At 58.5% G+C, this 56,979-nt stretch carries 50 protein-coding genes and 1 tRNA gene (2 of these 51 running past the window's edge); 27 read left to right on the forward strand and 24 right to left on the reverse strand.

What is annotated here, in order from left to right:
• On the reverse strand, positions 1-150 hold the start of the coding sequence (locus AEAC466_RS24905; RefSeq protein ID WP_023456423.1) for a methyltransferase domain-containing protein. It extends 750 nt beyond the left edge of the window; the window shows 150 of its 900 coding nt (coding positions 1-150); its start codon is at positions 148-150; its stop codon lies off the left edge, out of view.
• Between the two features lie 13 nt (positions 151-163).
• Between AEAC466_RS24905 and AEAC466_RS24910 the strand changes: the two genes are divergently transcribed.
• The 4 genes from AEAC466_RS24910 (at position 164) to AEAC466_RS24925 (ending at position 2,634) form a co-directional block, all read left to right on the forward strand.
• Positions 164-982 carry a ComF family protein gene (locus AEAC466_RS24910; RefSeq protein WP_023456424.1) on the forward strand — a complete coding sequence of 273 codons (819 nt, stop codon included), beginning with the start codon at positions 164-166 and terminating at the stop codon, positions 980-982.
• An 80-nt stretch (positions 983-1,062) separates the two neighbouring features.
• A complete protein-coding gene (gene grxC / locus AEAC466_RS24915; protein WP_031238067.1) occupies positions 1,063-1,317 on the forward strand; it encodes a glutaredoxin 3 in 255 nt (84 codons plus the stop codon).
• A gap of 1 nt (position 1,318) precedes the next feature.
• The gene (locus AEAC466_RS24920; RefSeq protein WP_031238068.1) at positions 1,319-2,149 is read left to right on the forward strand and encodes a carbon-nitrogen hydrolase family protein; all 831 of its coding nucleotides are present in this window, start codon (positions 1,319-1,321) and stop codon (positions 2,147-2,149) included.
• Complete coding sequence (locus AEAC466_RS24925) at positions 2,146-2,634, forward strand: DUF1178 family protein (RefSeq protein WP_023456427.1); 489 nt, start codon at positions 2,146-2,148, stop codon at positions 2,632-2,634. The genes AEAC466_RS24920 and AEAC466_RS24925 overlap by 4 nt, the downstream gene beginning before the upstream one ends.
• A 91-nt stretch (positions 2,635-2,725) precedes the next feature.
• On the opposite strand, the gene AEAC466_RS24930 is transcribed toward AEAC466_RS24925, so the two are convergent.
• The 3 genes from AEAC466_RS24930 to ubiG form a co-directional block, all read right to left on the reverse strand.
• The gene (locus AEAC466_RS24930) at positions 2,726-3,775 is read right to left on the reverse strand and encodes a DUF4167 domain-containing protein (protein WP_235074104.1); all 1,050 of its coding nucleotides are present in this window, start codon (positions 3,773-3,775) and stop codon (positions 2,726-2,728) included.
• A gap of 306 nt (positions 3,776-4,081) precedes the next feature.
• Positions 4,082-4,951, reverse strand: coding sequence for a peptide chain release factor N(5)-glutamine methyltransferase (gene prmC / locus AEAC466_RS24935; RefSeq protein ID WP_023456429.1), 870 nt, complete (start codon positions 4,949-4,951; stop codon positions 4,082-4,084).
• Between the two features lie 60 nt (positions 4,952-5,011).
• Positions 5,012-5,791 carry a bifunctional 2-polyprenyl-6-hydroxyphenol methylase/3-demethylubiquinol 3-O-methyltransferase UbiG gene (ubiG, locus tag AEAC466_RS24940; protein WP_023456430.1) on the reverse strand — a complete coding sequence of 260 codons (780 nt, stop codon included), beginning with the start codon at positions 5,789-5,791 and terminating at the stop codon, positions 5,012-5,014.
• A 182-nt stretch (positions 5,792-5,973) separates the two neighbouring features.
• Here ubiG and AEAC466_RS24945 point away from each other — a divergent pair, with 182 nt between their 5' ends.
• From AEAC466_RS24945 to AEAC466_RS24965, 5 genes are all read left to right on the forward strand, one after another.
• Positions 5,974-7,254, forward strand: a complete 1,281-nt coding sequence (locus tag AEAC466_RS24945) for an aspartate kinase (RefSeq protein WP_031238069.1) — start codon at positions 5,974-5,976, stop codon at positions 7,252-7,254.
• Positions 7,255-7,441: 187 nt separating this feature from the next.
• Positions 7,442-9,130: a methyl-accepting chemotaxis protein gene (locus AEAC466_RS24950; protein ID WP_031238070.1), complete on the forward strand. Its 1,689-nt coding sequence runs from the start codon at positions 7,442-7,444 to the stop codon at positions 9,128-9,130.
• Positions 9,131-9,355: 225 nt separating this feature from the next.
• Positions 9,356-11,044: a methyl-accepting chemotaxis protein gene (locus AEAC466_RS24955; RefSeq protein ID WP_023456433.1), complete on the forward strand. Its 1,689-nt coding sequence runs from the start codon at positions 9,356-9,358 to the stop codon at positions 11,042-11,044.
• A 272-nt stretch (positions 11,045-11,316) separates the two neighbouring features.
• Complete coding sequence (gene ptsP / locus AEAC466_RS24960) at positions 11,317-13,572, forward strand: phosphoenolpyruvate--protein phosphotransferase (RefSeq protein WP_023456434.1); 2,256 nt, start codon at positions 11,317-11,319, stop codon at positions 13,570-13,572.
• 139 nt (positions 13,573-13,711) lie between these two features.
• The gene (locus AEAC466_RS24965; RefSeq protein WP_235074118.1) at positions 13,712-15,796 is read left to right on the forward strand and encodes a protein-disulfide reductase DsbD family protein; all 2,085 of its coding nucleotides are present in this window, start codon (positions 13,712-13,714) and stop codon (positions 15,794-15,796) included.
• 13 nt (positions 15,797-15,809) lie between these two features.
• Here AEAC466_RS24965 and AEAC466_RS24970 read toward each other — a convergent pair whose 3' ends face one another.
• From AEAC466_RS24970 to AEAC466_RS44375, 3 genes are all read right to left on the reverse strand, one after another.
• Positions 15,810-16,286, reverse strand: a complete 477-nt coding sequence (locus AEAC466_RS24970) for a hypothetical protein (protein WP_023456436.1) — start codon at positions 16,284-16,286, stop codon at positions 15,810-15,812.
• 34 nt (positions 16,287-16,320) lie between these two features.
• Positions 16,321-16,803, reverse strand: coding sequence for a hypothetical protein (locus AEAC466_RS24975; protein ID WP_023456437.1), 483 nt, complete (start codon positions 16,801-16,803; stop codon positions 16,321-16,323).
• A 238-nt stretch (positions 16,804-17,041) separates the two neighbouring features.
• Positions 17,042-17,212: a hypothetical protein gene (locus AEAC466_RS44375; protein ID WP_023456439.1), complete on the reverse strand. Its 171-nt coding sequence runs from the start codon at positions 17,210-17,212 to the stop codon at positions 17,042-17,044.
• A gap of 291 nt (positions 17,213-17,503) precedes the next feature.
• Here AEAC466_RS44375 and hisS point away from each other — a divergent pair, with 291 nt between their 5' ends.
• Complete coding sequence (gene hisS, locus AEAC466_RS24980) at positions 17,504-19,018, forward strand: histidine--tRNA ligase (protein ID WP_023456440.1); 1,515 nt, start codon at positions 17,504-17,506, stop codon at positions 19,016-19,018.
• A gap of 468 nt (positions 19,019-19,486) precedes the next feature.
• Entirely contained in the window at positions 19,487-21,604 is a 2,118-nt protein-coding gene (locus AEAC466_RS24985) for a M13 family metallopeptidase (RefSeq protein ID WP_023456441.1), read from the forward strand.
• 105 nt (positions 21,605-21,709) lie between these two features.
• Here AEAC466_RS24985 and AEAC466_RS44380 read toward each other — a convergent pair whose 3' ends face one another.
• Positions 21,710-21,883, reverse strand: coding sequence for a hypothetical protein (locus tag AEAC466_RS44380; RefSeq protein ID WP_023456442.1), 174 nt, complete (start codon positions 21,881-21,883; stop codon positions 21,710-21,712).
• A 247-nt stretch (positions 21,884-22,130) separates the two neighbouring features.
• Here AEAC466_RS44380 and AEAC466_RS24990 point away from each other — a divergent pair, with 247 nt between their 5' ends.
• Positions 22,131-22,769, forward strand: coding sequence for a TetR/AcrR family transcriptional regulator (locus AEAC466_RS24990; protein ID WP_023456443.1), 639 nt, complete (start codon positions 22,131-22,133; stop codon positions 22,767-22,769).
• Between the two features lie 114 nt (positions 22,770-22,883).
• On the opposite strand, the gene AEAC466_RS24995 is transcribed toward AEAC466_RS24990, so the two are convergent.
• On the reverse strand, positions 22,884-25,031 hold the full coding sequence (locus AEAC466_RS24995) for a M13 family metallopeptidase (protein ID WP_023456444.1): 2,148 nt from the start codon (positions 25,029-25,031) through the stop codon (positions 22,884-22,886).
• Between the two features lie 233 nt (positions 25,032-25,264).
• Here AEAC466_RS24995 and AEAC466_RS25000 point away from each other — a divergent pair, with 233 nt between their 5' ends.
• Positions 25,265-27,118 carry a cation:proton antiporter domain-containing protein gene (locus AEAC466_RS25000; RefSeq protein ID WP_023456445.1) on the forward strand — a complete coding sequence of 618 codons (1,854 nt, stop codon included), beginning with the start codon at positions 25,265-25,267 and terminating at the stop codon, positions 27,116-27,118.
• Between the two features lie 3 nt (positions 27,119-27,121).
• Here the strand turns inward: AEAC466_RS25000 and AEAC466_RS25005 are convergent, their stop codons facing one another.
• The 3 genes from AEAC466_RS25005 to AEAC466_RS44715 form a co-directional block, all read right to left on the reverse strand.
• Positions 27,122-27,886 carry a prephenate dehydrogenase/arogenate dehydrogenase family protein gene (locus AEAC466_RS25005; protein ID WP_023456446.1) on the reverse strand — a complete coding sequence of 255 codons (765 nt, stop codon included), beginning with the start codon at positions 27,884-27,886 and terminating at the stop codon, positions 27,122-27,124.
• A gap of 163 nt (positions 27,887-28,049) precedes the next feature.
• Positions 28,050-28,742: an EF-hand domain-containing protein gene (locus tag AEAC466_RS25010; RefSeq protein WP_023456447.1), complete on the reverse strand. Its 693-nt coding sequence runs from the start codon at positions 28,740-28,742 to the stop codon at positions 28,050-28,052.
• Positions 28,743-29,008: 266 nt separating this feature from the next.
• The gene (locus AEAC466_RS44715) at positions 29,009-29,263 is read right to left on the reverse strand and encodes a hypothetical protein (protein ID WP_162148915.1); all 255 of its coding nucleotides are present in this window, start codon (positions 29,261-29,263) and stop codon (positions 29,009-29,011) included.
• Between AEAC466_RS44715 and AEAC466_RS25020 the strand changes: the two genes are divergently transcribed.
• Positions 29,262-29,786 (forward strand): EF-hand domain-containing protein, encoded by a 525-nt coding sequence (locus AEAC466_RS25020; protein ID WP_031238076.1) that lies wholly within the window; start codon positions 29,262-29,264, stop codon positions 29,784-29,786. The two genes, AEAC466_RS44715 and AEAC466_RS25020, sit on opposite strands and share 2 nt — an antisense overlap.
• Before the next feature lie 46 nt (positions 29,787-29,832).
• Here the strand turns inward: AEAC466_RS25020 and AEAC466_RS25025 are convergent, their stop codons facing one another.
• A complete protein-coding gene (locus tag AEAC466_RS25025) occupies positions 29,833-30,012 on the reverse strand; it encodes a hypothetical protein (RefSeq protein ID WP_235074119.1) in 180 nt (59 codons plus the stop codon).
• Positions 30,013-30,220: 208 nt separating this feature from the next.
• On the reverse strand, positions 30,221-30,616 hold the full coding sequence (locus AEAC466_RS25030) for a response regulator (protein ID WP_023456451.1): 396 nt from the start codon (positions 30,614-30,616) through the stop codon (positions 30,221-30,223).
• A 211-nt stretch (positions 30,617-30,827) separates the two neighbouring features.
• On the opposite strand from AEAC466_RS25030, the gene AEAC466_RS25035 reads away from it, so the two are divergent.
• On the forward strand, positions 30,828-31,559 hold the full coding sequence (locus AEAC466_RS25035) for a Crp/Fnr family transcriptional regulator (RefSeq protein ID WP_023456452.1): 732 nt from the start codon (positions 30,828-30,830) through the stop codon (positions 31,557-31,559).
• Positions 31,560-31,676: 117 nt separating this feature from the next.
• A complete protein-coding gene (locus AEAC466_RS25040) occupies positions 31,677-33,821 on the forward strand; it encodes a DUF3857 domain-containing transglutaminase family protein (protein ID WP_023456453.1) in 2,145 nt (714 codons plus the stop codon).
• 105 nt (positions 33,822-33,926) lie between these two features.
• On the opposite strand, the gene AEAC466_RS25045 is transcribed toward AEAC466_RS25040, so the two are convergent.
• From AEAC466_RS25045 to groES, 3 genes are all read right to left on the reverse strand, one after another.
• On the reverse strand, positions 33,927-35,504 hold the full coding sequence (locus AEAC466_RS25045) for an ABC-F family ATP-binding cassette domain-containing protein (RefSeq protein WP_023456454.1): 1,578 nt from the start codon (positions 35,502-35,504) through the stop codon (positions 33,927-33,929).
• A gap of 200 nt (positions 35,505-35,704) precedes the next feature.
• Positions 35,705-37,351 (reverse strand): chaperonin GroEL, encoded by a 1,647-nt coding sequence (groL, locus tag AEAC466_RS25050; protein ID WP_023456455.1) that lies wholly within the window; start codon positions 37,349-37,351, stop codon positions 35,705-35,707.
• Between the two features lie 49 nt (positions 37,352-37,400).
• Positions 37,401-37,688, reverse strand: coding sequence for a co-chaperone GroES (groES, locus tag AEAC466_RS25055; protein ID WP_023456456.1), 288 nt, complete (start codon positions 37,686-37,688; stop codon positions 37,401-37,403).
• A gap of 247 nt (positions 37,689-37,935) precedes the next feature.
• Here groES and AEAC466_RS25060 point away from each other — a divergent pair, with 247 nt between their 5' ends.
• Positions 37,936-38,235, forward strand: a complete 300-nt coding sequence (locus AEAC466_RS25060; RefSeq protein ID WP_023456457.1) for a hypothetical protein — start codon at positions 37,936-37,938, stop codon at positions 38,233-38,235.
• Positions 38,236-38,385: 150 nt separating this feature from the next.
• Here the strand turns inward: AEAC466_RS25060 and AEAC466_RS25065 are convergent, their stop codons facing one another.
• The 4 genes from AEAC466_RS25065 to AEAC466_RS25080 form a co-directional block, all read right to left on the reverse strand.
• Entirely contained in the window at positions 38,386-39,228 is an 843-nt protein-coding gene (locus AEAC466_RS25065; RefSeq protein ID WP_031238079.1) for an endonuclease/exonuclease/phosphatase family protein, read from the reverse strand.
• A gap of 65 nt (positions 39,229-39,293) precedes the next feature.
• Positions 39,294-40,076, reverse strand: coding sequence for an ABC transporter ATP-binding protein (locus AEAC466_RS25070; RefSeq protein ID WP_031238081.1), 783 nt, complete (start codon positions 40,074-40,076; stop codon positions 39,294-39,296).
• Positions 40,077-40,128: 52 nt separating this feature from the next.
• Positions 40,129-40,205: transfer RNA gene (locus AEAC466_RS25075), tRNA-Met, on the reverse strand.
• Between the two features lie 82 nt (positions 40,206-40,287).
• Positions 40,288-41,319, reverse strand: coding sequence for a glycosyltransferase (locus AEAC466_RS25080; protein ID WP_023456460.1), 1,032 nt, complete (start codon positions 41,317-41,319; stop codon positions 40,288-40,290).
• Positions 41,320-41,469: 150 nt separating this feature from the next.
• Here AEAC466_RS25080 and AEAC466_RS25085 point away from each other — a divergent pair, with 150 nt between their 5' ends.
• The 4 genes from AEAC466_RS25085 (at position 41,470) to AEAC466_RS25100 (ending at position 44,876) form a co-directional block, all read left to right on the forward strand.
• Positions 41,470-41,988: an Lrp/AsnC family transcriptional regulator gene (locus AEAC466_RS25085; protein WP_023456461.1), complete on the forward strand. Its 519-nt coding sequence runs from the start codon at positions 41,470-41,472 to the stop codon at positions 41,986-41,988.
• Positions 41,989-41,998: 10 nt separating this feature from the next.
• Positions 41,999-43,273, forward strand: a complete 1,275-nt coding sequence (locus AEAC466_RS25090) for a tetratricopeptide repeat protein (protein WP_023456462.1) — start codon at positions 41,999-42,001, stop codon at positions 43,271-43,273.
• 394 nt (positions 43,274-43,667) lie between these two features.
• Positions 43,668-44,192 carry a hypothetical protein gene (locus tag AEAC466_RS25095; RefSeq protein WP_023456463.1) on the forward strand — a complete coding sequence of 175 codons (525 nt, stop codon included), beginning with the start codon at positions 43,668-43,670 and terminating at the stop codon, positions 44,190-44,192.
• 183 nt (positions 44,193-44,375) lie between these two features.
• A complete protein-coding gene (locus AEAC466_RS25100; RefSeq protein ID WP_023456464.1) occupies positions 44,376-44,876 on the forward strand; it encodes a winged helix-turn-helix transcriptional regulator in 501 nt (166 codons plus the stop codon).
• A gap of 33 nt (positions 44,877-44,909) precedes the next feature.
• On the opposite strand, the gene mnmA is transcribed toward AEAC466_RS25100, so the two are convergent.
• Positions 44,910-46,091 (reverse strand): tRNA 2-thiouridine(34) synthase MnmA, encoded by a 1,182-nt coding sequence (gene mnmA / locus AEAC466_RS25105; RefSeq protein WP_023456465.1) that lies wholly within the window; start codon positions 46,089-46,091, stop codon positions 44,910-44,912.
• 167 nt (positions 46,092-46,258) lie between these two features.
• Between mnmA and AEAC466_RS25110 the strand changes: the two genes are divergently transcribed.
• Together AEAC466_RS25110 and AEAC466_RS25115 are read left to right on the forward strand one after the other, a co-directional pair.
• Positions 46,259-46,642, forward strand: coding sequence for a MerC domain-containing protein (locus AEAC466_RS25110; protein WP_023456466.1), 384 nt, complete (start codon positions 46,259-46,261; stop codon positions 46,640-46,642).
• A 270-nt stretch (positions 46,643-46,912) separates the two neighbouring features.
• A complete protein-coding gene (locus tag AEAC466_RS25115; protein ID WP_235074120.1) occupies positions 46,913-49,027 on the forward strand; it encodes an AsmA family protein in 2,115 nt (704 codons plus the stop codon).
• Between the two features lie 26 nt (positions 49,028-49,053).
• On the opposite strand, the gene AEAC466_RS25120 is transcribed toward AEAC466_RS25115, so the two are convergent.
• Both AEAC466_RS25120 and flgK read right to left on the reverse strand, forming a co-directional pair.
• Positions 49,054-49,977: a flagellin gene (locus tag AEAC466_RS25120; protein ID WP_023456468.1), complete on the reverse strand. Its 924-nt coding sequence runs from the start codon at positions 49,975-49,977 to the stop codon at positions 49,054-49,056.
• A gap of 5 nt (positions 49,978-49,982) precedes the next feature.
• Positions 49,983-52,118, reverse strand: coding sequence for a flagellar hook-associated protein FlgK (flgK, locus tag AEAC466_RS25125; RefSeq protein WP_023456469.1), 2,136 nt, complete (start codon positions 52,116-52,118; stop codon positions 49,983-49,985).
• A gap of 552 nt (positions 52,119-52,670) precedes the next feature.
• Between flgK and AEAC466_RS25130 the strand changes: the two genes are divergently transcribed.
• From AEAC466_RS25130 to sciP, 4 genes are all read left to right on the forward strand, one after another.
• The gene (locus tag AEAC466_RS25130) at positions 52,671-54,374 is read left to right on the forward strand and encodes a flagellar hook-length control protein FliK (protein ID WP_081714499.1); all 1,704 of its coding nucleotides are present in this window, start codon (positions 52,671-52,673) and stop codon (positions 54,372-54,374) included.
• Positions 54,375-54,383: 9 nt separating this feature from the next.
• Positions 54,384-55,043 (forward strand): flagellar hook assembly protein FlgD, encoded by a 660-nt coding sequence (locus tag AEAC466_RS25135; RefSeq protein WP_023456472.1) that lies wholly within the window; start codon positions 54,384-54,386, stop codon positions 55,041-55,043.
• Positions 55,044-55,069: 26 nt separating this feature from the next.
• Positions 55,070-56,488: a flagellar hook protein FlgE gene (locus AEAC466_RS25140; RefSeq protein WP_023456473.1), complete on the forward strand. Its 1,419-nt coding sequence runs from the start codon at positions 55,070-55,072 to the stop codon at positions 56,486-56,488.
• Positions 56,489-56,724: 236 nt separating this feature from the next.
• Positions 56,725-56,979, forward strand: partial view of a CtrA inhibitor SciP gene (sciP, locus tag AEAC466_RS25145; protein ID WP_023456474.1) — the 5' portion only. 27 nt of this gene lie beyond the right edge of the window; 255 of the gene's 282 nt are visible here — the first part of the coding sequence; its start codon is at positions 56,725-56,727; the stop codon falls past the right edge of the window.

Below are 56,979 nucleotides of genomic sequence, written 5' to 3' on the forward strand. Positions count from 1 at the left end.
GTCGAATTGCCGGTTAATGGCGGACAAGGTGTCGATCAGGTCCTCGACCGACCGGTCACGCAAAAATTGGGCTTGCGCGAAGCCATCGGCCGCGCGATCAAGACGGCGGGCGAGGAGCTGACGGTCAAACAGGGCGGGGGGAGCTGACATTGCGGGACTCGATATGCGACTGACCTCTCGTTTAGGCCAAATCCGGTCAGAGGTTAAGGCCTTTATCGTCGATCGCGTATCGCTGTCGCATGTCCGGGCATCGGCGGCGCATCTCCTCGACACGGTTTTCCCACCGCACCGGCTGGATGCGTCCGACGAAACGGCGTCGCCCGAGGCGCTGATGGGCGCGGGGCTGTCGGCGGCTGCCTGGTCAGGCATCCGCTTCCTCGATCGCGACGGTTGCGCCATGTGCGCGCGTCCATTCGAAGGCGGGCTGTTTCTGGGTTCGGGTGCCCTGTGCAGCGAGTGCACGGAAAAACCCTTCCCGTTTCGCCAGACCCGTGCCGCCTGCCTCTATGACGAGGCGTCGAAAGGGGTGATCCTCGGTTTCAAACATGCGGACCGGCTGGATATGGCGCCCATGCTGACCCGCTGGCTGGAGCGCGCCGGCGCGGATCTGATCCGCGAGTCCGATATCGTCATGCCGGTGCCTTTGCACCCGTTCCGACTCATTCAGCGGCGCTATAACCAGGCGGCAGAACTGGCCAGACCCGTCGCGCGCCGCCTGAACCGCACTTATCTCGGCGACGTTCTGAAACGCACCCGCCATACCAACCAGGTGGGCAAGGGCGCGCAGGCCCGATGGGACAGCGTCCGCGGCGCCTTTCGGGTATCGGCGCGTGGCCGTAAACATATAGCCGGCAAGTCCGTCGTGTTGATCGATGATGTTTTTACCACTGGGGCGACCTTGCGCGCCTGCACGGAGGCTTTATTGATGGCCGGCGCGGTGCGTGTCGACGTCTGCGTGCTGGCCCGAGCTGTCCGTCATTGAGACGCGGCGGGTAAATCGCTTTAAATTCTTACGTGGTTCCCTATATTCTGTGGGAAGGTTTCATAGTACTGAGCAAAATCATGGCCAAAATCGACATCTATACCAAACCCTATTGTCCCTATTGCGAGCGCGCCAAGGCGTTGCTGGAAACCAAAGGGGCGGAATACAACGAAATCATCGCGTCGCACGATGCGGCATTACGCACGGAAATGAACGCGCGATCGGGCCGATATACCTATCCGCAAATATTTATCGACGATCGTCATATCGGTGGATGCGACGACTTGGTCGCGCTCGATTCGCGTGGTGGCCTAGACCCGCTTCTGGCAGCCTGACATGTCCGAGGGGATGCTGAACATCGCCCTGGTTCAGATGCGGTCGCCGGGCACGCCCTCGGCTGCGTTCGAACAGGTCCGCCCCTTGCTGATGCAGGCGGCGGCCACCGGTGCGCAACTCATCCTCCTGCCGGAATGCGCCAACCTCATGGAGGCGCGTAAGGATCAAAAGGCGCTGGTGGTGACGACCGAGGGCGAGGACGTTTTCGTTCAGGGTGTATGCGATCTGGCCCGCCAGCTTAAGGTCGAGGTGCTGATTGGTTCCGCTATTGTCGCGTCCGGCGTAGACGATCGGGCCGTCAACCGGTCGCTGCTGGTGAACGCCCATGGCGATATTGTCGCCCGCTACGACAAGATCCATCTGTTCGATGCCGATACGCCCGATGGCAAGACCTACCGGGAAAGCGCGTCTGTCAAACCCGGAGTGCAGGCGGTGGTGGCGGAAACGCCGTGGGGCGGACTGGGGCTCAGCATCTGCTACGATGTACGTTTTGCCTATCTGTATCGCGCTCTGGCCAAGGGCGGCGCGCAAATGATCGCCGTGCCGGCTGCCTTTACGGTGCCGACCGGCCAGGCCCATTGGGAAGTCCTGTTGCGCACCCGCGCCATTGAAACCGGCTGTTTCGTCCTGGCTGTGGCCCAGGGCGGCTCGCACGAGGATGGTCGCGTTACCTACGGCCACTCCATGGTCGTCAACCCCTGGGGCGAAGTGATCGCCCGGCTCGATCACGACCGTCCGGCCGTGCTTGAAACCAGTATAGATTTCAGTGAGGTCACGCGTGCCCGGCAAGCCTTGCCGTCGCTTCAGCATGACAGAGAGTTTTCCGTATGATCCGGTATGCGTTGCGTTGCATCGTCGCCCATGAATTCGAGGCGTGGTTTTCCTCATCCGACGGCTTTGACGAACAGGTCGCCAAGGGGTTGGTCGAATGTCCCATGTGCGGGTCCACGGCAGTGAGTAAAGCCATCATGGCGCCGGCTGTCCGCACCAAAAGCGCTTCGACCCAGGGCGCAGAGACTCTGGCCGAAGCCCAGCGTGCCGTCGCCGAAGCCATGTTCCGCCTACGCCAGCATGTGGAAAAAACGCATGACTATGTCGGCGACACCTTCGCCAATGAAGCCCGCGATATCCACGAAGGCTTGGCACCGGATCGCCCCATATACGGTGAAGCAACGCCGGAAGAGGTGAAGGGGCTGGTTGAGGACGGCGTGTCGGTAGCGGCCTTGCCGGTATTCAAGCCCGCGGCAGATATGGAACCGAAAGCGCCGCTTCCGCTGCCTGGAAAGCCGGTCAATGTCGACAAGAAACTGAATTGAGTTTCGGTAAGCCGTCACAGGCAGCCAATAAGACTGCATAAAAAAAGCCTCCGATGATCCATCGGAGGCTTTTGTAGTTCGGTGAGCGGCTTTACGCCTCTTCGGCGGCGGCATCTTCCTTGCGCTTGCGCGTGCGCTTTGGCTTGACGTCTTCCGCAGCCGCCGGAGCGGCCGCCTCGACGGCGACGGGCGTCGGCCGGGACAGGAAGGCAGGCAGGTGTGACTGATCTACCGCGGGGACGTCCCGGACGCGTTCCTTGCGCGGGGCACGAGTCTTTACAACCGGGGCTTCGGTGGCGGGGGGCTCGAAGCCGAGTTCCGACTGCGGCGGGGTGTCCTGGACCGGGCGAGGCACGCCCAGCGGCTGAGTGGAGGCGATGAAGGCCGGTGCGATATAGGGCGGTTCATTGTCACCGGTCGCCGGCGCAGGCTGGCCGTTCAGATTGGATTCCTGTTCGGCGAAACGTTGCTGGCGGCGACGTTCATAGCGTTCACGGCGCGTCTCGCGGCGTTCACCATTGCCGTTGTCATCGGCCTGGGCGTCACGATTGGCGTTCCGATTGTCGGCGTTACGATTGTCTGGACGGGACTCGTTATTGCGATTTTCACCGTTGGCATTCCGGGGTTCGAAACGCGGCTGACGGTCATCGCGATTGCGGTCGTTATTCGACCGATCGCGGTCACGATTGCCATTCGACCGGTCACGATCGCGGTTGCCGCCCATGCGGTTGCCATTGTCGCGGTCGCGGTTATCGTACCGCGGCTGATCGTCGTAACCGGACTGCGACTCTTCGTTGGTGGAGGCTGCTTCTTCGGCCTCGGCGGCTTCGGCTTCCATTTCGTCGTCGTAATCGTCGAAGCCGTTGGAAAATGGATCGCGCTGGACGAATTCCGACACCGGACGTGTCGGCTGCATCTGACGGATCATGCGGAAATAGTGTTCAGCATGTTGCAGATGGTTTTCCGCCAGAACGCGGTCGCCCGCGGAGTTGGCGTCGCGAGCAAGCTGCTGATATTTTTCGTAAATGGTCTGGGCGTTGCCGCGAACCTTGGTGCCTTCCGGGCCGTTCGACTCGTAGGCGCGGTTGGGATTGTTCTGATTGCCCGAGGGTTTGCGGTTACGGCTGCGTTGCCGTTTCATGCCCCTGAAATCTTTCATCTTAACTTACGTCTCTCTTACACTCCGCCCCGATACATTAGGTACGGGCGGCGAATATGTGTATAAAAAATCAAGGAAGACCGCTTGGCTTACTCGTGTTCGGGCGGCCGTGAACCTTGCTATTGTCCTGCTTAGAGGATGGCGCGGGGGTCGTTTTTTGACCCGGAAAAGCCTCGCGCTCTCACAGTCCTCTGCCGCGACGAGTTAACCCGTTGTATGGGCAACATGTTCGCGATGTGAGGAAGACGATTATGTCTAACCTCTCCGTTGCTTTCTGCCAAGCGGAATTTATGACTCCGGCAACTTATTCGGTTTCTGGCCTGTTACGACCCGTGGCAAATTCGATAGGTCCAGATAGGTGGTCACATCATCGAAACCGGCATCTTTCATAAGTTTTTCAACATCTTGTGACTGATCAAAGCCGATTTCCAAATAGGCCATTCCGCTGGGTTTCAGCAGGCGGAAAATCTCAGGCGCCAGCTCGATATAGGCGTCCAGGCCGCTTTTTCCACCGTCGAGCGCCAGAATCGGGTCGTGATGCTTGACCTCCGGGTCCAGGGTTTCGATGACATCGGTGCGGATATAGGGCGGATTTGAGGCAACGATATCGAAGGTGCCATCGTGGAGGCCGCTGCCCCACGACGTGCGCAGGAAGGCCGTCTGATGGCTAAGGCCGAGATTGGCGGAATTGTCGCGCGCCACAGCCAGGGCGTCTTCGGAAATGTCGGTGCCGATTCCGCGGGCCGCCGGACGTTCCGACAGGACGGACAGCAGAATGGCGCCGGACCCGGTGCCGAGGTCAGCCAGTTGAAAGGCGTCGCCCGGTTGCGACCGTTTCAGGATCATATCGACGATGACCTCGGTTTCCGGGCGAGGGATCAGGACGTGTTCCGACAGGTTGAGCAGCAGTTTCCAGAATCCCTTACGTCCCAGGATACGCGCCACTGGCACCCGCTTTTCGCGGCGGGCCAGGAATTCTTCCAGCGTATTGATCTCATTGTCAGTGAGCTCACGATACGGATCGGTGATGATATCGGCGCGGGTGGCGCCCGTCGCGGCTTCTAGCAGCAAGCGGGCGTCAATCGCCGGGGAATCGATAAAGGCAGCCTTGAGGCGCTGTTGCGCGCCGGTCCAGGCCTTAACTAGGGTCAGGGTCATATCGGTCTCGGGGCTCGGGTATGGCCTTCGCGCTGGCAGCGGGCGCCAGGTCTGGCCAGACTAGAAAGCGTTTTCGACAGGAAATTTCGCGACGATCATATAGTTGACGTCTACATCGTCCGACAAGGCCCATTGTCCGGATATCGGGTTATAACTGACGCCAACGGGTGGTTCGGGCCGCAGCGGCGTACCATCCAGAAAGCCCGCGATCTCACCGGGCATTAAAAACTTGTTCCAGTCGTGGGTCCCCCTGGGCACCCATTGCAGTATGTATTCGGCGCCGATCACGGCCAGGGCGCGTGCCTTCAGCGTGCGGTTCAGAGTCGCGATGAACAGCAGCCCGCCGGGCTTGACCAGAGACGCGCAGGTTTTCAGGAAAGCTTCCGGATCGCTGACGTGTTCGATGACTTCCATGGTCAGGACGACGTCATACAGCACCTCTCCGGCGGCGGCGAGCTGTTCGACCGTCTGGTTGAGATAACGGATATCCAGGCCACCCTGTTCGGCATGGACCTTGGCCGTGCCGATATTCTTTTCGGACGCATCGAGACCGGTGGTAGTGAACCCCATACGGGACATCGGTTCACTAAGCAGTCCGCCGCCGCAGCCGACGTCCAGCAGCCGAAGCCCTGCGAACGGGGCGCGCTGGCGATAATCGAGACCGAAGTGGGACAGGCAGGTTTCGCGAATGAAGCGGACGCGCGTCGGATTGAATTTGTGCAAAGGGGCAAATTCCCCTTTCACATCCCACCACTTGGCGGCAAGCGCGGAAAAGCGCGAGACTTCGCCTTCATCTATGGAAAAGCCGGTGGCGGCACCGGTGTCGGAACGTCCGGTCATGTTAAGCGCCTCCCAATCCGGGCAGGCGCCAAATTGTTTAGCATTTCAATCATTTTGTACGCCTATTTCTTACCTTTTGTTGCCGGAATCAGCCTTGCGGCACAGGGGCTTACCCGCTAATTAGGCCGCGCAATTGTTCCGGGACAGGATAGAACCCTGTCCGACAGAAAGAAAGTGGCGAAATGACGCGTTTAGTGATGAAGTTCGGCGGCACCTCGATGGCCGACCTCGAACGCATCCGCAGGGCGGCGCGGCTGGTGGCGGCGGAGGTCGATGCCGGGCACAAGGTGGCGGTGGTCGTGTCGGCCATGGCGGGCAAGACGAACGAGTTGGTCGCCTGGACAGACGGCGCCGGTCAGCCGACCGGGCGCGCCGCCGAAATTCATAACAATAGCGACGATGAATACGATGTGGTGGTCGCTTCCGGTGAGCAGGTGACCGCCGGTCTGCTGGCCATGACCCTGCGCAATCTGGGCTATCCGGCGCGCTCCATGCTGGGCTGGCAGATGCCGATCCACACGACCGATATTCACGGCAAGGCGCGCATCGCCGACATACCCGCCGACAACCTGATCAACGCCATGGACAGCGGCCAGATCGTCGTGGTCCCCGGTTTCCAGGGCGTGACCGACGACCACCGCGTGACCACGCTCGGGCGCGGCGGTTCGGACACGTCGGCCGTGGCAGTGGCCATTGCCGCCCAGGCCATTCGCTGCGATATCTATACCGACGTCGATGGCGTATACACCACCGATCCGCGCATCGAATCCAAGGCCAAGCGCCTCGACAAGATTTCATTCGAAGAAATGCTCGAAATGGCGTCCCTGGGCGCCAAGGTGCTGCAGACCCGTTCGGTCGAACTGGCCATGGCCTACCGCATGCCGGTGCGCGTGCTCTCATCCTTCGTCGAACCCGGCGAAAACACTGACCAAGGCACCCTTGTGTGCGACGAGGAAGAAATCGTGGAAAAGCATATCGTTTCCGGCGTGGCCTACAGCCGTGATGAGGCCAAGATCACCCTCCTGGGCCTGCCCAACAAGATCGGCGTGTCCGCCGCCGTATTCGGCCGCCTGTCTGCCGCCAATATCAATGTCGACATGATCGTTCAGTCGGAAAAGCGTTCGGGTGACTATGCCAACCAGCTCTTCACCGTCGGTCGCCGCGATGCGCAACTGGCCGCCCAGATCATGAACGAGGCCAAGGCTGAAATCGGCTTCGACGACATCAAGGTCGATGAGGGTGTCTCCAAGATATCCATCGTCGGCGTCGGCATGCGGTCGCACACGGGGGTGGCCGAAACCATGTTCCGTGCCTTGTCGGAAAAGGGCATCAACATCCAGGTCATTTCTACTTCGGAAATCAAGATTTCGGTCCTGATTGACGAAGCCTATACGGAACTTGCCGTTCGTGCCCTGCATGCGGCCTACGGTCTGGACAAGATCGGCACGCAATCGCCGGCATAAGCCCCAACCTACCTACTGCCACGCGAATGCAACCTTATTAACGCGGCCTTCAACTTAAGACCGCGTTAATTGTATTGGCGCTAGATTCCCTCAATCAGGCCGACAGTGACGAGACCGAAATTCGAGCGAACGCAGGCGCTCTTGTCGCGGTGTGATTGCGGTCCTTGTTGTGTATGAGGGGTATCCGGTGTCGTTCAAGAATATGCCCATGTTGGGCAAGGCCTTCGTCCTGCTCCTTCTTCTTGTCGGCGTCGTGATCGCCGCCGTTGCTTTCACCACGACGAAAATGGCCGCCATCGGCGCGGACTACAGTCGGGTCATTGCGGGACCCGGCGTGGCCTCCGTCGACATAGAGCGAGCCAGTCAGCAGATAAGGCGCTCCGAAACAGACCTTTACAAGGCCGTGTCCGCCCTGACGCCGCAACAACGCGCCGATGCTGAAACTGACCTAAAGGTGGCGCGGGGCGTCTTCGACCAGCAAACTGGCGAGGCGATAAAGGCTCTACCCAAGGAGGCGCAACGCATCGCGGGCATCCAGTCGAGTTTCGCTTCCGCCATGGATCAGGCTTGCGTGCCGACGCTCAGGCTGACCGATGCCAACGATCATGCCGACGCGCTCGCGCAACTGGAGGATCATTGCGATCCTGCCATCGGCGCCGTGACAAAGTCCATGACACAAGTGGTGGATGAGACGCTCGACTCCAATGTCGCTGCATCGGCCGCAGCCGGAGAAGACACGCGCCACACCATCGCGGCATCGTGGACCGGTGTTGGCGCGGCTCTTGTCATTGTCATGATCCTGGCTTTATGGGGTGTCGTGCGCTTTGTGGTGCGTCCGCTTAAGGGCCTGACCGGGACCATGACCGCCATGTCTGCCGGGAACCTGGCAGTCAATGTGCCGGGTCAGGACCGTCAGGATGAGGTTGGTGCCATGGCGCGTGCCGCCGATATCTTCCGTCAGGGGCTTCAGGAAACCGAAAGCCTGCGTGCTCAGGCGGCTGACACGGAGCGGCTCAACGCTGTCCGTCTGCGTGAAGAGCGTGAACGCATTGCCGACGACTTCCAGTCGAAGATGGGCGCCCTTGCGGATGCCTTCGTTCGGTCGTCGCACGAAGTCTCAGAAGCGGCGCAAAGCCTGGCGGCCACGGCCGAGGAAACGTCGCGTCAGGCGCAGGTCGTTTCCGGCGCCGCAGAAGCGGCCTCGACCAATGTTCAGACTGTTGCGGCCGCCACAGAGGAAATGACGGCGTCCATCCGCGACATCAATGGCCAGGTGACATCCGCCGCCCACGTGACAGCGGAAGCGGCCGACGAGGCAGCGCGGTCGGAAAGTGAAATCCGCGATCTGGCCGAGGCCGCGCAAAGCATTGGCGAGGTTCTCAGCCTGATCAGCGACATCGCGTCACAAACCAATCTCCTGGCGCTCAACGCCGCCATCGAGGCCGCGCGTGCCGGAGAGGCCGGCAAGGGCTTTGCCGTGGTGGCGTCCGAGGTCAAGCAATTGGCGACCCAGACAGCCCAGGCCACCGGGGATATTGGCACCAAGGTTGGTCAGATACAGGCGGCAACGCGGCGCACGGTTGACTCTATAGCTCGCATCGTCGCCACAATAGGCGATGTACGCTCCATTTCGACGGCCATAGCATCGGCCGTCGAACAGCAGGGCATGGCGACGCGGGAAATCGCCGGCAATACGGTGCGCGCGTCTGACGGCACGCGCCAGGTGACCGAAAATATCTTCGGGGTGGGCCGGGCGGCGGAAATGACAGGTGCGGCGTCGACGCAGTTGATGGCCCTGTCAGGCAACCTGTCCGCCCAGGCAGGCGACCTGCAAAAGGAAGTCCAGGCATTCGTGCGGCAACTGCGCGCCGCTTGACGTCCTGAGTTGTGTAAACGAAGACAACCTAAAAAAGATAATTTGAGCGGCATTTTTATCGTTTGAGCGGAGAGGGGCTAAAAAATATTATAAAAATAAGGTATTTATAGTTTTTTCCATATTTAACAGTACGACGCCTAAGACAACTGAAACGAGTTTTTAATCATTTCTTTTAAATACTTCCACATTGTCCGGGGTGGGCCGGAACAGTAGCGGAGTACCAATATGTCATTCAATAATCTGCCTATGCTGGGTAAGATACTGACGCTTTTCTCGATATTAGCTGTCGTGTCGGTTTCGGCGACAGGGTTTGCCTCTTGGCAAATTAGCGCCATTTCGCGTGATTACGATGCCGCCCTGGTTGGGCCAGCGCGTGCCAATGTCGCCTTATCGCGAGCCGGCCGTCATGCCGTCTGGACCTCACGCTCCATTCTCAAGCTGGTCACCGCTGCGACGCCGGAGGCTATTGCCAAGGCGGAAAGTGATGTCAGCGAAGGCTCACAGTCCTTTGAAAGCGAAATGAAGCTGGCCAAGACTTTGATGCCTGAAAAACGCGCGGAACTCGATGCGCTGCATCAGGCCTATACCGGCATTTTGAACAGCACCTGCAACCAGACGATCGGCCTCGGCAAGGGTGGGGCGCGCGAGGCGGCTATAGAGCATATGAATAATCAGTGCGGGCCTCAGCTTCTTAACGTGATCAAGAATATTTCTGCGGTGGTCGACAGTACGATCGTCTCCAACGAAGCTCTTGTTGGTCGCTTGAACAAGAAAGCGAATGACACCGTCCTGATCACCTTGATATCGATCCTGGGCGGTATGGCTGCCGTGACGGGCGTCTCCGTCTGGTTGACCCGTGTCGGGATCGTGCGGCCGATGAAACGCCTGACCGACGTTATGGCCGCCATGGCGGGCGGCAAGCTGACGCTGGACGTGCCGGGGCAAGAGCGTCGCGACGAACTAGGGGCCATGGCCAAGACTACCGAAATCTTCAGGCAGGGGCTGGAGGAGACAGAGCGACTGCGTCTGGCTGCCGCTCAGACCGAGGAGGCCAATGCGCGCCGTCTGCGTGAGGAGCGCCACGCCATCGCCGACGATTTCCAGTCCAAGATGGGGGCTTTAGCCGACTCGTTTGTCCGCTCGTCGAGTGAGGTATCTAATGCCGCCCAAAGCCTGTCGGCGACGGCCGAGGAGACCTCGCGTCAGGCTCAGGTCGTTACGGGTGCCGCCGAAGAGGCGGCTGTTAACGTCCAGACGGCCGCCGCCGCAACCGAAGAGATGGCGGCATCGGTGCAGGAAATCGGCAGCCAGGTGTCTCGTGCAGCGACGGTGGCAAGCGAAGCCGCCCAGGAGGCGATCAGCACGGAGGGCGAAATTCGCGCTCTTTCAGATGCGGCCCAAAGCATCGGCGCAGTCGTAAATCTCATTAGCGAGATTGCTTCGCAGACCAACCTTCTGGCTCTGAATGCCACTATCGAAGCCGCTCGTGCGGGCGAAGCCGGCAAGGGGTTCGCTGTCGTTGCGTCGGAAGTCAAGACGCTGGCGACCCAGACCGCACGTGCCACAAAGGACATAGGCGACAAGGTAGCGGAGATTCAGACGGCAACGCAGCGTACGGTCGGATCCATTGAAAAGATCGTTTCGACCATAGCCGACATGCGTAACATTTCTTCCAATATCGCTGCGTCTGTCGAACAGCAAGGAGCCGCCACTCAGGAAATCGCGGGTAATACCGCGCGTGCATCGGACGGTACCCTGCAAGTAACAGAGAATATCTTCGGCGTCGGCCGCGCGGCTGAAATGACGGGTGCGGCCTCAACGCAGTTGATGTCTCTCTCGGGTAATCTGAGCGAGCAAGCTGAGGCCTTGCAGGGTGAGGTTAAAGCCTTTGTCAGCCAGTTGCGCGCAGCCTGATCCGGCAGGTTATGGTGTTGGGGGCGGTTTGACAGGCCGGCCCCTTCGCGCCAGGCGGCGTAATGCCGCGGTGCATTTCCCCCAATTGTATCAAACTGTTAAATCAATGTGATTGTAACCCGTTCGTGACTTGCCTTGGTTCATGCGCAACCGCTAGACAGCGCGCCAAAAGGGCCGCAGAATGTTGACCGGTCGCGTATGGCGCGCCGACTCGTGCGCCAAAGGGGACTAACGTGGTAAAACTGGGCCCATTCGAGGGGATTCCGAAAGTGATGAGTGGCGCCATTCGCGGTCAGCGCGGTCTGTTACGTCAGATACGCGAGACGATGGAGGAAGGGCAGTCAGCCCAGTCGCGCCTCGACACGGTTGTGCGCATCATTGCCTCGTCCATGGTGGCGGAAGTCTGCTCCATCTATCTGCGCCGCACCTCCGAAGAACTGGAACTGTTCGCCACTGAAGGTCTGAATGCCGATGCCGTCCACAAGACGCGGATGCGTCTGTCCGAAGGCCTGGTCGGTGAGGTCGCGCGCGTAGGCACGCCGCTCAACCTGATGGATGCGCCCTCGCATCCCAGCTTCTCTTACCGCCCGGAAACCGGCGAAGATCCGTATAAATCCTTTCTCGGCGTGCCCCTGCTGCGGGGCGGTCGGACGATTGGTGTGCTGGTTGTCCAGAACATGGCGGCGCGCAGATACGAGGAAGAGGAGGTCGAGGACCTTCAGATCATTGCCATGGTGCTGGCGGAAATCGTCACGGCAGGCGATCTGGTCGGTATCGAGGAACTGAAGGATATCGAACTCGCGCCCCAGAAGCCGGAGCGGCTTAAGGGCTCGATATTTGCCGACGGTATCAGCCTGGGCACCGTCATCCTGCACGAAGTTCCGGTAACTTCTGACCACCTGCTGAGCGACGATTCCGTTGCCGAAGAAGTGCGCCTGCTGGCCGCCATCGATACCTTGCGCGAACAGATCGACCAGATGTTCGAAGGCACGCACGGCTTGGCCGGGCCGACCTTCGACGTGCTGGAAACCTATCGCATGTTTGCCCATTCCACCAGTTGGGTGCGCAACCTGGTTGAGGCGGTGCGCAACGGTCTGACGGCGGAAGCGGCCGTCGATCGCGTGCGAAATGAGCAGCGCGCCAAGCTCAATAATGCGCGCGACGCCTATATGCGCGAACGTTTGCATGACTTGGAAGATTTGGCCAACCGTCTCTTGCGCGTGCTGGCCGGAAAGATCACCACGGCACGCGAAATTCCCGAAGATTCGATCCTGGTGGCGCGCGACCTGGGGCCCGCCGACCTGCTGGAATACGACCGGACGCGGCTGAAGGGTATATTGCTTGAGGAAGGGTCGGCCTCCAATCACGCGGCCATCGTTGCCCGCGCCTTGCAAATTCCCTGTGTCGGGCGCCTGCAATCCCTGCGTGACCGTGTATCCCAGGGGGATCTGGTCATAGTCGACGGCGAAACGGGCGAAGCCTATCTGCGTCCACGTCCGGACATCATTGAGGCGGCGACGGCACGTATTGACGTGCGCACCCAGCGTCGGGCCGAATTCAGCAAGATCAAGGACGTCGAGGCGGTGACCCGCGATGGCCAGCGCATCACGCTCCTGATGAATGCCGGCCTGGAATTCGATATCGACATCATGAACGAAACCGGCGCCGAAGGCATCGGTCTGTTCCGCACCGAATTCCAGTTCATGGTATCCGACGACCTGCCGCGCCTGAAGCGCCAGACGGAGTTGTATGAGCGTATCATGGACGGCGCCGGCGATCGCCCTGTCACCTTCCGCACGCTCGATCTCGGTGGCGACAAGATCCTGCCCTATATGGAGATGGAGCGCGAGGAAAACCCGGCACTCGGCTGGCGCGCCATTCGTATGGGGCTGGACCGTCCGGCCTTGCTGCGAATGCAGTTGCGGGCTCTCATCACCGCGGCGCGTGGCCGTGAATTGCGTATCATGTTCCCCATGGTGGCCTCGATCGACGAATTCCGCCAGGCGCGTGAGATGGTCGACATAGAATGCGCGTGGGCCAAGCGGCGGGGACGCCCCTTGCCGGCCTTGCTGCGTGTCGGCGCGATGATCGAATGCCCGTCGTTGTTGTTCCATCTCGACGCGCTGTTGCCGCTGGTCGATTTCGCCAGCGTCGGCACCAACGATCTTCAGCAGTATCTGTTCGCAGCGGATCGCACCAACCCGAAGATGTCGGATCGCTACGATGCCCTGTCGCCGCCGCTTCTGCGCGCCCTGGCCTCGATTCAGAGGGCAGCGGAGGAATCTGGCACGCCGGTATCGGTGTGCGGAGAAATCGCCGGTCGGCCGCTTGAAGCTTTCGTTCTGATAGCGCTGGGCTTCAATCGGTTGTCCATGCCGCCGGCGGGCTTGGGACAGGTCAAGCGCATGATCCTGTCGTGTGACCGTGAAGCGGCCAGCAAGGCGATCGCCAAGCTGATGACCAGTTCGGGTGGATCTGTGCGCAATGAAATCCTGTCGTTGGCGCGCAAGCTCAATATCGATATGTGACGTTGTCGTCTTTGGACGATAATTCAATGACCGACTAAGAAATTTGTGTCACGAAACCGCTGTGTCCGTCGTATAAGCCGTGGAACAAGCTGATAGGTGATATGTGCGTCCATACATGTGTTCTGAGGCCCCATTTTTCGTGTTTTCCAGACAGTATTGCCTACCGGTCATATTGATCGTTCTGCTGGCGATAGTGGGAATCGTCGCGGCGCCAGCACGCGCCGCCGACGGTAAATCCGCCCATATAACCGCGCGACTGGTCGCCGAGTCCGGAACCGTGGCGCCGAATGGCGACGTCATGGTCGGGCTGGATTATACCACCGCGCCTGGTTGGCACACCTATTGGGTCAATCCCGGCGATACTGGATTGCCGACACGCTTCGAGTGGAGCCTGCCCGACGGTTTCACCGCCGGCACGGTGCGCTGGCCCACACCGGAATTGCTACCTTCCTTCGGCCTGATGAGCTATGGCTACGATAAGGAAGCTGTGCTGCTTGTTCCCATGCACAATGGTTCGCATTTGTCGCGAGGGGACATTCTGCCGATAAAGGCCAAGGTCGGTTTTCTGGTCTGTTCGGACGTCTGCATTCCGGAAAGCCTGGAGGTCAGCCTGAATCTCAAGGTTGGTGCCCCGAAGGTGACCGGACCGGATGCGGCCACCATTGCCAGCGCACAAAAACGCCTGCCGAAGCCGTCCAACATTGCGGCTACAGTCGACATCGTCAATGGGATGACGGAACTTGGATTTCCGCTCACCGGCGTCAGCCCTCAAGGTGCCATCTTCTTTCCGACCCAAACCGGCGTATTGAGTGCGCCAGCACCGCAGGCGGTCGACATGGGCGCCAAGGGCTTTACCTTGCGTGTAAAGGCTGCAAACCCGGCCCTGCCGGACGGCGACCTATCGGGTGTTCTGAAGCTGGCCGATGGCACGGCTTTCGACATTAAACTCAGTCGCGCGCCCCTCTCGCCGGAAGTTCAGGGCCTTGGGGCAGCGTCTCAGGCCAAGGCAGACACCTCATTGTCCGGCGTCATGCTGGCCATGCTTGGCGCTTTTATCGGCGGGCTGATTTTGAACCTGATGCCTTGTGTCTTCCCCGTTCTGTCGATGAAGCTGCTCAGCTTGGCGCGGTCTGGGCATGACAAAAAGCTGGCGCAGGCCGAATCGCTGTTCTACGGCGTCGGTACGATCGTCACCTTCGTCGCCCTGGCGATGATCCTTTTGTTGGCACGCGCGTTGGGCCAGTCGATCGGCTGGGGGTTCCAGTTGCAAAGCCCGTACGTCACCGCCTCCTTGGCCCTGGTCATGTTACTGGTGGCGCTCAATATGTCCGGTGTGTTCGACGTCGGATCCTCGCTGCAGGCGGCTGGAAATCTCCAAATAGGCGCCCGCCGCCCGCGTCTCGCCGCCTTTACGACCGGCGTCCTGGCCGTTGTCGTTGCGGCCCCCTGCACCGCGCCGTTCATGGCCACAGCTATCGGTGTCGCTCTGGCGCAGGGCGGGTGGGTGTCCTTTGCCATTTTTGTCGCCCTGGGCGTCGGTTTTGCCCTGCCGTTCGTCCTGCTTACCTTTTTGATTACCCTCATGCCAGGCATTGCCAAGGTTTTGCCCAAGCCTGGAAAGTGGATGGATGGGTTGAAGATCGCCTTGTCGCTGCTGATGTATGCGGCCTCTGCCTGGCTGATTTGGGTGTTTGCCCAGCAGGTGCAGATCCTGGGCGTCCTGCTGCTCGGCCTTGCGCTGATCCTTGTCACGCTGGCTGTAATGAAGATCCGGGTTCCGAAAGGGATAAAAGCGGTCGTCTTGATTGGGGGCGTCGTGCTTACCGCTGTGTCGGCCACATTGCCACGGACGACCAAGATGGAATCCTTGCCATCGGGCCTTCTGCCGCACCGCGATTTTAGTGTGCAGACTCTGACCGCATTGCGCGCCAGCCATGCGCCGGTCTTTGTCGACCTGACGGCGGCATGGTGCGTGACCTGCAAGGTCAATGAGCGCCTGGTCCTGACCGGTACGGAATTCGAAAAGGCGCTGAAGGATACCGGCACGGTCTACATGGTCGGTGACTGGACCAATCAGGATGCGGAAATATCGCAGTATCTGGGGCTTTACGGCCGGTCAGGCGTTCCGCTTTACGTCTATTACGGTCCCAACAATGCCGAGCCGGTCGTTCTGCCGCAAATCCTGAATACCGCCGACGTGGTAAAACTTATCCGAGGAAAGTGATGTCGAAGGCGGTCTAGTGGCTGGCCAGGGCAGATAGCCGGACACCGAAGGGGCCAAAATAGTAGAGGCAGTCGGCATCGTTATTGGCGTGGGTGAAGCGGCCGGTCACGGTTATCGGTGCGCCGAGGGTCAGGCCGCGAAGCGAGCCATAGACCGGGTCCGTTTTCGGAATTATCGCTTCAAGCCGGATGGACCGCCCAATATCAATTTCCAGATCGGCTGTGCCGTCGATCGTCGAGATGCGCAAATCCTTTACCGTGCCGCGCCAGTCGCTAAAGGCATCGTACTTTTTGAATTGTGCGCAGAACTGGTCGGTCTGCTGACCGGGGTCGCTGACCTTCGCCTTGATGTCATGAGGCAGGGCGATCAATGCCGCCTGATCGGGAGGCAGGCCGGCGGAGGCGTCGGCTGGTGAGGCCGGTGTTGGCACCCGTGAGCAGGCGGCCAGGCACAAAAGCAGAAGGGCGGGATACAGGGCGGGGTGGATCATGCCGATCTCCTTTGGGACTGATCTCCTTTGGCCCTTAGGTATTGCCGAATTCGATCACGCAGTCGAGGCCTGAATCGGCGGTGGCCGGCGTGACGATGACGTCGATATTGTCGCGGAGAAGGGCCGCCATATTGCCGAGCGCCCGCCCAAGGTCGGCATCGCTCTTAGACGCCAATATAGCGTCCATCTTTATGTTCAGGTCGAGCGATAGCCCCTTCATAATGCATTTCAGATCGTTGTCTGTCCCTCGCTTCTTCAGGGCCAGGTGCCCTTGCAGATCGCCGTCGGACAGAGCGCGAATTTGCTGCGTGTAGGTTTTGAAGTCAGGCCGTTCCAGCAGGGACAAGGCAGGGCTGGCGCTGAGCCGTTCGGTTTGCGCTTTCAGCTTTCCGGCGCGATCGACCAGATCCGCGAAATAGGGCTCATGCGAAATAGTACTGGTCGCGGGGACAGCCGTCTGACCGGTTGCGGGCAGGCTCATGCCCAACATCAACGCGAAAATCGCAGGTCGCAACATAACGCGCTCCATTTCAATACATACGGAGCGTGATTATGCAAAAGCTTGGCCAACAAAGCGTTAATGCGTGCGGAACAGGTACGAATTTGCGATGCGCAACAGCGCCTTCACCACCGGCCCGGCACCTACCGGACAGGTGGCGAAGGTCGCGCTCTGGTCAAACATTACCTATAGCGCGCTTGGCCCTGCGCTTGTCTGATTAAGCTGATTTTTCTTAATGCCGTAGCCTCGGGCTACGTCAATAACTGACCGTGGTGGGTTGTGGGCCCTTGTGACACGGTATGCCTACGGCGCACTTATTGGCGTCCATGGCGGAAACGAACCAAGCAATCCCTGTTATCATGACGGCCACGAAAACCAGGGCTACGACAAAACGCGAAAAATTCTCAGCGGTGTGCGACTTAGCCATTGTTATACCCTCCTTAGGGAAGCCCCATTTATAACACGGTTCGGCCACATTTAGAAGGCCTTAACCTAATATTTTTGACAAAAGTGTCAAAATACCGTTTTCAGTGTAATTTCCCCTTTAAGGCGAACGGGTTGGGGTTTCGCCAGCAAATAAGCGGACGATATGGTTCATACCACTCAGCCGCTCGTCAGCGGGATTGAGCCTGGCCGTAGGGCGACTATTCCATTGGCAATTCGGTGGATTCGCCTCATTTCGGTTGTCTCAGTGCGTCCGATGCTTTAATTCGCGCGCATGACCGAAAAGCCAAGCACCGAAAAATCCGATACCAAAGACTCAGGCGCCGAAAAACCAGATGTGGGCTTCCGCCCTGAGGCGCGCAGCCCACGTGGTTTCATAGACAAGCGCGCCGGACAGATTGCCATTGAGCGGCATCTGATTGCCACTGTGTCGAAGGTCTATGAAGACTTCGGCTTTGAAGCCTTGCAAACGCCCGCGTTCGAGTATGCCGACGCGCTGGGGAAGTTTCTGCCCGATTCGGACCGTCCGAACGTTGGCGTCTTCGCCCAGCAGGACGATGATGAGCAATGGATGGCATTGCGCTATGATCTGACGGCGCCGTTGGCGCGGTTTGCGGCGCAAAACTGGGAGACCCTGCCCAAGCCGTTCCGGCGCTATGCCTTCGGTCCCGTCTGGCGCAATGAAAAACCGGGTCCCGGTCGTCTGCGCGAATTCATGCAATGCGATGCGGACATTGTCGGTTCCGACCGTCCCGAAGCCGATGCTGAAATGATCGCCCTGGCGGTCGCCGGCTATAAGGCGCTTGACGTGCCGGTGCGCCTGCGCATCAATAACCGCAAGCTTTTGAACGGCCTTCTGGCCAGTCTCGGCGTTGTCGATTCGGTGCAGCAACTGGGCGTTCTGCGCGCCATCGACAAGCTGGATCGCTTTGGGCTGGAAGGGGTCGCCTTGCTGCTTGGCGCCGGGCGCAAAGACGAGAGTGGTGACTTTACCAAAGGGGCGCAACTGCCCGCCACGGCCATTCAGCCCGTGCTCGATTTCGTCAGCGCCGGCGGCGCGGCGACGCGGGCCGAGGTTCTGGAAAAACTGGCGGCGGTACTGGTCAATTCGGCCGAAGGTCAGGCCGGTCTCGAAGACCTTGCGCGTATCAATACCGCTGTGACGGCGATGGGCGTGGCCGAAGACGCTGCGATTTTCGATCCGGGCATTGTTCGCGGTCTGGAATACTATACCGGACCGGTATTCGAAGCGGAGCTGCTGCTGCAAACGCTGGATGAAAAGGGCAATCTGGTTCAGATGGGCAGTGTCGGGGGCGGCGGGCGTTACGATGACCTCGTGGCGCGCTTCACCGGCCAGCCAGTGCCTGCAACCGGTTTCTCCTTTGGCGTTTCACGTCTGGCGGCTGCCTTGGCGCTCACCGGCACGGCGAAGGCGGCGGCGCGGGGGCCGATCGTTATCATCGCCTTCTCTGAATCGGACATGGGAGAATATTTCAAGCTCGCTGCTGAAATCCGCGCTGCCGGCCTGCCGGCCGAAGTCTATCTCGGTCGTTCGGGCATGAAGGCGCAAATGAAGTATGCCGACCGGCGAGTCAGCCCCGCCGCTGTCATGATCGGTGAGGATGAGTTGAAATCTGGTAGCGTTACCATAAAAGATCTCGACCTCGGCCGGGATCTGGCCGCGCAAATAAGTGACAACAAGGCGTGGCGCGAAGGTCGTCCAGGGCAGGTGACCTTGCCCCGCGCGGAAGCGATCAAGCATTTGAAATCTATAGTGGAATCCAATTGACACCGATGTCGTAAAAACGTGGTTTTTGTGGCAAATTAATAAAAAAACAATAAGGGTTCCCTGGGGTAAGAAATATTTTTGACATAATGTTATAAAAGCAGTTGACAGCCTTGGCGAAAAAATGGTTTTGTCCGCCTCAAGAGAACGGAACTTCTCCCGTAGAGAGAAGTCAGTTCCGGCGTTTCGGGGAGGAAACGCTCGTTAATTAAAAATAAAAAAGCTCGCCGGGTCTTATCCCCCCTGTGCGAGCTTTTTTTTGCCTTAAATTCATAAAAATTGACGATGTGGTCAAAAGGTGCGCGAACGTGCTGTGGTGCAGCGGCGTATTGTTTTGTATCGCTGGGCTCTGTTTGTATCGAATGTGACCACATTACCAAATGTTCATGAGACGAAACCGTTAAACTGTACCAATGTGCGCCTCTGTTTTCGGCGCCATCTTTCGGCGGCGTCTGTTCTTGGGAGCGCTGCATGCGTAATACGACACTCACCTCAGTCCTGGCCCTGTCTTCAGCGCTTCTGTCCGCGGCGTTTCTGACCGCGTTACCGGCGGCCGCAGAGATGGCGGGCCCACCGTCTGCCGACTCTTTGTTCGCCCAGACGCTGGCCGCCGGCGGTGGTAGTGAGAGCACAGTCGCCAAGCGGTACGGCAAATGGGGGTTCGATACCACCGGCATGGACAAGACCGTCAAGCCGGGCAATGACTTCTTCCAATATGCCAACGGGACCGCACTGAAAAACATGGTCATCCCCGGCGACCAGCCCGGCTACGGTTCCTTCAATGCCCTGTACGACCTGTCGGAACTGCGCCTCAAGGCCCTGGTTACTGGTCTGGCGGCGCGAACCGACCTGACGGGCGAAGACCTCAAGATTGCCGACCTGTATCGCTCGGCCATGAACGCCGACCTGAAAAACCAGCTTGATGTGAAGCCTCTGCAGCCGGAACTGGCCAAGATCGCCGCGATTTCCAACAAGGACGATATGGCGGCCTTCATGGGATCGACCTCGGCAACCTTCGGCGGCGCCATTTTCAACGTCTTCGTTTATGATGATGCCAAGAAGCCCGGTTATCGCGCACTCCAAATGGGGCAGTCCGGTCTCGGTCTGCCCGACCGCGACTACTATTTGTCGGCGACCTATGCCGACAAAAAGGCTGCCTATGAGGTCTATATCAAGGACATGCTGACCATGGTCGGCTACGCCAACCCGGACCAGGCGGCCAAGAACATCGTCGCCTTTGAAACGCAGATCGCCCAGGTATCGTGGACCAAGATCGAAAGTCGCGACGACACCAAGACCTATAATCCCATGGCGCTGAAAGATCTGAACGCCTACGCGCCGGGCTTCAACTGGGACGGCTTCTTCGCGGCCGCCGGTGTGAGCCAGGCCCAGAAGGTTATCGTGGCGCAAAATACCGCCGTGCCGAAGATCGCCAAGATTTTCGCCGATACACCGCTGGAAACGCTCAAGGCGTGGGAAACCTTCCAGGCGACCGACCAGGCTTCGGCCTATCTGTCCGACCGCTTCTACAGCCGTCGTTTCGATTTCCGGTCCAAGGCGCTTTATGGCGTGGCCGAGCAGCGCCCGCTGTGGAAGCGCGCCATCGGCACGACCGACGACAAGATGGGCGAGGCCTTGGGTCGGGCCTATGTCCGCGATTACTTCCCGCCGGAATCCAAGGCGAAGATGGAGGCCCTGGTCAGCGATCTTTTGGCGGCGATGAAAATCCGCATCGAGAACCTGACCTGGATGAGCGCGCCGACCAAGGCCAAGGCGCTCGAAAAGCTGTCCACCTTTGGCGTCAAGATCGGCTATCCGAACAAATGGCGCGACTATTCGGCCCTGGTCATCAAGGCTGACGACCTATACGGCAATGTCGAACGGTCGTCGGCATTTGAATGGGCCTACAATGTCTCGCATATCGACAAGGAAATCGATCCCGAGGATTGGGAAATGACGCCGCAAACGGTCAATGCCTATTATTCGCCGACCAAGAACGAAATCGTCTTCCCCGCCGCCATCCTGCAACCGCCCTTCTTCGATCCGAATGCAGATCCGGCGGTCAACTATGGCGCCATTGGCGGCGTTATCGGCCATGAAATCACCCATGGCTTCGACGATCAGGGCCGCCACTACGACTCGACGGGCGCGTTGGTCGAGTGGTGGACGCCCGAGGACGCCGCCAAGTTCGATGCACAGACCAAGGCGCTCGGTGCTCAATACGATGGCTATGAACCCGTTGCCGGCGTTCACATTCAGGGCGGTCTGACCATGGGCGAAAATATAGCCGACATGGGCGGCATTCTGCTGGGACTGGACGCCTATCATCTGTCGCTTAAGGGCAAGCCCGCTCCGGTCATTGATGGCTTTACCGGCGATCAACGCGTCTTCCTGGGGTTTGCCCAGGTCTGGCAGTCGAAATACCAGCCCGACTTTCTGAAGTTCTTGGTGTCGTCCGACCCACATTCGCCGGACAAATTCCGCGCGATCGGCAGTGTTCGTAACGTCGATGCCTGGTATACGGCGTTCGGCGTCAAGCCAGGCGACACATATTATGTGAAGCCTGCAGACCGCGTGAAAATCTGGTAAGCGGCGAGCCGGTCCTGGAAACAAAAGCCCGCCTCGACAGAGGCGGGCTTTTGATTTTCATGGCTGGATGTTCGAGGAATCCATCGACTTGCGAACCTTGCCTTCCTATCGCGCGCCGTCGGTCGGGTTGTATTTCAAAAAGGTCGGCAGGTCGTTGCCCGTCAGCGCCATTTCGCGTTTCCAATCGCGTTGCGGCAGATTATGTGCGGCGACCTGGCAGGACATGACGGCGCCGGCTAGGGCGAAGGCGGCAAGGCAGGCGTAAAAAAAGCGCTTCATGGCTTTAAAATCCGAACGTGAGACCGGCGGAACCCGCCGGCGGGCAGGCGGGTGGAGACAGGTTGTCCCCACCCGGTACGCTTCACTGTGCAATCCCCCCTCAGATCCCCCCAAGGGTGTGAACTCCGCTCTTTCTCATGGGGGCGAACCATGATATGAACGTCGTTCACGAATTCTATATAGCGCAGACGTGAACCGTGTTCAATATAAAAATGAACGGCGTTCAAATTTATTTCAGAGACTTGCCATGGCCACGAAAACCGCACCTAATCCGCCGAAGGCCGCCATATCAGCGACCACCGCAGACCGCCGTCAGGCCCAGCTGGAGGCCCTTATCGCGGCCGCGGAAAAGCGTATCTGCGAATCGGGAACCCAGAGCCTTAAGGCGCGCGATCTGGCTGCCGATATCGGTGTGGCTCTAGGCGGGCTATATAATATCGTGCAGGACATGGACGCCTTGCTGCTGCTCGTGTCGTCACGCACTCTGGCGCGGTTGGGGGAGGCGGCACAGGCCGCCACCGGCCATCTGCCCATGACGACGCGCGCCGAGGCCATAGAGCGTCTTGTGGCTGTGGCACACACCTATCTTGCCTTTGCACGCGATAACCTGCCACTCTGGCGGATGATCTTTGAATTGCGGCTGGACAGCCCCTTGCCCGACTGGGCGGCACAGGACCAGTTGCGCCTGTTCCGTCATATTGGCGAGCCGTTACATGTCATCATGCCTGATCTGGATACGCTTGCGCTAACGGTGCGGGCGCGGACACTGTTCGCCGCCGTACACGGTATTATCAGCATCGGTCTGGAAGAGCGGCTCATCGCCGTGCCGCCGCAAAAGCTGGCCGACGAAATTGCCTGGCTGACGCGTGCAGCGTGCCAAAAATAGCGAGTTAACGGGCCTGTCCGGGATAAGGGGCGGGCAAAGAAAAACCCCGCCGATCGATCATCGGCGGGGCTAAGAACTCTGCCGCGACTTCAGGTTCAGAAGCCGCGACCCTGCTTACCAGATGCGGACGCGGTCTTCGGGTTTCAGGTAGTACTTGTCGCCTTCCTTGACGCCAAAGGCTTCGTACCAGGCATCGATGTTGCGAACGGGGCCGATAACACGGAAGACGGCCGGCGAATGCGGGTCGGTGGCGACCTGCTGCTTGATGGCATCGTCGCGATACTTGGAGCGCCAGACCTGGGCGAAGCCCATGAAGACGCGCTGGTCACCGGTGAAGCCGTCCAGAACGGGCGAGGGCTGTCCCTTCAGCGACAGACGATAGGCATCGAGGCCGAGCAAGTTGCCGCCCAGGTCAGCGATGTTTTCACCCATGGTCAGGCCGCCCTGAACATGGACGCCGGGCAGAGGTTCGAAGGCGTCATATTGTTCGCCATACTTCTTGGCCTGGGCATTGAACTTGGCCGAATCGGCATCGGTCCACCAGCTGCGCAGATAGCCTTCGCCGTCGTAATTGCGGCCTTGGTCATCGAAACCATGGGTGATTTCGTGACCGATGACGCCGCCGATACCACCGTAATTGACCGCTGCGTCGGCTTCCGGATCGAAGAAGGGCGGTTGCAGGATGGCCGCAGGGAAGACGATTTCATTGCGGGTCGGGGAATAGTAGGCGTTGACGGTCTGCGGCGTCATACCCCATTCCAGCGGATCGACCGGATTGTCGATCTTGGCGACTTGCCAGGCCCAATCAAAGGCCGATGAACGCTCGATATTGCCGAACAGGTCGTCCGCCTTGACGTCGAGCTTGGAATAGTCGCGCCACTTATCCGGATAGCCGATCTTGACGCCGAATTTCGACAGCTTCTCCAACGCCTTGGTCTTGGTCTCAGGCGACATCCAGGTCAGGTTTTCAATGCGGATCTTAAGGGCGGCGCGCAGGTCGGCGACCAACCCTTCCATCTTGGTCTTGGAGGAGGCGGGGAAATACTGGTCAACATAGGCGCGGCCGATGGCTTCACCCATGGCGCCGTCGGCGACGCCTATGGCGCGCTTCCAGCGCGGACGCTGGGCCTGGGCGCCGGACAGATCGCGGGCGCGGAATTCCCACTGAGCGGTGGCGAAGCGGTTGGAGAGGTAGGGCGCGGCCTGATCGACTGTGCGGAACGTCTCCCATGCCTTCAGCGTTTCAAGCGGCGTGTCGGCGAAAATCTTGGCGATCTTCGGGAAGGCAGTGTTTTCAGAAACGATAACCTTCTTCGCCTTGTTCAGGCCTGCGGCAGTAAAATAGGCATTGAAGTCGAATCCGGGCGCCAGCTTGGTTACGTCAGCGCGTGTCATCGGGTTATAGGTCTTGGTATCGTCGCGGCGCTCAATACGCGTCCAGGATGCTTCGGCGATGCGGGTTTCCATGGCCACAATGTCCTTGGCGGCCTGGGCGGCGTTCGGGTAACCGACCATGGTCAGCATTTGGGCGACATAGGCCTCGTACTTGGTCTTCTTGTCGGCATAGGTCGCCGACAAGTAGTAGTCGCGGTCTGGCAGGCCCAGGCCAGCCTGACCCATATACAAGACGTTGATCTGCGGGTTCTTGGCATCGCCATCGACATAGGCGCTGAAAAAGGCTGAGCCGAAGCTCGACGCACTCTTGCCCATATAGGCGGCCATTTGCGGCTTGGTCTTGATATTGCGGATAGACGCGAGTGCCGGGGCCAGCGGCGCGATGTCGAGACGCTGGGCCGTCGCTTCATCCATCATGGACTTATATAGATCGGCGATCTTGGCGTCGTCGCCGCTCAGGCCCTGTTTCGCGGCCAGGCTGGTGATCAGCACCTTCATACGGTTTTCCGACAGTTCGCGCAGGGCGAGGAAGGAGCCGTAGGAGGTCCGGTCGGCCGGAATGACCATGTTCTTGACAGCTGTCCCGTTGACATAGTCGAAGAAGTTGTCGCCCGGCCTCACCGAAGTCTCCATGCCGGCGGTGTCTATGCCCCAGGTGCCGAACTTCTTGGCCACGGTGTTGGGGGCGGCGTCGTCGCTGCCGGACGAGGCGTCAGCCGACAAGATGGCGTCGAGACTTTCGAGTGACTGCATATGACAATAGGCGTCAAGACAGTTGTCCGAGTGAGCGCCGGCATAGGCCGGTGCGCAGGTCAAGGCGAGGCCTGCCAAAGCGGTGGTGGCAGTCAGAAGCTTCAGAATTTTCATTGGAGGGTTACCTCATGGCCGGACCGGCGCTTATTATTTCGCGACGTATCCGATGGATAAAAATGATACTATCTGCACCTTATCGGCTTTTTTTCGGGCGGAACATAAATTTTTGGTAATGTTTCATGAAAACGTGCAATGAAGGTTACGATTCGGATAGACATCCCTTTATAATCAAAACTGACCCTTAAAATGATAAGTGCCCGAAGATGAGTGCGTCTACAGCATCGCAAATGACAACGATTGCAAAAGAAACCTTGGCGCCCGTATTAAATGTGGAGTCCCAAGGTTATTACATATTTATTATCGTTTTTCTTCTCGCCTCTGCTGTCGTTGTCCCTATCTTCCAGAGATACAAAGTGTCGAGTGTCCTCGGCTTTCTGTTGATCGGTGTGCTCTTTGGTCCGGACGTAATGGGGCGAGCTTCGAACATCTGGCCGGTTCTGGACGCGTTTGACGTCATTCGTTCGCATACGGTTCATCAGCTGGCGGAACTTGGCGTCGTCTTCCTGTTATTTTCCATCGGCCTTGAACTGACGTTCGAACGGTTGAAATCCATGCGCCGGCTGGTGTTCGGACTGGGCGCGCTACAAATCCTTCTGTCATCCGTCGCTCTGACCGCCATGTTCCTGCTGTTGGGCCAGTCGGTGGTGGCATCCATCGCGCTCGGCATGGCCATCGCCCTGTCCTCGACCGCCGTCGTCATTCCCGTCCTGGCTGACCGCAAGGCGCTCAAGACCACTTCGGGGCGAAGCGTCTTCGCTGTGCTGCTGGCGCAAGACCTGGCGGTGGCGCCGATTATGATCACGGTCGTCATGCTGGCGGGTGGTGCCGCGACCGCTAATGGCGGCCGTGGGCTGAGCGGCCTTTTAACGCTTATTCCCGCCCTGATCGGTATAGGTGCACTGCTTGTACTTGGCCGCTGGCTCTTGCGACCGCTGTTCAATACGGTGGCGTTTTCGCGATCGCGCGAACTATTTATGGCGGCGTGTTTGTTGTGCGTACTGGTGGCCGGGCAAATTTCGGTCATGGCCGGATTGTCCATGGGGCTAGGCGCGTTTGTCGCCGGCGTGCTGCTGGCGGAAACCGAGTATCGCCGCGAAATCGAGATGATGGTCGATCCGTTCAAGGGCCTTTTGTTGGGCCTGTTTTTCGTGACCGTCGGTGCGCGTCTGGAAATCGGCGCGGTACTGGAAAATCCAATCCTGGTGCTCGGCCTGGCTGCGGGACTCATCCTGGTCAAGGTGGCCGTCATCTATCCGATCGCCCGGTATTTTGGCCTGAACAACCGCAGCGCCATCGAAACAGCCGCTGTATTGGGGCCGGCGGGTGAATTCGCCTTCGTGATCATTGACGAAGCCATCGGGCACAAGGTCATGTCGGCCGAGATCGGTCAATCGGTTATATTGGCGGCCATCATCTCATTGTTCTGCATACCGTTCCTGGCCGCGATCGCGGGCACGTTGGCCAAGGCGGTAACCTCTGAAGCGAAAACCCCCGTGGCGCCGGAAATAATCAGTGAAGACGCCAGTGTGCTCGTGGTCGGTTTCGGCCGCGTCGGGGAACTGGTTACCGATATGCTCAAGGTGCACAACATAGGTTATACGGTGATCGACATAAATCCGCAGGTGACGCAGCGTGCCCGCGGGCTGGGAATTGAAACGTGGTACGGCGATGCCTCCAATCCGGAATTTCTCCTCAGCGTCGGTCTTGAACGCGTCCGCGCCGTAGTGGTGACGGCCTCAAATCCCACCTTCACCGATCAGGTTGTCAAGACGGTGCGTGGAATGCGCGAAGACGTTCATATTATCGCCCGGGCGCGTGACGCCTCCCACGCCCAGCGGCTGTATCAGATGGGCGCAACGGACGCTGTGCCGGAGACGATCGAAGCCTCGTTGCAACTGGCTGAAAATACCCTGATCGACCTGGGTGTGCCGATGGGACTGGTTTTGGCCAGCGTGCACGAGCGCCGCGACGTCTTTCGAAAAATGTTCGGTATTCGCAAGCCGGACTCAGATGTCCGCATGGATCGATCACCGGATGCGTTGGCGATGGCGGAGCAGAAGGCGGTTCAAAACAAGGCCTGACGGCTACTTGCCGGCGCCGGCATCGTGGCTTTCCAGTCGATTGCGTAAAGCATCGATTTCGACGAAGAAGCGGCGGCGAACCTCTGCCGCAAAGGGGTTGTCGCGTTCGATCGACAGGAACAGTTCATCGGAATCGCCCGATACAAGGCCGACCCCCTGCATCATCAGGTCATAGGACCGTGTCGTGTGAACGGTCGGCAACGGCTCCAGTCCACTCAGCACCTTGGCGATAAGGTGGGTCAGCCCCTGTACGGCGGCGAGCGCCTTGTCATGCTGTTCAGGCGTGGCCAGGGACACCTTGAGGTCGAGCGTATTTTCGAAAAAGCGAACGATGGGGCTCAGACGGCGCAGGCGGACCGGGCACACGACGATTTCCAGATCGTGAATGCCTTTGCGCGCCGATTGCGGCCCAAATAGCGGGTGGGTGCAGACAATGTAGACGCTGGGCGGCAAGGCATCGAGCAACCACTTGGCCGGCTTCATCTTTACCGAGCCTACGTCTATAATCAGGGCGCGAGGATGGACGTAGGGCGCGATCGCCTCAGCGACTGTCTTCAGCACGCGAACGGGGGTGGCCAACACGACAATGCGGCAGGCGGCGACCTCTTCCAGGCTGGTCAAGGTGACATTGTGTCGTTTGGCAAAGGCGCGGGCCTCGGGCGACGGATCGCAGGCATAGATGTCGAAATAGGGCGACAGATGCTTCACGATCAGGCGCCCAAACGCGCCTAGTCCAAACAATCCGAGTTTAAAAACCTTTTTAGCCACGCGCAGATATCTTTGAATTGTCGCACCGTTACGGCGCCCTAAATTGAAACCGCGCCAGTAACACAATTGGGTGGACGTGGCGAGATGAAACTTCGTTACAGCGAGTTCCCAAGACCATTTTTCACGCGTTTTGCACGCATTTTGAAACGATCATGCTGTGTTTTCAGAAAAGGCCGGAACGTTTTTTCTTGGAGCCCTTGCCACCTTTTTCCCCCGGCGGCGGGGTTTCCGCAGACAGTTGGGCGGGCGTTTTGGGCAGTTCATCCAGAGTTATGAAGCCGTCGCCATTGCGATCCAGGATCGTAAAGCGTTGCTGCGCCGTATCGAGCCACTCATCGCGCGATACCTTGAAATCAAAATTTGCGTCGGCGGCCCGGACCGGTTGCGGTTCGTCGATCAGACTGTATTGCGAAGCACCAACTATGCTCTTGCGATATCGACCTGCATTCGGATCAGTGCCGGTGCTCATTTCGGGATCAAACTGACGGCTGCTTTGCTTCGGTTGGGCAATGCGCGGGTCTATTGTCTGGATTTCCGGCGCGATCTGGTTTTCGTAGCGGGTGTTTTCCGGGCTGCTGATATAATTGTCGTGGTTGACGTCCAGTTTGTCGAAAAAGGCCATGGCGTCGGCGACGAACTCGTCGTGGCTGATCTTGCCATCCTTGTTGGTGTCGGCCTGATTAAACCACTTTGCTAAGGGGTAGGGCTGGCCAGTCGGTGCGCGAAACGGTTCGCCGGACGGCGAAAAAAATATGGTCTGACCAAAGCCATTGGTAATCGGGTCCTGCGCGAACGCCGCGCCGGCTATCAGGCTGGCGCCCAGGAGGCTGAAAGCGATAAGGGAGGTGTGGCGCATGATGTCTACTCGGCAGGGAGGGGCGTGATCGGTGAGACTATTAGTTTCGGCCGTTACTTGTGAGCCATTAGATTAACAGGGAGCCGATGGGATAGGCAAGCGGTCTTTGTAGGGCGGAAAAACTTGCCGAGACGTTTTTTCCTATAGTAAATTATGCTTGTTTTTGTGTTTTTCATGTTATAATCATATGCAATTGCTGGATTAATTTAGTCTATAATGCATCATTTCTGTATCAATTCTGAAATATGTATTAAAATAATATCTTGTTAACTTGGGTCTTTATTCTTCTTGTATTGGCTGGCGCTTAAAGCCAGCTTTTGCGGGAGTTTTCTCATGAACATAGGCAGCACGGCAGGCACATCGCTTAGCCAGTTATTGTCGCAACTCAAGGCCAGTACCGCCGCCGGTTCCAGCACGACGTCATCGGCAACAAACCAGGTGGCGACCAGTTCGGCATCCACGACCACCAGCGTCGCTGAAAACAGCGACTTTTTCCTTAACCAATTGTCGGCCAGCATCATGGAAAGTCTGCTGTCCGGTCAGTCACAGGCCTCACAGACGTCACAGTCATCCCTGATGTCGGATACGTCACAGACATCACTGACGTCACATGCGCATAAGCATGGCGGGCACCATAAGCCACCGTCATTGCAGGATATGGACAGCGATGGTGACGGCAGTCTGAGCAAGACCGAGATGGAAGGCTACAGCCAATCGACAACTGGCGACAGCACCACCTCCAAGGCGGACGCCTTGTTCTCCAAAATGGACACCAACGGTGACGGTTCGGTGTCGGCCGCCGAGAAGTCGGCCTTCGATCAGCAGATGGCGGCCAACCGGCCGGATGGTCCGCCGCCAGGAGATGCACAGGGGCAGCCCTCAACTGACGGCACGAGCCAGACGTTAAGCAGCATTGGAACAGGAGCTGGCTCTACCGACCTGGCATCCCTGATGCATGAGTTGTTGTCGGCGCTTCAATCCTACAGCGCATCTCAGGGAACGACAACTTCGGCTGCGTCCTCGACGCTTTCGATTGCGGCCTGACAATAAGAACCCCACCGCCATAGGTAGGTGGGGTTTCCTTGTGGCATTAGCGCAGATTTGGAAAGAATTCGCGCTTAATAGATGCCCAGACATATTCCAATACGATGAAATAAAAGACGGTTTTGACCAGCTTTACCGTTTCAACGCCTGTAAAATACTGCAGGCCGATGGCGAACCACAGGGTTGCGATCATGATCCAGCCAGCGATTTCAAGCCGTCTGGGCATTATGAGCTTTTCTACGACAGACATAAACGCGTCTCACTAAAATAAGGAAGTCATAAAGACTAGCCTATAGCGCGTTTCCAAATTCTTAACAACCTGGTGATGAAGGTTAACGGTGGGAACAAAATGAAAAACGAGTCCATAGCAGACAAGGACGCGAGCGACCTTCAGGCACCACCCGCAACATGTCACCGTTCGCGCATTCAACTCGTCAACGAGCGCTGTTGTCGTTCAGAATGGTCATAAGCGTCTCTATAACAAACGGCTTGGCGATATAGTGGTGAAAGCCGGCTTCTGCGGCGCGATGGCGGAAGGTGTCTCCAGCCCAACCTGTCTGGGCAACAAAAACGGTCCGTTCGAAGTCGGGCAGAGCGCGCAAGGCTTGACACAGCTCAAAACCGTCAAGACCGGGTAGGCTTATATCCAGCAAGGCAATGTCGGGTGCGTAGCTGGCGGCTTCTTCGATAGCCTGTTCGGCGCTGTGAACCATATGATAGTCGTGGCCCAGTTCTTCGATCATCCATCCCGTCGTCTGAGCGGCGGCCAGATTATCTTCCACGATCAGGACACGTAAGATCGCGTTTTTTTCATTATCGTTCGTCGACACTCTGTAAACACCCGATCCCAAATACGCGATACAAGCCTAAGTTTATGCTGGCGCGACCCGCTCCGCATTGATGCTTTATGGCTTTTTCAAGAAAACGGCTTTTGTTCGGCGCCGGCCCGTCTTGTGTGTTCGAGTAACACTTGTTCGTTCCGATGTCTGTTCACTAGTGCACACAGTTCGCCCTTTGAATTCGCCTTTTTTGAGAATTTCCATGACGATTGCCACACCAGACCAGCTTCGTCAGAACGTTCTGTTGTCATTCCTGCACGACGAAGATCGTTTTCACCTTGAGCCCCATATTATCGCTGTCTACAAAACCGCAGGTGACGTCCTGCTCGAGGCGGGTGAAGATGTTATCGACACCTGGTTTCCATGCGGTAGCGCCTTGGCTGCGTTTTGCCTGACGACTCAGGACGGCGTATCGGTCGATGTTGGTTTTGTCGGACGTGAAGGCGCCATTGGCGGGATTGTATCGAATGGTCATGTGCCTGCCTACTCGACGGCTGTGGTGCGCGTGCCCGGATTATTTCTGCGCATAAAAACATCCGCCTTGGAACAGGCAAAGCAAGAATCCTTACCTCTACGACATTGGTTCGCGCGCTATTCCGATTGCCTTCTGGCGCAGGTTTTTCAGACAGCGGCGTGCAATGCCACGCATACAATTCGTCAGCGGCTGGCCAAGCTGATACTCGCAGGCCTCGCCCGGACGGGTGATATGGAATATCCGATGACGCAGGAGCAACTGGCCAGTATGCTGGGGGTAGGGCGCACATTCGTCAGCCGTGTGATCGGCGCCATGCGTCAGGAAGGCACAATCGAGTCGCGACGAGGCCAAATCATCCTCAAGGACCTGGCCGCCCTGCGCCATCAATCCTGCGGGTGCGATCAATTGGTGGATGACCACTTTGACGCGGTTCTGCACGGGATCTACCCGAAGATTTGAGTTGCACGTCGTCAGTCATGGCGCGGCCCGTTTTCAATAATCTCCTGCTCGCTTTATTGGTCTTGCCAGACCGGCGGTTATATCCTTACATTTGCAATCGGGTTCGGGGGGACGATTATGACACGCTACGTAGGTGCTACGGCCATTGGATGGGTGCTTGCCGCCGCTATCGGAGCTGCGGTTCCGGCCGCCGCCTCTGAGAAACTGGAATTTGCCCCCGCCGCGTCATGGGTACGGCCGATCCTTGCGCCGGCAGAGGCAGACCGCGATCAGGCGCGCGATATATACGCCGTACTGAATCGCTCCTTGCAGGTGCGGTTCGCTGACGACGGTGACAGTACCTATTGGGAAACGCTTGTTCAGATCCAGACGCCACGCGGTTTAGGAATTGCCCGGCCGACAGTGCACTGGGATCCCGTAAATGCCACCATTATCATCAATAAGGCGCATCTGATCCGCAATGGTCAGATCATTGACCTTCTGGCCCGCGGTCAGACCTTCACGGTGATGCGTCGCGAAACCCAGCTCGAAAAAGCGATCATGGACGGTGAACTGACGGCTGTTCTTCAGCCTGACGGAGTTGAGGTCGGCGATATCATCGATTTCGCCTATACCCGTGTCCGTCGTATCGCCGTTCTGGGCGGGAGTTCGGAAAGCCTGTGGTCCAATATTGGCATCGGAATGGCCGCGAAGCGCGAGACGCGTTTCACCTGGCCTGCCCGAAAGCCGTTGCGCTGGCGCCTAAGCGACGACATGCCGGTGCCAACCTTCGTCAGAACCGGTGACGAGGTTGAGATGTCGCTGAATCTCGATGCCTACAAACAACCGGAGGTTCAAGACATGGCACCGAACAGGTTCAACCGGTTCGGTGAGGTTCAACTCAGTGAATTTACCTCCTGGTCGCAGGTATCGGCCCTGATTGCCCCCTATTATGACCGGGCCGCCCGATTGACTGAAACATCGCCTTTGAAGGCCGAGGTGGCGAAAATACGCGCTCTGAGTGCCGACCCGAAGGTTCAGGCGGCGGCTGCGTTGCATCTCGTGCAACAGAAAATTCGCTATACCTATGTCGAACTGGGCGAGGGCGGATTCGTGCCGCCGAGCGCGGACCTGACTTGGTTGCGGCGGTGGGGAGATTGCAAGGCCAAGAGCGCATTATTGACCGCCTTGCTCCGTGAATTAGGCATCGCCGCAGATCCGGCACTGGTAAATACCGTCGACGGCAACGGCCTGAATGAGCGCCTGCCAGCGCTTGTGCTATTCGATCACGTCATCGTTCGCAGCGTCATTGACGGAAAGCCCTATTGGCTGGACGGTACGCTTCCGGCCGATGGCGGTCTTGACGACCTGTCACCACCGAGCGAGGAATGGGCTTTGCCGATGACGGCTAAGGGCGAAGAGCTTCAGTCTCTGGTCGGGCCGCCGCTGACCCGGCCGCAGGCCGAGCTTCACGTCGCTCTTGATGCCTCGAACGGGCTGGACGGTTCGGTTGGTATCCACATAGACGTCGTTACGCATGGCAGCGAGGCGGTGATGCAGGATCAGCGTTGGCAGACCGTCAGGCCTGACGACCTCGATATGGCCTTACGGAAGTATTGGAGAGTCGTATATCCGGGGGCGGAGATAGGCGCTCATAGAGTATATTTCGACCCGGCGTCGATGGAAATGCACTATGTCATGGACGGGGCGACGCGATTGAAAAGCATCGCGCTGGCCGGGAGCGATCGCCGTGCTTACCCCATTCGGAATGTCGAGGTTGCCGATAATTCTGAAGTGCCTGACCGTACGCCAGGCCTGCATGCCTACGCGCCGGTCAGCTTGACCTTTCCGATGTTTAACCGCACGACCGTCACAGTACGTCTCCCGAATGGAGGGCAGGGCTATGAGGCGGCGGGGCAACAGATAGACCGTGTTCTGGCGGGAATCGAGATGACGCGCCACTTCGGGATTGTCGATGGCGTGTTTACGGCCGAGGTGAGCCAGCGTACGCTCGTGCCGGAAATTTCACTGGCCGAGGTTAAGGCGGCGGCCGATGAGATAGATGCCTTGAGTGAAAGCGGCGTCCTTATCCTCACGCCGGGCGGGGCCTCCGGTGCGGCGGTGGTGAATGGATCGCCAGCTTCGGCGGAGTCGGATAACGCCCAGATGGAGTCTGTGCCACTGCCGGCGAGGCCGCTCGCCGAAGGTTCACCGGAACCGGTCGATCCGGCGGGGATGAGTTTTGTCGATCTGGGTAACTTCTACGCCGGTGGTCGCAATTGAGGGGCGCGCTGCGCCCGTTTTGGGACCGTGCGGTATCGGTCTTAAGTCATTAACGCGGGGAATAGATCGATCTTGCCGCCTGGCGTTTTCTACTGATATCGACCATCAGGTCAGAACCAGCCGGCGCGTCAGTCCAATCGCCTCCAGGAAGCTTTCATCGTGGCTGACGACGATCAGAGCGCCATCATAGGCACGTAGCCCCGCCTCGACGGCGGCGATGGAATCAATATCGAGGTGGTTGGTCGGTTCGTCCAGAATCAGCAACGAAGGCGCAGAGACGCCTCCGGTCACGCACGCAAGCCCGGCGCGCAACAATTGCCCACCGCTGAGAGTTCCTGTGCTTTGAAGCGCGGCATCGGCGCGGAACATGAAGCGAGCGAGCGCCGCGCGACACGCGTTTTCGTCGGCGTCCGGATGCAGGCAACGAAAGTTTTCCCTGATCGAGAGGTTGGGATCGAGCAGGCTGACCGATTGGTCGAGCAGGGCCATGTCCGGCGTTACCCGCACCGTGCCTGACCATGGAGCCAGGCGGCCGCTTATAACGGCGAGCAGGGTTGTCTTGCCGGCACCGTTCGCACCGGTAATCGCGACGCGTTCCGGTCCGGTGATGGCAAAAGACAAGTCGCGGATAACAGGATGGTTCAGGCTGTAGCCGGCGGTGACGGTATCGAGTGTCACGACCGAACGCCCTGGGTTCAGTCGCGCCGGCGGCAGGATGACGGATAGCGGCTGGAGGACTTCAATGCGACCGCGCGCGGTGGCGGCTGCCTCAAACGCATCTGTGCGCTGGCGTTCGGCCAGTCGAGTGGCGGACCCACTGGTATTTTCGCTGCGATTTTTCATGGCACCCAACAGGATTTTCGGCGCGCCCCCGCGCGCGGCCTTGCGCTGACCAGCGCCGTCTTTTCGCGCCTTGCGTTCGGCCGCGGCCTGGGCGTTGCGCGCCACCTCGGCAGCGCGTTTTTCGGCGTCGGCCAAATCGGCCTGGGCGGCGGCCAGATCCTGCGCCTTGCGGGCGCGGTACTGGCTCCAATTGCCTCCGTAGCGGGTGGCCCCTAATGCCGTCAGTTCAATTATGGCGTCCATGCTTTCAAGCAGTTCACGGTCGTGACTGACGACGATCGCGCCCTTTTTCCAGCTTTTCAGGAGGTTGAAGACTGCCTGTCGTCCGTCACGGTCCAACGTATTGGTCGGTTCGTCGAGCAGAAGAAAATCCGGGGCCATGAAGACAAGCGCCGCCAGTCCGGCACGCGTTCTTTGTCCACCCGACAGCATGGCCAGGCGCGTGTCCGTGCCAATGTCGAGGCCCAGATGGGCCAGGGCTTCGGCCATGCGTGTCTCCAGGGTCCAGTCGGCGTTCGCCAGATCATAGAGCGTGGCTTCGCCGGCTTCGGCGCGACGCAAAATGGCGCGGGCCGGGCCGACGCCGAACAGGTCGGCCACGGTTTCGTCAGGGTCAACCTGGACCGTCTGGCGCAGCACACCAAGCGTGCCAGAGCGTGAGACGTGACCGCTTGCGGCCTTTAGGTCGCCGGATATGAGCTGCAAGAGGGTGGATTTTCCGACACCGTTTCGGCCGACAATGCCGGTACGTTCAGGGCCGAAGGTCAGGTCGAGGGAGGAGAACAGCACTCGGCCGTCGGGGGCCGACCATGACAGGTCGGACAGGGTGATCGCAGACATGGAATTTCCTTGGAGAGATAAACGAAATGGCGTTTCTCTGGCGGAAAATTACATGTGACGGCGGTCCTGCTTTTTATATGTGGCGGGTTCGAAACTGATCTAGGCATTGCCCGCAGGAATTGCAAGTCGCAAGGCGGCACAAACAAAAAGAGCGGGTCTTGCGACCCGCTCTCTCCGTATCTTCATGTGAGATATGAGACTTAGAAGTCCATACCGCCCATGCCGCCCATACCGCCGCCAGGCATGGCGGGAGCGGGAGCGTCTTTCTTAGGGGCTTCCGTCACAGCGGCTTCCGTCGTGATCAGGATGCCGGCGACCGATGCGGCGTCTTGCAGCGCGGTGCGGACAACCTTGGCCGGATCGATGACGCCATCGGCAACCAGGTCGACATACTTTTCGGTCTGGGCGTTGAAGCCATAACCGGCGCTGTCATTGGCGAGGACGGCATTAACAACCACCGAGCCTTCGACGCCGGCGTTTTCGGCGATCTGGCGCAGCGGCGCTTGCAGGGCGCGGCGAACGATGGCGATGCCGGCGGTTTGGTCAGCATTGATGCCTTCCAGGCCGGCAAGGGCCTTGGACGCCTTCAGCAGAGCCGTGCCGCCGCCCGGAACGATGCCTTCTTCGACGGCAGCGCGGGTGGCGTTGAGCGCGTCGTCAACGCGGTCCTTCTTTTCCTTGACTTCGATTTCGGTCGAGCCGCCGACGCGGATGACGGCAACACCGCCGGCCAGCTTGGCCAGACGTTCTTGCAGCTTTTCCTTGTCATAGTCCGAAGTGGTTTCTTCGATCTGCTTCTTGATCTGACCGATACGGGCTTCGATGTCGGCCTTTTCACCCACGCCATCGACGATGGTGGTGTTTTCCTTGGTGATGGTAACCTTCTTGGCGCGGCCCAGCAGGTCGAGCGTGACGGTTTCGAGCTTGATGCCGAGGTCTTCGGAGATCACTTCGCCCTTGGTCAGGACAGCGATGTCTTCCAACATGGCCTTGCGGCGATCGCCGAAGCCAGGCGCCTTGACGGCGGCGACGCGCAGGCCGCCACGCAGACGGTTGACGACGAGGGTGGCCAGGGCTTCGCCTTCGACGTCTTCGGCGATGATCAGCAGCGGACGGCCCGATTGCACGACGGCTTCGAGGATCGGCAGCATGGGTTGCAGGCTGGAGATCTTCTTGTCGAACACCAGGATGTACGGGTCTTCAAGGACCACTTCCATCTTGTCCGGGTTGGTGATGAAGTAGGGCGACAGATAGCCGCGGTCGAACTGCATGCCTTCGACGACGTCCAGCTCGGTTTCGGCGGTCTTAGCTTCTTCAACCGTGATGACGCCTTCGTTGCCGACCTTTTCCATCGCCTTGGCGATCATTTCGCCGACTTCGGTGTCGCCGTTGGCCGAGATGGTGCCGACCTGAGCGATTTCCGAGTTGTTGGCAACCTTCTTCGACGACTTCTTGATTTCTTCGACGACGATGGTGACAGCCTTATCGATGCCGCGCTTCAGGTCCATCGGGTTCATGCCGGCGGCGACCGACTTCATGCCTTCGACGACGATGGCTTGAGCCAGAACAGTGGCGGTGGTGGTGCCGTCACCGGCCTTGTCGTTGGTCTTGGAGGCGACTTCGCGGATCATTTGCGCGCCCATGTTTTCGAACTTGTCTTCCAGTTCGATTTCCTTGGCGACAGAGACGCCGTCCTTGGTCGAGCGCGGAGCGCCGAAGGACTTGTCGAGCACGACGTTGCGGCCCTTGGGGCCCAGGGTCACCTTCACGGCGTTGGCGAGGATGTTCACGCCGCGCAGCATGCGATCGCGCGCGTCGGAACCGAAGAGAACTTGTTTGGCAGCCATGGATATAACTTCCTATTGAATTGAAAAATGAGCGTTGAAAGCGGCGCGATTAGCGCTCGAGAACGCCCAGGATGTCGGATTCCTTGAGGATCAGCAGGTCTTCACCGTCGATCTTCACTTCGGTGCCGCCCCACTTGCCGAACAGGATGCGGTCGCCGGCCTTCACGTCGAGGGCGATATATTCGCCTTCATGACGGGTGCCGGGGCCAACGGCGACGACTTCGCCTTCTTGTGGCTTTTCCTTGGCGGTGTCTGGAATGATGATGCCGCCCTTGGTCTTGGCTTCTTCTTCGACGCGCTTGACCAGGACTCGGTCGCCTAATGGGCGAAGGCTCATGGTTATTCCTCCAATTGGGATGTGAAAAACAGGAGTGTTGGCACTCGTGCTTGGTGAGTGCTAACAGCGCCTTGGATTTAGGAGCGAGGGCACCGAGAGTCAAGGGCGAGGCCAGCGATTTTTGTGCCTGGCCTTGTTTTGTCCAACCTCATCGGAAAATTACAAATTGGCGGGCAAAACGCCCTGCATTATCATTTTCGAGACACTATCTTATGTGATAACATCCGAGCAACTGAGGAGCTTCATTATGTTATCTGCCAAAGCCAAGGCCGCCGCCGAAAAGATCAAGTCGTTTGACGAAAATGACGTCCAGTCCATCTCCGAAATGGTTCGTCACGAAGTCGAACACGCCACGCATGTTTTGGCGGAACGCGCCAAGGAAGCGGAAGCGCGTGTGCGCCATTTTGCCGATCACGCCGGTGACGACGTGAAGCGTTACTCCGGACAGGCCAAGCAAAAGATCGAGGAAAACCCGGTTCCTGCCACCTTGATCGCTCTGGGTGTCGGTTTCGTACTCGGCGCCCTTCTGATCCGCGGCCGCGATTAAAACGCCAAGCTCTAAAATGAAATGCCCCGTTGCCAGCGCAACGGGGCGTTTTTTTTATTCCGGATATATTGAATTATCGCGGCGATGCTGTTTCGACCCTGCTATATATCCTTTACGGATAAGGGCTTTGTACGTTTGTGCCAACAGTGCCTATGGCAGGACAATATCCGCAATAATCGGGAAATGATCCGAAATAACCTTGCCATTGGCTCCTTCAGTCAGAACGGCGAAACGCCTGACCTTGAGGGCGCGGTCGACAAAAATATGATCTATGGCTTCGCCGTCCGTCTTTTTCAGATCGAAATTGTTGAATGTACCTGTTGGACCGCTGTCTTCGGAGGCGCCGATCCTGGCGTCTTTTAGGTTCAGGCCGTCATTATCGCTCAGCAGTTTGTACGGCGCACTGTCGGGCCCGCTGTTGAAATCCCCCATCACGATAACAACAGCTGGTCGGTGGTCGACCTCGGCACGCGCCGTGCTTTCCAGTTGCCGTGCGCAGTTTTCGCGCGCCACGACGCCGACATTGTCGAAATGCGTATTACGCACATCGATCGGAGTCCCGGTTTCCCGGTCGCGCAGGACGGCACGGGTAATGGTGCGTGGGTAGGCCGCGTCCGCATCCTTACCAGGCTTATCCGGTGTCGTCGAACACCATTGTGTCGACATGTCGATGGGCTCAAAGCGTGAGCGCTTGTAGAAGATGGTTGTCGTTTCGCCCGTCTTACCGTCGTCTCGTCCGAGGCCGTAATGGTCGTAGTCCGGTAGGGCAGCAGCCAGATCCGCAACGGCGGATTGCGCCGCTTCCTGAACGCCGAAGATATCAGGAGACACGCGCCTTATCTGTTCAGCCATCGGGCCGCGTCGTTCCGCCCAGCGCGGCACATCCGAAGCGACATCGACCCGGACATTATAGCTCATTACGCGAACTGTGTCCGCCGCCATTGCCGGCGTCGTCATAAGTGCTGCTGCGCAGACCATGGCTGATATCCGCATGTCCATCCTCACTGTCGTTTTGTTATCTATCTACTATACGCGATAGTGATGGCGGCCACCAGGTGTCAGTCGATGCGGGCGTGATACCAGTCGCCACGGGTCTGAACATCGACAGACATGCCGAACAGTTCGGTCAGGTGTCCGCCAGTCAACAACTCGGCCTTGTCGCCTTCGCGCAGCACTCGGCCATCGCGCAGCATGACGATGTGACCCATCTCCGGCAGGATTTCTTCGATATGGTGTGTGACCATGATCAGGGTGGTGGTGGCCGCCAAGTTGCGCAGTCCTTCCAGGAAGAGGCGCCGTGCCGCCGGGTCCAGTCCGGCGCAGGGTTCATCGAGCAGCAGCGCCCTCGGGCGGTGCACCAAGGCCCGCGCGATCAGCACACGGCGCGCTTCGCCGGTCGACAGGGTCGACATGTCGCGGCCGACAAGGTGGCCGGCGCCTGCCTGAACCAAGGCCTCATGGCTGCGCGTCTTCATGTCGTCGGTCACGGCGTGCTTCCACACGCCGCGCGCGGCGAAAAAACCGGAGACGACGCAATCGAACACTTCCAACGGCGGATTGGCGTCGAAATCGAGTTGCATGGCCGACGACACAATGCCCATCAGGCCGCGCAGTTCAGTAACGTTCCAGCGTTCATGGCCGAAGATGGCAACATGTGCGCCTGCCAAAGGGTAGAGCTGGCGCGTGATAAGCTTGACGAGGGTGGATTTTCCAGAGCCGTTGGGGCCCAGGATGGCGGTGTGCTGGCCCGCCTGCACGGTGAGACTGAGGCCGTCAAGCAGGTGGCGTTTGCCGCGCACCATGGACGCGTCACGGATATCAAGGAGGGGAGTGGCAGGCATGTTCAGCGGCAGATCCGGGATAGTTTGCGATGACCAGGATCAGGGACCCTGGTGGTGGTTGGAGGCGGGATCGAACCGCCGACCTGTGGGTTATGAATCCACCGCTCTAACCATCTGAGCTACCCAACCGTACCAGTGCCTGACAAGAACGGATGGTTCACGTTCTCGGAGGGAGGGCCTATAGCCAATAAGCCTGACGGGTTCAAGCCCGTCAGGGGCGATTTTGCGCAATTTGTTTGAGGGCGTCGATCAAACGAGCCTGACCGGCCGCCAGGCTGTAGTGCGACAGGGCGTGGTCTTGCGCAGCGCGCGCCTTGGCAAGCGTGGATTTCCAGTCGCTGTTCGCCCGCTTTATAGCGTCTGCCAAGGCATGGGGATCGTCAGGCGGGCACAGATAGCCAAGTGCGCCCTCCTTCAGGATCTCCTTGGGGCCGTCGATGTCCGTGGCGACGACCGGCACGCCGGCAGCCATGCTTTCCGCAACCACCAAACCGAACGGCTCGATACGCGACGGCAGGATGAACAGGTCCAGTCCATGCAGATAATCGGCGGCTGGCGACACCCAGCCGCGAAAATCCGTTTGCTGCTCGACGCCCTGCTCATGGGCCAGGGCGTGAAGCCGCGCACTGAGCGGCCCGTCACCGGCGATACGGAGCGGAAGGACGATGTTTTCCTTTTGGAGAAGGGCCAGGGCGCGGATCATCACGTCTATACCCTTTTGCGTGTGCAGGCGGCCGAGCGTGCCGAGTACGGGCGGATGCGATGGCGCGGCCTTAACGTCGCGGACATCCAGAGGGCCGAAGTTGGCGACATCGTAGAGCGGGAGTTCGGGGTGGGCGGCTTTCAAGCTGTCATGCACGGAGGATGACACGCAGATGGCGGCCCGCAGGCGGCTGCCCTGGCCTTTGTGGCGGAAATTATGCACGACCTGGACCGTCTTATCCGCAGTGCCGATGAAGGGCAGAAGCGCGATGCCCGTCGCGCGGTTGCCATGGGTCAGAATCAGGTCTGGCTTGAAGGTTTTTGCGAGGCCGCGCAGGATCAGGGCGACAAACGGGTCGTGGTTAACAAGGGCATGCGCGGCGCAGAATTCGGCCGGGGGCAGGTTTTGCCCCAGGACGCCGTCCTTGTGGCCCAGGCTGAGGACGCTGAAGCCCGCCGCCTTCATGGCCTGGTGGTAACGCAGGGACATGGTTTCTACGCCGCCGCGCACTTCCGCCAGCATGATATTCAGGATACGCATGATCGTCCTTGCCCAACCGCCAGGCACCTTAAGCGTAACTCGGCAAATTTAAAACACTTGTGACAAATTTTCAGCGCGGGGTAGAAATTTTCGTAAATGACGGCAATAGTAAGGGTTGTGCTGTTGATTGTGGCGTCCCGGGGGTAAATTTTGTCCGATTTGATTGATGAGCTTGATGCACGTATTTTGGATCTGATTCAGGCGGACGCCTCATTGTCGGTGGCCGATTTGGCCGAGCGGGTCGGTCTGTCTCCTTCGCCTTGCTGGCGTCGCATTAAACGACTTGAAGATTTGGGCGTCATAACTAAGCGGGTCACGGTGCTTGACGCCGAAAAATTGGGGCTGGGATTCGAAGTTTATGTCTCGGTGAAACTATCCCTTCCGTCGCGCACCAATCTGGAAGCCTTTGAGGGACGGCTTGAGCATTGGCCAGAAGTCGTCAGTTGCCAAACGGTTACCGGTCATGAGGACTACATGCTGCGGGTTATGACGCGTGACATGCATGCTTATGATGATTTTTTGCGCGACAAGTTGCTGGCCTCTGATCTGGTTTCCGGCGTAGAAAGCCGCATCATCATGCGCAGCGTCCGCCAGACCACGGCGGTGCCGATCAGTCTGGTGGTGGAAAATCATACGACGGCCCCCTTGCCAAAGGTCGTCGGCAAGTAAGGAATTTCGTATGCGCCGTCGTCTGACTTCGTCGATTGCTGCCTTGTGCTTTGCGCTGGAGGCTATGGCTGCTGTGGGCAGTGCGCAAACGGTCGACCCAGCATCCGATCTCGGCCATTTTCGCGCTTTGCGTGCGGCCGGCATGTCGGCGCTGGAACACGGAGACACCGCCACGGCTCTAGACCAGTTCGGGCAGGCCCAGGCCTTGCTACCTGATTCGCCGTCGATTTCCCTGCTCAAGGCGCAGGTATATCTCCAGCAGAAGCGCAAGTCCGAGGCCAAGGCGGCCCTGGCAGACTATCTTCGTCGCGGCAATGTCCTCGATCTCGCCAAGAATACCGAATTTAATGCCGTTTGGGACAGCGAACTGGAAAACCAGTTGCAATTAAATGTCCTGCCGGTTGGTAAGATGCAGGTTGCGGCGCAGATCAACGATTTCAGTATCGCCGAGGCGCTCGCGTTCAATCCGGAGGACGGGCAGTCGTTCGTCAGCGCCGTGCGGTCCGGTCAAATCCTGGCCTTGTCGCCCGAAGGGGTGCGTAGTGTCATCACCTTCCGTCCGGGCGTGGCCGCCTATGGTCTGGGCCTGCGCGATGGTAAGTTGTGGGCAACAACGGCGCAGAGCCGCCAGACGGTAACCTATGATCCGAAAAAGCCAGCCACATCCAAGGTCGTAACGATCGACCCTGTCGATGGTTCGGTGTTAGCCAGCGTCAATACGACGGCGGATCGTCGTCTCGGCCATTTGCTGATGGGGCGTGACGATCTGTATGTCATCGATTCCAACCATGGCTCCGTTTTGCGCCTGACCGGCTACGGCCAGACGCTGGAGGAACTGGTGCCGGAAGGCTACATGGATACGCCGACCGGCCTGGCTGAAAACGAGAGCGCGTCGGTATTGATCGTCAATGATTTTGTGTCGGGCCTCTACCGCGTGAACCTGTCAACGGGGGGCATGAGCCGCCTGCTGGCGCCGCTTGACGGCAATCTGCTCGGCATTACGTCGATTACCCGATACGGGAACGATCTTATCGCTATTCAGAGTGGGTTGGAACCCAATCGCCTGTTGCGCCTGCATATGACGCCGGATTGGACCGCCGTCCGATCGGTAGATGTTCTGTTGAGGTCGAAGGATATGCTGTCTCAACCCTCGCAGGGCGTCGTAGCGGACAATGCCTTTGTCTTTGTGGCGCGCAGCCAATGGGACAATTTCGACAACCAGGGCAATGCGAAGACACCTAAGCCGTCACCGGCTGTTATTGGCGTGGTTGATCTTACAAAGTAAGCCAGGACACTAAAATGTGACCCCTTCGCGCTTGCTATTTCAAATATGCGAACTATTCTCAATCGCAATAATTGGGAGTCGCCATTATGCTTTTGCTGAGTTTGGGAACTACGGGCCTCGTGGCTCTGCTGCGGAGTGGAGAGCGGGGAATCATAGGCCATCCGGTGCCATTGATGATGGATCAATGGGTGGAGATGATCGCCGAGCCCCCGGCCCATCGGGATGACCGTCCGGCATTTCCTGCGCATTTTCAAATAACTAAATAGTTAATAAAATATTATTGTCCGTTAATCGCATTTATGCCAAAGCTGGCACCGGCCTTGCGGAAGATATCCGCACAGGGTGATGGCTTGTTCTGAAAAGGCACATCACCGACAGGCATAAAGGTGCGGTGATGGCTTTGCGGACGATTGTTCTGGGTGTGATTCTGACATTGATGGTTGTCGGCGGTGTGGCGATAACGACGCTGGCGAATGCTTCGACCTTGACGCCTGATTTCAATGCCTTGTCTCGACACGATACAGCCCCGTTGCGCGACGGTGATTTCGATGGTGACGGCCGGGCTGACGAACTGTACCTGGTGTCCGAAGTCGACACCGGCCGTATCGCGGTTCATGTTCGTCTCAACACGTCGAACGGTGCCAAAGATATCCGTGTCACCAGCCTCGATTCCGGTAATGCTGTGCCGAATATCCATGTCGTCGGGGCTGGTGTCTATGCCGCCGACTGTGGCACCTACACGACAGACTGCGCCAATACGGGTGTGCATACCGCGCACGACAGTTTGATTGTTAGCCTTGATAATGACACAAGTGTCCTGCTGCATTGGCAGAATGATCACTTCGAGACGGACTTCGTGCGTAACGACGAAGCCCGTATGGCGCACGCCTTGTCCGCGCTTTACGCACTGAATCCGTAACTTTTGATCACGATTGCGATGTAAGCCTTTCGGGCGCAAATCGGCGCTTGCCTATAGGCAAGCTTTTTTGCAATATTTTGCAGCATCCATATCTTGTTAAAAGATTTTTGTTTGGGTGAATGCGGCTGGGTTTGGCTAACCGATAGATTTCGGTAAACAATAAAGTACGAGTTCAAAACTGACATGGGTCGATCTGCAGATTATTCCAAACAAAGGTGCGCCATCGCGGCGAGCCTCGATATTATTGGTGAACCGTGGACACTTTTGATCATCCGCGACGCCTTTGCGGGTCTGTGCCGGTTTGAGCAATGGCAGGAGGCTCTGGGTTTGGCGCGCAACGTGTTGGCCGCTCGCCTGAAGCACCTCGTGGCCCATGGTATTTTTGAACAACGCCTATATTGTGAACGTCCGCGCCGCTACGAATATATCCTGACCGAAAAGGGCCATGAACTGCGCCCGATGATCGTCTTCATGCAGGACTGGGGTCAGCGTCATGTTTACGGCACTGAAAAGTCGATGAGCGACATGATTCATAGCTCGTGCGGGCATGCGCTTAGCCCCGTGGCCCATTGCGCCCACTGCGAGCAACGCGTTCAGATGACTGAACTGGACATTCAGACCAATTCCGACGCCAAGTCGCTGGCGGAACTGAGCCGCAAACGGTTTATCGCCGAAGAAGTCTGATCTTAACCGAGGTCGGGCAAACCGAATTGTGCGCTAATGGGCTGCGCGTGTCGCCGCGATGAACCCGCCGCCCAGAACCCGCCCGTCGTCGGTCGGGTCGTATAGGACGCAGGCCTGGCCGGGGGCGACGCCTTCTTCGGCGCCATCGAATTCCACCTCTATACGATTGTCACTATCGGCGATCAGTCGGGCAGGTACCGGCGGACGGGTCGAGCGCACGCGCGCCAGAACCGGCTTTTGCGCCCGCGCCGCCGCCAGAAGGTTACTTTCGTCGCCCAGCCAGTTGGTTTCTTTCAGGGTCAAGGCGCGGGTCAAAAGGGCTTCGCGCGGCCCAACGATAATGGCCTTTGCGTCCGGATCGATACGGGTGACAAACAGCGGCTCACCCACCGCGACATTCAGCCCGCGGCGTTGTCCGATCGTGTAGCCCGTAATGCCGTCATGACGCCCCAGAACGCGGCCATCGATATGGCGAATGTCGCCCTTTTCGCGACCTTGTGGGCGCAACTTGTCGATCAGGGTGGTGTACTTGCCTTCCGGGACGAAGCAGATGTCCTGGCTGTCTGGCTTGTGCGCGATTTTCAAGCCCAATTGTACGGCGATGTCACGCACTTGCGGCTTGGGAATGCCAGCCAGGGGGAAGCGCAGGAAGTCCAGTTGATCCCGCGTGGTAGCGAACAGGAAGTAGCTCTGGTCGCGCGATGTGTCGGCGGCGCGACGTAATTGCCCGTCTACGGAGCGTTCGACATAATGGCCGGTAGCCATGGCTTCGGCGCCGAGATCGCGCGCTACATCGAGCAGGTCATGAAACTTGACGCTTTGATTGCAGCGGATGCACGGCACCGGGGTTTCGCCGCGCAGATAGCTGTCGGCGAACTCCTCGATCACGCTGTCGCGGAAGCGACTTTCGTAGTCGAGGACATAGTGAGCGATGCCTATCTTTTCCGCTGCCATGCGGGCGTCATGTATATCCTGCCCAGCGCAGCAGGCGCCAGTCTTTTTCAACGCTGCACCATGGTCATATAGCTGAAGCGTAACGCCGATGACCTCGTACCCGGCTTGGTGCAGCAGAGCCGCGACAACGGTGGAATCGACACCGCCGGACATGGCGGCGACAACGCGCGCACCTTCGGGCAGGCCGACGCTGGCGCGCGTGGCCTGAATGGCGGCATCGAGATCAGCCGACTGGATAAGGGGAATGGCGCAGGTATTCATGGGTCAGGGTACGAAAGGGAGTATCACCGCGCAGGCGATCAAAACTATGCCAGCGAGGCTCGCTAGATAAGACAAAACCAACTAAATTGCTAGGGTATGACGGCGAAAAAGCATTTGCATTTTGTAATGTTATAATATAACATATCGTGCGTGTATTGAGAGTTCCTATGCCCGCCATTAAAAACCGTTACCTCGACATTATGGCTATTGGCCTGTCCGCCGTATGTGTCGTGCATTGTCTTGCCCTGCCGGTGATTTTCGCCATCTTGCCGTTTCTGGGCGCCTTTAACGAAAACCCAGTCGTGCATCGGCTGCTTGTGTCCGTAGCGGGGCCTTTGTGTGTTTTTGCCCTGGTCAGGTCCGGTGGTTGGAAACACTGGCGCCTGGTTGGTCTGGCCATCGCGGGCCTCGGGTTGCTCGGCGCAGCGGCGTTCTTGCCTGTGCTTGCCGTTTACGAGATGCCGATGAGTGTCGCAGGTGCGTCGTTACTGGCTGTGCTTCACCTCATCAATGCCCGCCAGCCCCATCACAAGGCGGCGTGCATGTCTTGATATGGATCGGGGGGTAGTGCTTTCGGAGCCTTATTACCCATACCGTCCAGAGCAAACCGCGCATAGATTCAAATCGATTCCTGATGACCTGTGCCTTAGGTCTCTATGCATGAGGCGATGGTGGGTAATCAGGAGGCGATGATGAGCGACGACCATCTGTCAGCCAGGCCACCTCGCGGCGACAAAGGTAGTCATGGGGACGTTAGTGGCGATGTTAGCCGGCGGAAGGCAAAATCAAGCTCTGATCCCGCCGCCCAGGATGATCCGGTCGTGGAGCCATCCCAAGGCGGCGCGGAAGAGGCGGCGCCCCCGCCGACCTCGACGCCCGACGCCTCCGTCAAGGCGGAGATCCTGCTGTGGCTGCGTAGAGGCCGTGACGGGCTGAAAGCTTTTTCGCTGGGTGTGTGGACGGGTTTGCGTCGTCTTCCGGCGTGGGGGCAGGGCGTCCTGGCCCTGGCTGTGTTGGTAGTCGGTGCCATCCTCATTTTTCTGGCGCAGCCTAACTGGGACTGGGCGCGCCCGACTGTGGCGTCGATTGCCTCGGGCCGCCTCCACCGTCCGGTTCGTATCGACGGACATTTGCGGGTCCACCTGTTCAGCTTTACACCCAGCGCGACGGTTAGCGGCCTGAAAATCGGACAGCCGGACTGGGCGCGCGCCAGCACTCAGGGCAAAAATCTGGCAGATATCGACACAATTGCCGTAACGGCGGAACTGATGCCGATATTCATCGGACGACTTGTCCTGACGCGACTTCAGATCGATCGGCCTACCGTTCTGATGTTCCAGGACAAGGATGGCCGCGCCAATTGGGATTTCAGCGATGGTGCCGACAAGGCGAAGCCGACCAAGCTACCGCCTATCAAGAATTTTATCATAAACGACGGCAACCTGACGATTACCAGTCTTCAACGGGGGCTGAAGTTCAAGGGCAGCATCTATGCCCATGAACGGGCCGGATCCGGTCGGCAGGCCTTCGGTCTGACAGGGGAAGGCAGTCTGAACGATCGTGTGTTTCAGATGGATGCCACCGGCGGGCCGCTGCTTAATGTACGCACCAGCGTACCCTACCCGTTCGACATGAAGGTGCGTGCGGGCGACACCGAGCTTACGGCCAAGGGGCGCGTCATCCATCCGTTCAACCTCGGTCAGGTCGATGGTGTCGTATCGGTGAAAGGCGGCAACCTGGCTGATCTCTATTACCTGACGGGGCTGACCCTGCCCGATACCCCGGCGTATCGGGTGGTTGCTCAGGTGACGCGTAATGACCGCATTTATGCGATCGACCGCATCAGCGGCCGGATCGGCGGTAGCGACCTGGAAGGCGCGCTTAAGGTTGATACCCGCAATCAGGGACGGCCTTACCTGACCGGTGACCTTCGGTCGCGGCTGCTGGATATCAAGGACCTGGGCTCGCTGTTCGGGGCGACCGCCGCCAATAGGCCGCAACGGCCGGAATTGGCGGTATCACCGCAAGCGACAAAAGGCCGGCGCCTGCTCCCCGATGCCAAACTGGACATTGAGCGGGTGCGCGGTATGGACGCCAAAGTGCACTATCGCGCCATGTCGGTGAAGGCCATTCGCAACATGCCACTGCGTCAGGTGAGTTTAGGCATCGATCTGGACCACGGTCTTCTTGTGCTTGATCCCATCGATTTCAGCTTCCCGCAAGGGCGCCTGCAAGGCACTGCGCACATCGACGCGCGCGCGGCGACGCAGAAAAACAGTGTCGATATGAAGCTGACGGGTGCGCGTCTTCAGGATTTCATCCCGAACGTTGGCGGTTCCGAACCGCTGGAAGGTGTGTTGAATGCGCGTTTGCGGGTCACGGGTACAGGCAATTCCGTACACGCGGCGGCATCGACGGCGAATGGTGATTTCACCCTGGTGGTGCCGGGCGGTAAGATTCGCCAAAGCCTGGCTGAACTGATGGGGATTAACGCGACCAAGGGTCTGTTTTTACTTCTGTCCAAGGACCGCCACGAAACAGACGTACGGTGTGCCCTGGCCGATTTTCAGATCGCGAATGGCATGATGCAAGCGCAGAATATCGTTTTTGACACCGATGTGGTGCGGGTCGACGGACGCGGCAGCGTCAATCTCAAGGATGAAAGCGTGAAGCTGATCTTGAAGGGCAAGCCGAAAAAATTCCGCTTGGTGCGCATTAATGCGCCGATCGTTATCGGTGGTCACATGTCAGCACCAAAATTCGGTATCGATCCCAATTCGGCCTTGGCGCAGGGCGGATTGGCAGTCGCCTTTAACACCGTTCTGCCCTTCATCAATATCGATTACGCCAAGGATGCCAATTGTATAGCTGTGATGTCGGAAGCCAAGGCGCAGGGCGCGCCCACTGCCAAGACCAGTCCGGCCTCACGCCATTAAAGAGAGGTCCCAAAAAACGAAAGGGCCTATCTGAGCAGGTTGAGCAGACTGTTGGTATTCAAACTGGACAAAACTTGTGCGGATGCCTGAACCGCGACCTGGGCCTGTTGTAGATCCGTATAGGCCTTTGCCAGGTCGGCCGAGGTTTTGTTGGTGACCAGTTGTTCAAGCGACGCGGACTGCCCCTTCAATGAGGCCTGGGTGTTCTCCACCCGCTTTTGCAGAGTGCCGTTCAGTGAGCCCTGTTCCAGTATCTGATTGTAGACCGTGTTGAACTCTTGCGACTTGGCCGTCAGGAACGTTTTTTGGCCGTCGGTCAACTGCTCGCCAAACGGTCCGGTGGTGGGATCGTCGTTGTAGTTCTGGATATCTTTATAGATGCCCATCAACTGCGTCCCGAGATCGGAAGCCAGCATACCAGTCTGGAGCGTCGTATTGGCGTCTATCTGCGAGCTTTTTTTGATCGTGCCGTTGGTGAAGACGCTGGTAGCTGAGGCCGCCGCGCCAAGTTGGGACATGGTGGAGACATTTACGGGCACCGCATCATTGCCGCCGGCGAACAGGTACTGGCCGTTGTGCTGGTAGTTCAGGCCGGATAGCGCCGAGGAAAAGGTGCCCTGAAGGTCAACCATCACGGTCGAACCGCTACCGTTGGCCAGGGCGCTCATTATGCCATCCTTGGCAGCGGTGACGGAGTCGCCCAGAGTGGTAATGGCGACATCCTGGCTGCCCAGGCGATCAGACACGGTCTGAGCCACATCGAGGTAGCTGTTGGTCCGCGATAAGGACGACTGGTAGGAGGCGATGACTTCGGAGCCCCGTCCGTATCCCATGAGATCGGTGGAGATTTTCTGGGTCGACAACTGATTGTTGGCGCTGGCCTGGCGGTCTTGCGCCAGTGACAGATTGTTCAGGGCGTTGGCCCAGCTTGCGGCGGTGGAAATACGCATGGTGGTTATTTAACCATGTTGAGAAGGGTGTCATACATGTCCTTGGCCGCCTGAATAAGACGGCCGGAGGCGCTGTATGCTTGTTGAAAGGTGGTGAGATTGACGAGTTCCTCGTCAAGATTAACGCCTTGTGCGCTATCCAGGCGGTTTGACGCTTCGCTGAGCAGGGCGGCATTGCTGTCCTTGGACGATTTCGCGGTGGCGGCCAAATTGCCAACCTGGCCAGCCAGGTCCGAGCCATATCTTTGCAGCGTCGATGTTCCACCGGAATTCAACCCCGCCTTATTAAAAGTTACCGATGTGTTGGCGACGGCCGCCAGAGACAGTCCACCGGCACCATCGGCCTTGTTCAGCGCACCCGTGCCACCTGCTGCGGACAGGTTGACATGGGCCAGGGCCAACTTGCTCGGATCGTTCAGGACCGTCTGTGCGACCGTGAGATGAGAGGCAAGGGTGCCGGCCGTATCGCTCAGACCGAAGAATTGGCTTAGAGAGGCGCCCGTTCCATACCGTTTGGTATCATCGCCGCTCACTGACAAGGTGGTGGCGGGATTGCCGTAACCGCTGAACGACAAGGTGCCACTGGCATCCAGGGAGAAAACGCCATACTTGCCCATGCCGGTGGTGGTGTCGTTGAGGCCGTCGAGCAGGTTCTGCATTGTGCTGCCGGAGGGCACCTGGAAATTCACCGTCGCCAAGGCGGACCCCGCGCCGGACTTCACGGCGAAATTGACGACGCTTCCGGCTGTGAAGCCATGGTTGTCGCTGCCGCCCAAGCCGGTATTATAACGGGTCGGAACGTCGGATGTTACAAGGTCGTTCAGGCCGAAGAACTGTGAAAACCCTTGGCCCTGCTTGTTCGATGGCGTTGTGGCGTCGTCAACTATGGCCACGCCGTCATTGCCGCCAGAACCTGCCGCAGTGACTGACATCGCGCCATTGCTAAAGTTCAATGTCGCGGCGCCGCCGAGCGCCCCATTGATGTCATTGACAAAGTTGGTGGGATCAAAGCCGGCAGCGGCGCCGCCGTCATAGGTGTACTGATTGGTGCTGAAATCGATTTGCAGTGTGTGGGTAATGTTGCCGGTCGAACTGAGTGTGGTGATCGTGGTCTTACCGGTGAAGCCGGCTATGGCTTCCTGTTCCGACAGGCTGGTATTTTTGCCGGTCAGGCTGGCGGGGGCCGGTGCCGACGATGAGGCATTATGCGCTGCGTTTACCTGGGCAGCGAACTGGTTGACATATTCGTTGAGCTGGCTGTTGACGGCGGGCGCCGTATTATCACGTATATCCAGCAGGCCTTTGATTTCACCAGAGCTCAGATTATCGGCCAGGTCACGCGTTTCTCCGTTGATACCGTTGACCGTGATAGGGCCGAAACTGGTGGTCGCATCGACACCGGCCGCCGGCGTATAGCTCAAGGTGGCGTAGGCGCCGCCATCTGTCAGAAGCATACCGGTCTGAGTGCGCAAGGTGACGCCGCCATTGGCATTCTGGCTCACCTTTACGTCCAGCAGTTTCGACAACTGGCTGATATAGCTGGCCTGGGTCGTCTGGGCGCCGGTCGCATCGCCACCGACGACAGTCGTGGAGGAGATGGTCGAATTCAGCTGGCTGATGTTTTTCAGTAGATCGTTCACCGAACTGACATCGGTGCCGATACGTGTATCGGCGTCGCCCCGTATGGTCTGGATCTTGGTTGAGATACGGTTGCCTTCCGACAGGAAGCTCGACAGATTACTCAGCGCCTGTTGCCGCCCGGCCGCCGAGGTCGGATCCTCACCCAGGGATGCGAAGGCGGAAAGGGTGGCGCTGCCTTGATTGAACAGGTTGTTGGTATCGGTTATGTCGCCGAACTGAGACTGGATCTGGTCGAGCAGTTCGTAGGTCGCTTCCGATTGGGAGGAGGCGGACGTGGCCTTCAACGCCGCCGCCTGCAGGAACTGGTCTGCAGCCAGTGTGACCTTGCCAGAGGTCACGCCCATGCCGACGCCGCCGGTGACAAGACTCTGCTGTTGCGATACCTTGCGGATGTAGCCCGGCGTGTTGACGTTGGCCATGTTGTCGGAAACGATCCGCAACTGGTCCTGCGCCGTCATCAGACCCGACACGCCGATGTTCATGATCGAATTCAGCGACATGGTAAAACCTCAATAAGGCCCGAAATGCCCTTGCGCTTAGGCAAAGCCTGCATATGACCCGGCAATTTTGACCGGGTATTGTTACGGTTGGATTTTAAAAAAGCTATTCTTTTCATACGCTTAATTTTTCTTCCAAACTCAGGCGAGGCATGTTCGCGTTTACAGTTTCAATTCGCGTGCCATCTACAGGTTCGCGCGCGGGCGCGGAAGCTTAATACCGGGCAGGCGCAGGCGTTGCGCGCGTTCATTAAGCGCCATCGGAAGACTCTGTCGTCGTCAATTTTGCAGGTCAGTATCCGGCGGGGGCGCGTTTGAGGCGCACCCTGCCAAAAAAGCCGGTGATATAGGCAAATTTGACCATAAGACTGGGCAGGAGTGTCGCCGTCAGAGGCGTGATTTTTTTCAATAAATATAAATATATCAATATACTAACTTCTGGCCCGCCATTTGCAAGACGCTCTGCGATGGAATGCGCAAAATGCGTTGACTGTGTTGGATACGGCCTGGCGCAATAGGCGTCGGGCAGATCAGCCTGCTTTGCGCGGATAGTCCATGTCGTTTGACACCAGAGCCCTACCTGCCTCCGCGCCCAGTGCGCCCGTGGCGGAGCCGCGCGCAACGCCCGACGCTGGTTATACGACGGCCGGGCCTTCGACGTTCGAAACCATGATGGCCGCAGCAAATGATGTCGCGGCAAATCAGACCGATGCGAAACCGGGCGAAGCGAAGCCGTCAGGGGCAATGCCGTCGCCGAATCCATCGGACGTGACGGGGACGGAAGCCGGTGTCCGGACAGCATCGACGCTCGTGATACTGCAGGCGGCTGCCGAATCCGGCGCATCGAACGTGGCGACCACCGCCGCCGATCCAAACGCCACCGCCGATCCAAACGAAACCGCCGATCCAAACGAAGCCGGTAATCTGAAGGGCAGTGCGAATACCGGCAAGGATGTAAGCCGCCGTCCCGCGGTGGCGACGAACAGCAATGCCGCCAGCGTGGCGACGGCGGACACATCGGACAAGGGGATTGCCCCACTTGTGTCGCCCGTCATCACCGCCGCGTTGATGGCCGGCCAAATGCCGCCGACGGAGAGCGAGGCGGACGTCAAGCCAGTTGAGCGAGACGGTAAGGCCAAGACGGACAAGGACGGCAAAAGCATCGCCGTGGTAGCGGATGCCGCTGTGGGGCAGCCACCGCTCGCCGGTACGCCGGACAGCGTGATTGTGGTGGCCACGCCAACGCAAACCTCAGTCGCGAACCCAGCCGTAATGCCGCCCAAAGTCGACACGACGGGCGACAAGACGGACGATAAGATCGGTGCCAAGACAGGTAATAAGACAGGCGATAAGGTCGGCGATAAGGTCGGCGATAAGACAGGCGATAAACTCGGTGAAGCGACAACCGACCGGGCGAAATCACCCGCGCCCCAATTGCCTTTGGTGAGCGCCGGCCAAAACGCAAGCACGCCCGAAAAGAACAATGCTGGATTTGCCGGTCTGATTGACGGCGGTGTTTCCGACAAGAGCCCGGCCGATAAGGCTAACCGTACGCTGGAAGCCGTGAGCGCCTCGATACCCAAGGCAGATACAGCACCTGTCGCATCCGGTTTTTCCCTTACAGCCGCCACGCCGGCAAGCAGCCAGGCGGGCTACGCAACGCTCCAGGCTGATCCAAATGCGTCTTTGCTGTCGCAGAATGCCGTCGACAATCTGAACGCCCTTAGCGTGCAGATCAACAAGCGTCTAAGCGAAGGGAACACCAAGTTCGCGATGGAACTGCACCCTGCGGATCTTGGCCGTGTCGATGTCGCTCTGACCATCGCCAAGGATGGCCAGATGACGGCGCATCTCAGCTTTGACACAGCGGTTACCGCCGAAGTCTTCAGCCAGCACGAGGCGGATCTGCGTCATCAACTGACGCAAACCGGTCTGCAACTGGCTGACGATGCTCTGACCTTTTCCTCGCGTGTAAAGCCGGTCGAAATGGCCGCTGTTACCCATACCAATACGGAAAACCGTTCTCAGGACAGCCTGTCTCAGGGCGGCTCGCAGCAAAATGGGTCCGGTGCGCAGCAGCAGGCTATGCTGAACGACCAGCAAGGCCGTCAGCAACCCAATGCGCAACATCTCGCTCGCGCCCTGGCCAATGCCCGTCAGGTTGCCGATGCGGCGGATGCCGATGCGTCTATCGATGCCGCCCTTGCAAACCCGTCCCGTTTCACTTCCTCGCGCCTTGCGCTTAACCTTATCGTCTAGGACTTTACCATGGTCACCGGCGTTTCAAACTCCCCGACTGCCGCCAATGCGGCGACTTCCAAGGACACATCATCCTTAGCGGGTAATTACACCACCTTCCTGAACCTCCTCACGGCCCAGATCAAAAACCAGGATCCGCTGTCGCCCATGGACACCACGCAGTGGACCAATCAGCTGGTCCAGTACTCGTCGGTCGAGCAGCAGATCAAGTCCAATGGATATCTCGCCACGCTCGCAAGCCAGAATAGTCAGGGCAATATGAATGCGGCCGTTGGTTATATCGGTAAGACCGTTGTCGCCGACCAAGATCAGGCCATGCTGAAGGACGGCAGCGCATCCTGGCAATATGCCCTGGGCGCCAGCGCCAATACGGTGGGCCTGACGATTAGTGATTCCGATGGCAATGTCGTTTGGAAAGGCAACGCCGACAGCTCGCAACTGGCGTCCGGCGTTCACGATTTCTCTTGGGATGGCAAGAACACCGCCGGCCAGGCGGTGAAGGATGGCGTCTATACCTTGTCGGTCACGGCCACGAATACCGCCGGGACGGTCGATGCAGCCGTTGGCATCAAGGGCGTCGTCAATTCAGCGGCCAATGCCGACGGAACGATTTTGCTTAAAATTGGCAACACGTCCGTCCCCCTGACTAGCATCACCAGCGTTTCCTGATTTCCCCGCTTACCGGAGCTTAATCCATGAGTATCAATGCCGCCATGCAGTCGGGCGTTACCGCCCTTGCCGCCAACGCAACCGCGCTGGCCACGATTTCCAACAATATCGCCAATTCGAACACGGCCGGTTTCAAGCGCGTCCTGACTAATTTCACTGATCTGGTGTCGGGCACCGGCTCGAACAAGAACGCCTTTTCCTCCGGCGGCGTCGTCGCCGTCAACCGCCAGGCCGTCACCAATCAAGGTGAACTGAACAGCAATACCGCAGGCTATTCACTCGGCATCGACGGACAGGGATTTTTCGTCGTATCGGACGGTACGCAGACGCTGAGCTCAGGCAGTTCGCTTCTGTTCTCGCGCGACGGCTCCTTTACGCCGGATACCGAAGGCAATCTGGTCAATGCCGGCGGCTTCTATCTGGAAGGCTGGCCTGCCGATACCAGCGGCAATATCACGACCTCAGCCACTGACGTTAATTTGCTCGCCCCAATTAATGTGACCAATGTCAACCGTAAGCCCGAAGCCTCGACGGCCATGCAGTTCAAGGCCAATCTGAATGCCGCGACGCCTGTTTCGACGGGAGCGGCCACCTACAATGCCGCCACATCGCCGATGTCGACCTATGCCACATCGCCCCTGACCTCGACGAAGCCGGATTCGACCATTTCAGCCTCCATCTCTGACTCGCTGGGGCAGGAACACTCCGTCACCATCTCGCTGCTCAGGATGCCGACCAGCACAGTCGCTGGTCAGACGCAATGGAGCTACGAAATTTCGTCACCCGACGTCACTTCAGGCGGTACGCCCGATCTGCACCAGATTGGTACCGGCAGCCTGTTTTTCGACTCGAACGGCAACATGAATTTCACCGATTCGACAGGTCCGCTGTTCAGCGGTTACACCATCGCCGCGTCGGGCAGCACGGGGGCGGTCGGCACCCCAGCTTGGAACAGCAGCGTAGGCGCCGGTGCGCAGACGATCAGCATGGGCTTCAACCAGACAACCCCGGCAAGTTCGACGAGCCTGCTTACCCAGACCACGGGCGATTCTACCACGACGTCGATCAAGGCCAATGGTACCGAATTCGGCACCCTGTCCAAGGTTGAAATTGGCAAGAACGGTCTGGTCACCGCCATTTACAACAATGGCAATACGCGTGTCCTGGCCCAGGTTGCCATCGCCACCTTCCTCAATGCCAATGGCCTGACATCGGTCACAGGCAATGCCTATCAGGTGTCGACCGATTCCGGCGCCTTTTCGCTGAAGACTCCGGGCAGCGGCGGGTCCGGCAGTATCGAAGCCAATACACTTGAAGCCTCGACTGTCGATCTCGCTCAGGAATTCACAGGCCTGATCACCACCCAGCGCGCCTATTCGGCGGCGTCGAAGATTGTCACCACAGCAGATGAAATGCTGCAGGAACTGCTCAGCATCAAGCGCTAGACACGTCAATCAGGGTAATTAAGCAAGTCTTTATTACCTTGTTCCAATCTATACTGGCATGTAATCTCAAATACTAATAGGTGTTGAACTAGAAGCTGTTATCTTAACGCATAATAAACAGAGTATTAACGATATCTTTCCGATAAATTTACGCCATATTTACTATGGCGATTAAGCGGATGTTTAAGGAGGTCGTGTAGATTGCTCTCATGTGATGGTAACAAAGGCAAAACGCCATGCTTCAAGAGCAACGCCGCGATAACAAAGGCGAAAAATACGTGATTGGTCCTACCGGGGCAAAATTGACTCTAGCCGACCTGCCGCCCGCCGGCACGGAACGTTGGGTGATCCGCCGCAAGGCTGAAGTCGTGGCTGCCGTTCGTGGCGGTCTGCTGACCTTCGATGAGGCGTGCGAACGCTATAATATTACCTCGGAAGAGTTCCTGGGTTGGCAAAAGGCCATTGAAAATCATGGCATGGCCGGTCTGCGT

The sequence above is a fragment of the Asticcacaulis sp. AC466 genome (assembly GCF_000495815.1).
Taxonomy (GTDB): domain Bacteria; phylum Pseudomonadota; class Alphaproteobacteria; order Caulobacterales; family Caulobacteraceae; genus Asticcacaulis.

Excerpts from the sequence above, each read along its gene's own strand:
- AEAC466_RS24910 (WP_023456424.1), top strand. The coding sequence starts at position 164 with ATGCGACTGACCTCTCGTTTAGGCCAAATCCGGTCAGAGGTTAAGGCC.
- grxC (WP_031238067.1), top strand. The coding sequence starts at position 1,063 with ATGGCCAAAATCGACATCTATACCAAACCCTATTGTCCCTATTGCGAG.
- AEAC466_RS24920 (WP_031238068.1), top strand. The coding sequence starts at position 1,319 with ATGTCCGAGGGGATGCTGAACATCGCCCTGGTTCAGATGCGGTCGCCG.
- AEAC466_RS24925 (WP_023456427.1), top strand. The coding sequence starts at position 2,146 with ATGATCCGGTATGCGTTGCGTTGCATCGTCGCCCATGAATTCGAGGCG.
- AEAC466_RS24930 (WP_235074104.1), bottom strand. The coding sequence starts at position 3,775 with ATGAAACGGCAACGCAGCCGTAACCGCAAACCCTCGGGCAATCAGAAC.
- prmC (WP_023456429.1), bottom strand. The coding sequence starts at position 4,951 with ATGACCCTGACCCTAGTTAAGGCCTGGACCGGCGCGCAACAGCGCCTC.
- ubiG (WP_023456430.1), bottom strand. The coding sequence starts at position 5,791 with ATGACCGGACGTTCCGACACCGGTGCCGCCACCGGCTTTTCCATAGAT.
- AEAC466_RS24945 (WP_031238069.1), top strand. The coding sequence starts at position 5,974 with ATGACGCGTTTAGTGATGAAGTTCGGCGGCACCTCGATGGCCGACCTC.
- AEAC466_RS24955 (WP_023456433.1), top strand. The coding sequence starts at position 9,356 with ATGTCATTCAATAATCTGCCTATGCTGGGTAAGATACTGACGCTTTTC.
- ptsP (WP_023456434.1), top strand. The coding sequence starts at position 11,317 with ATGAGTGGCGCCATTCGCGGTCAGCGCGGTCTGTTACGTCAGATACGC.
- AEAC466_RS24970 (WP_023456436.1), bottom strand. The coding sequence starts at position 16,286 with ATGATCCACCCCGCCCTGTATCCCGCCCTTCTGCTTTTGTGCCTGGCC.
- AEAC466_RS24975 (WP_023456437.1), bottom strand. The coding sequence starts at position 16,803 with ATGTTGCGACCTGCGATTTTCGCGTTGATGTTGGGCATGAGCCTGCCC.
- AEAC466_RS44375 (WP_023456439.1), bottom strand. The coding sequence starts at position 17,212 with ATGGCTAAGTCGCACACCGCTGAGAATTTTTCGCGTTTTGTCGTAGCC.
- hisS (WP_023456440.1), top strand. The coding sequence starts at position 17,504 with ATGACCGAAAAGCCAAGCACCGAAAAATCCGATACCAAAGACTCAGGC.
- AEAC466_RS24985 (WP_023456441.1), top strand. The coding sequence starts at position 19,487 with ATGCGTAATACGACACTCACCTCAGTCCTGGCCCTGTCTTCAGCGCTT.
- AEAC466_RS44380 (WP_023456442.1), bottom strand. The coding sequence starts at position 21,883 with ATGAAGCGCTTTTTTTACGCCTGCCTTGCCGCCTTCGCCCTAGCCGGC.
- AEAC466_RS24990 (WP_023456443.1), top strand. The coding sequence starts at position 22,131 with ATGGCCACGAAAACCGCACCTAATCCGCCGAAGGCCGCCATATCAGCG.
- AEAC466_RS24995 (WP_023456444.1), bottom strand. The coding sequence starts at position 25,031 with ATGAAAATTCTGAAGCTTCTGACTGCCACCACCGCTTTGGCAGGCCTC.
- AEAC466_RS25000 (WP_023456445.1), top strand. The coding sequence starts at position 25,265 with ATGACAACGATTGCAAAAGAAACCTTGGCGCCCGTATTAAATGTGGAG.
- AEAC466_RS25010 (WP_023456447.1), bottom strand. The coding sequence starts at position 28,742 with ATGCGCCACACCTCCCTTATCGCTTTCAGCCTCCTGGGCGCCAGCCTG.
- AEAC466_RS25020 (WP_031238076.1), top strand. The coding sequence starts at position 29,262 with ATGGAAAGTCTGCTGTCCGGTCAGTCACAGGCCTCACAGACGTCACAG.
- AEAC466_RS44715 (WP_162148915.1), bottom strand. The coding sequence starts at position 29,263 with ATGATGCTGGCCGACAATTGGTTAAGGAAAAAGTCGCTGTTTTCAGCG.
- AEAC466_RS25025 (WP_235074119.1), bottom strand. The coding sequence starts at position 30,012 with ATGCCCAGACGGCTTGAAATCGCTGGCTGGATCATGATCGCAACCCTG.
- AEAC466_RS25035 (WP_023456452.1), top strand. The coding sequence starts at position 30,828 with ATGACGATTGCCACACCAGACCAGCTTCGTCAGAACGTTCTGTTGTCA.
- AEAC466_RS25040 (WP_023456453.1), top strand. The coding sequence starts at position 31,677 with ATGACACGCTACGTAGGTGCTACGGCCATTGGATGGGTGCTTGCCGCC.
- AEAC466_RS25045 (WP_023456454.1), bottom strand. The coding sequence starts at position 35,504 with ATGTCTGCGATCACCCTGTCCGACCTGTCATGGTCGGCCCCCGACGGC.
- groL (WP_023456455.1), bottom strand. The coding sequence starts at position 37,351 with ATGGCTGCCAAACAAGTTCTCTTCGGTTCCGACGCGCGCGATCGCATG.
- groES (WP_023456456.1), bottom strand. The coding sequence starts at position 37,688 with ATGAGCCTTCGCCCATTAGGCGACCGAGTCCTGGTCAAGCGCGTCGAA.
- AEAC466_RS25060 (WP_023456457.1), top strand. The coding sequence starts at position 37,936 with ATGTTATCTGCCAAAGCCAAGGCCGCCGCCGAAAAGATCAAGTCGTTT.
- AEAC466_RS25065 (WP_031238079.1), bottom strand. The coding sequence starts at position 39,228 with ATGCGGATATCAGCCATGGTCTGCGCAGCAGCACTTATGACGACGCCG.
- AEAC466_RS25070 (WP_031238081.1), bottom strand. The coding sequence starts at position 40,076 with ATGCCTGCCACTCCCCTCCTTGATATCCGTGACGCGTCCATGGTGCGC.
- AEAC466_RS25080 (WP_023456460.1), bottom strand. The coding sequence starts at position 41,319 with ATGCGTATCCTGAATATCATGCTGGCGGAAGTGCGCGGCGGCGTAGAA.
- AEAC466_RS25090 (WP_023456462.1), top strand. The coding sequence starts at position 41,999 with ATGCGCCGTCGTCTGACTTCGTCGATTGCTGCCTTGTGCTTTGCGCTG.
- AEAC466_RS25095 (WP_023456463.1), top strand. The coding sequence starts at position 43,668 with ATGGCTTTGCGGACGATTGTTCTGGGTGTGATTCTGACATTGATGGTT.
- AEAC466_RS25100 (WP_023456464.1), top strand. The coding sequence starts at position 44,376 with ATGGGTCGATCTGCAGATTATTCCAAACAAAGGTGCGCCATCGCGGCG.
- mnmA (WP_023456465.1), bottom strand. The coding sequence starts at position 46,091 with ATGAATACCTGCGCCATTCCCCTTATCCAGTCGGCTGATCTCGATGCC.
- AEAC466_RS25110 (WP_023456466.1), top strand. The coding sequence starts at position 46,259 with ATGCCCGCCATTAAAAACCGTTACCTCGACATTATGGCTATTGGCCTG.
- AEAC466_RS25120 (WP_023456468.1), bottom strand. The coding sequence starts at position 49,977 with ATGCGTATTTCCACCGCCGCAAGCTGGGCCAACGCCCTGAACAATCTG.
- flgK (WP_023456469.1), bottom strand. The coding sequence starts at position 52,118 with ATGTCGCTGAATTCGATCATGAACATCGGCGTGTCGGGTCTGATGACG.
- AEAC466_RS25130 (WP_081714499.1), top strand. The coding sequence starts at position 52,671 with ATGTCGTTTGACACCAGAGCCCTACCTGCCTCCGCGCCCAGTGCGCCC.
- AEAC466_RS25135 (WP_023456472.1), top strand. The coding sequence starts at position 54,384 with ATGGTCACCGGCGTTTCAAACTCCCCGACTGCCGCCAATGCGGCGACT.
- AEAC466_RS25140 (WP_023456473.1), top strand. The coding sequence starts at position 55,070 with ATGAGTATCAATGCCGCCATGCAGTCGGGCGTTACCGCCCTTGCCGCC.